51 protein-coding genes and 2 tRNA genes (1 of these 53 cut by a window edge) are annotated in these 57,671 nt (G+C 34.8%); 25 read left to right on the forward strand and 28 right to left on the reverse strand.

What is annotated here, in order from left to right:
• Positions 1-388 precede the first annotated feature (388 nt).
• The 3 genes from PL77_RS02110 to PL77_RS02120 all read right to left on the reverse strand — a co-directional run bounded on the left by PL77_RS02110 (position 389) and on the right by PL77_RS02120 (position 3,309).
• Positions 389-1,516 (reverse strand): linear amide C-N hydrolase, encoded by a 1,128-nt coding sequence (locus PL77_RS02110; RefSeq protein WP_044201201.1) that lies wholly within the window; start codon positions 1,514-1,516, stop codon positions 389-391.
• A 239-nt stretch (positions 1,517-1,755) separates the two neighbouring features.
• Positions 1,756-2,811 carry an MBL fold metallo-hydrolase gene (locus tag PL77_RS02115; RefSeq protein WP_044201202.1) on the reverse strand — a complete coding sequence of 352 codons (1,056 nt, stop codon included), beginning with the start codon at positions 2,809-2,811 and terminating at the stop codon, positions 1,756-1,758.
• Positions 2,812-2,919: 108 nt separating this feature from the next.
• Positions 2,920-3,309 (reverse strand): DoxX family protein, encoded by a 390-nt coding sequence (locus PL77_RS02120; RefSeq protein ID WP_044201555.1) that lies wholly within the window; start codon positions 3,307-3,309, stop codon positions 2,920-2,922.
• A 206-nt stretch (positions 3,310-3,515) separates the two neighbouring features.
• On the opposite strand from PL77_RS02120, the gene PL77_RS31680 reads away from it, so the two are divergent.
• Positions 3,516-3,680 carry a hypothetical protein gene (locus PL77_RS31680; RefSeq protein WP_156152214.1) on the forward strand — a complete coding sequence of 55 codons (165 nt, stop codon included), beginning with the start codon at positions 3,516-3,518 and terminating at the stop codon, positions 3,678-3,680.
• 49 nt (positions 3,681-3,729) lie between these two features.
• On the opposite strand, the gene PL77_RS02125 is transcribed toward PL77_RS31680, so the two are convergent.
• Complete coding sequence (locus tag PL77_RS02125; protein WP_082026360.1) at positions 3,730-6,558, reverse strand: T9SS type A sorting domain-containing protein; 2,829 nt, start codon at positions 6,556-6,558, stop codon at positions 3,730-3,732.
• 22 nt (positions 6,559-6,580) lie between these two features.
• Positions 6,581-6,934, reverse strand: a complete 354-nt coding sequence (locus PL77_RS02130; protein WP_156152215.1) for a hypothetical protein — start codon at positions 6,932-6,934, stop codon at positions 6,581-6,583.
• A gap of 442 nt (positions 6,935-7,376) precedes the next feature.
• On the opposite strand from PL77_RS02130, the gene pgk reads away from it, so the two are divergent.
• Positions 7,377-8,564 carry a phosphoglycerate kinase gene (gene pgk / locus PL77_RS02135; protein WP_044201208.1) on the forward strand — a complete coding sequence of 396 codons (1,188 nt, stop codon included), beginning with the start codon at positions 7,377-7,379 and terminating at the stop codon, positions 8,562-8,564.
• A 92-nt stretch (positions 8,565-8,656) separates the two neighbouring features.
• Here pgk and PL77_RS02140 read toward each other — a convergent pair whose 3' ends face one another.
• Positions 8,657-9,142, reverse strand: a complete 486-nt coding sequence (locus tag PL77_RS02140; protein ID WP_044201210.1) for a GNAT family N-acetyltransferase — start codon at positions 9,140-9,142, stop codon at positions 8,657-8,659.
• Between the two features lie 267 nt (positions 9,143-9,409).
• Here PL77_RS02140 and PL77_RS02145 point away from each other — a divergent pair, with 267 nt between their 5' ends.
• Positions 9,410-9,979: a DUF308 domain-containing protein gene (locus PL77_RS02145; RefSeq protein WP_156152216.1), complete on the forward strand. Its 570-nt coding sequence runs from the start codon at positions 9,410-9,412 to the stop codon at positions 9,977-9,979.
• Between the two features lie 133 nt (positions 9,980-10,112).
• Here PL77_RS02145 and PL77_RS31685 read toward each other — a convergent pair whose 3' ends face one another.
• A complete protein-coding gene (locus PL77_RS31685) occupies positions 10,113-10,250 on the reverse strand; it encodes a hypothetical protein (RefSeq protein WP_156152217.1) in 138 nt (45 codons plus the stop codon).
• A gap of 311 nt (positions 10,251-10,561) precedes the next feature.
• Between PL77_RS31685 and PL77_RS02150 the strand changes: the two genes are divergently transcribed.
• Both PL77_RS02150 and PL77_RS02155 read left to right on the forward strand, forming a co-directional pair.
• Positions 10,562-11,173: a response regulator transcription factor gene (locus tag PL77_RS02150; protein WP_044201213.1), complete on the forward strand. Its 612-nt coding sequence runs from the start codon at positions 10,562-10,564 to the stop codon at positions 11,171-11,173.
• A 66-nt stretch (positions 11,174-11,239) separates the two neighbouring features.
• The gene (locus PL77_RS02155; RefSeq protein ID WP_044201215.1) at positions 11,240-13,084 is read left to right on the forward strand and encodes a 7TM-DISM domain-containing protein; all 1,845 of its coding nucleotides are present in this window, start codon (positions 11,240-11,242) and stop codon (positions 13,082-13,084) included.
• Between the two features lie 6 nt (positions 13,085-13,090).
• Here PL77_RS02155 and PL77_RS02160 read toward each other — a convergent pair whose 3' ends face one another.
• Complete coding sequence (locus PL77_RS02160) at positions 13,091-14,323, reverse strand: DEAD/DEAH box helicase (protein ID WP_044201556.1); 1,233 nt, start codon at positions 14,321-14,323, stop codon at positions 13,091-13,093.
• A gap of 650 nt (positions 14,324-14,973) precedes the next feature.
• Between PL77_RS02160 and htpG the strand changes: the two genes are divergently transcribed.
• The 4 genes from htpG to PL77_RS02180 all read left to right on the forward strand — a co-directional run bounded on the left by htpG (position 14,974) and on the right by PL77_RS02180 (position 19,065).
• Complete coding sequence (gene htpG / locus PL77_RS02165; protein WP_044201217.1) at positions 14,974-16,848, forward strand: molecular chaperone HtpG; 1,875 nt, start codon at positions 14,974-14,976, stop codon at positions 16,846-16,848.
• A 154-nt stretch (positions 16,849-17,002) separates the two neighbouring features.
• Positions 17,003-17,956: a hypothetical protein gene (locus PL77_RS02170; protein WP_044201219.1), complete on the forward strand. Its 954-nt coding sequence runs from the start codon at positions 17,003-17,005 to the stop codon at positions 17,954-17,956.
• Positions 17,957-18,095: 139 nt separating this feature from the next.
• Positions 18,096-18,578: a TlpA disulfide reductase family protein gene (locus tag PL77_RS02175; RefSeq protein ID WP_052444102.1), complete on the forward strand. Its 483-nt coding sequence runs from the start codon at positions 18,096-18,098 to the stop codon at positions 18,576-18,578.
• A 70-nt stretch (positions 18,579-18,648) separates the two neighbouring features.
• Positions 18,649-19,065 (forward strand): secondary thiamine-phosphate synthase enzyme YjbQ, encoded by a 417-nt coding sequence (locus PL77_RS02180; RefSeq protein WP_044201221.1) that lies wholly within the window; start codon positions 18,649-18,651, stop codon positions 19,063-19,065.
• 2 nt (positions 19,066-19,067) lie between these two features.
• Here the strand turns inward: PL77_RS02180 and PL77_RS02185 are convergent, their stop codons facing one another.
• From PL77_RS02185 to PL77_RS02195, 3 genes are all read right to left on the reverse strand, one after another.
• Positions 19,068-20,750 carry a DUF748 domain-containing protein gene (locus PL77_RS02185; RefSeq protein ID WP_044201223.1) on the reverse strand — a complete coding sequence of 561 codons (1,683 nt, stop codon included), beginning with the start codon at positions 20,748-20,750 and terminating at the stop codon, positions 19,068-19,070.
• Positions 20,751-21,304: 554 nt separating this feature from the next.
• Positions 21,305-22,237 (reverse strand): YeiH family protein, encoded by a 933-nt coding sequence (locus tag PL77_RS02190; protein WP_216595870.1) that lies wholly within the window; start codon positions 22,235-22,237, stop codon positions 21,305-21,307.
• A gap of 72 nt (positions 22,238-22,309) precedes the next feature.
• Positions 22,310-23,212, reverse strand: a complete 903-nt coding sequence (locus PL77_RS02195; RefSeq protein WP_044201227.1) for a LysR family transcriptional regulator — start codon at positions 23,210-23,212, stop codon at positions 22,310-22,312.
• Between the two features lie 225 nt (positions 23,213-23,437).
• On the opposite strand from PL77_RS02195, the gene PL77_RS02200 reads away from it, so the two are divergent.
• A complete protein-coding gene (locus PL77_RS02200) occupies positions 23,438-23,827 on the forward strand; it encodes an arsenate reductase family protein (RefSeq protein ID WP_044201229.1) in 390 nt (129 codons plus the stop codon).
• Positions 23,828-23,876: 49 nt separating this feature from the next.
• Here PL77_RS02200 and PL77_RS02205 read toward each other — a convergent pair whose 3' ends face one another.
• The 3 genes from PL77_RS02205 to PL77_RS02215 form a co-directional block, all read right to left on the reverse strand.
• A complete protein-coding gene (locus PL77_RS02205) occupies positions 23,877-24,578 on the reverse strand; it encodes a DUF2490 domain-containing protein (RefSeq protein ID WP_044201232.1) in 702 nt (233 codons plus the stop codon).
• A gap of 62 nt (positions 24,579-24,640) precedes the next feature.
• Entirely contained in the window at positions 24,641-25,252 is a 612-nt protein-coding gene (locus tag PL77_RS02210; protein ID WP_044201234.1) for a hypothetical protein, read from the reverse strand.
• 153 nt (positions 25,253-25,405) lie between these two features.
• Positions 25,406-27,403, reverse strand: coding sequence for an alpha-amylase family glycosyl hydrolase (locus tag PL77_RS02215; RefSeq protein ID WP_052444103.1), 1,998 nt, complete (start codon positions 27,401-27,403; stop codon positions 25,406-25,408).
• Positions 27,404-27,693: 290 nt separating this feature from the next.
• Between PL77_RS02215 and PL77_RS30125 the strand changes: the two genes are divergently transcribed.
• Positions 27,694-30,120: an ATP-binding protein gene (locus PL77_RS30125; RefSeq protein WP_052444104.1), complete on the forward strand. Its 2,427-nt coding sequence runs from the start codon at positions 27,694-27,696 to the stop codon at positions 30,118-30,120.
• Positions 30,121-30,496: 376 nt separating this feature from the next.
• Here PL77_RS30125 and PL77_RS02225 read toward each other — a convergent pair whose 3' ends face one another.
• Positions 30,497-31,477: a glycosyltransferase gene (locus PL77_RS02225; RefSeq protein WP_044201236.1), complete on the reverse strand. Its 981-nt coding sequence runs from the start codon at positions 31,475-31,477 to the stop codon at positions 30,497-30,499.
• Positions 31,467-32,567, reverse strand: a complete 1,101-nt coding sequence (locus PL77_RS02230; protein WP_044201238.1) for an AMP-binding protein — start codon at positions 32,565-32,567, stop codon at positions 31,467-31,469. The genes PL77_RS02225 and PL77_RS02230 overlap by 11 nt, the downstream gene beginning before the upstream one ends.
• Positions 32,568-32,662: 95 nt before the next feature.
• On the opposite strand from PL77_RS02230, the gene PL77_RS02235 reads away from it, so the two are divergent.
• The 3 genes from PL77_RS02235 to PL77_RS02245 all read left to right on the forward strand — a co-directional run bounded on the left by PL77_RS02235 (position 32,663) and on the right by PL77_RS02245 (position 34,998).
• Positions 32,663-34,243, forward strand: coding sequence for a toxin-antitoxin system YwqK family antitoxin (locus tag PL77_RS02235; RefSeq protein ID WP_044201239.1), 1,581 nt, complete (start codon positions 32,663-32,665; stop codon positions 34,241-34,243).
• A 1-nt stretch (position 34,244) separates the two neighbouring features.
• Positions 34,245-34,550, forward strand: coding sequence for an RNA-binding S4 domain-containing protein (locus PL77_RS02240; protein ID WP_052444105.1), 306 nt, complete (start codon positions 34,245-34,247; stop codon positions 34,548-34,550).
• A 190-nt stretch (positions 34,551-34,740) separates the two neighbouring features.
• On the forward strand, positions 34,741-34,998 hold the full coding sequence (locus tag PL77_RS02245) for a hypothetical protein (protein WP_156152218.1): 258 nt from the start codon (positions 34,741-34,743) through the stop codon (positions 34,996-34,998).
• Here the strand turns inward: PL77_RS02245 and PL77_RS02250 are convergent, their stop codons facing one another.
• Complete coding sequence (locus tag PL77_RS02250; protein WP_044201243.1) at positions 34,999-35,481, reverse strand: tetratricopeptide repeat protein; 483 nt, start codon at positions 35,479-35,481, stop codon at positions 34,999-35,001.
• A 161-nt stretch (positions 35,482-35,642) separates the two neighbouring features.
• Here PL77_RS02250 and PL77_RS02255 point away from each other — a divergent pair, with 161 nt between their 5' ends.
• The 3 genes from PL77_RS02255 to hemA all read left to right on the forward strand — a co-directional run bounded on the left by PL77_RS02255 (position 35,643) and on the right by hemA (position 39,693).
• The gene (locus tag PL77_RS02255; protein ID WP_044201244.1) at positions 35,643-36,956 is read left to right on the forward strand and encodes a M28 family metallopeptidase; all 1,314 of its coding nucleotides are present in this window, start codon (positions 35,643-35,645) and stop codon (positions 36,954-36,956) included.
• A gap of 114 nt (positions 36,957-37,070) precedes the next feature.
• Entirely contained in the window at positions 37,071-38,207 is a 1,137-nt protein-coding gene (locus PL77_RS02260; RefSeq protein ID WP_044201245.1) for a DUF3179 domain-containing (seleno)protein, read from the forward strand.
• A 232-nt stretch (positions 38,208-38,439) separates the two neighbouring features.
• Positions 38,440-39,693, forward strand: coding sequence for a glutamyl-tRNA reductase (gene hemA, locus PL77_RS02265; protein ID WP_044201247.1), 1,254 nt, complete (start codon positions 38,440-38,442; stop codon positions 39,691-39,693).
• A gap of 83 nt (positions 39,694-39,776) precedes the next feature.
• Here the strand turns inward: hemA and lgt are convergent, their stop codons facing one another.
• The 3 genes from lgt to tsaD form a co-directional block, all read right to left on the reverse strand.
• Positions 39,777-40,637 carry a prolipoprotein diacylglyceryl transferase gene (lgt, locus tag PL77_RS02270; RefSeq protein WP_044201249.1) on the reverse strand — a complete coding sequence of 287 codons (861 nt, stop codon included), beginning with the start codon at positions 40,635-40,637 and terminating at the stop codon, positions 39,777-39,779.
• A gap of 137 nt (positions 40,638-40,774) precedes the next feature.
• Positions 40,775-41,113: a hypothetical protein gene (locus PL77_RS02275; RefSeq protein WP_044201251.1), complete on the reverse strand. Its 339-nt coding sequence runs from the start codon at positions 41,111-41,113 to the stop codon at positions 40,775-40,777.
• A 6-nt stretch (positions 41,114-41,119) separates the two neighbouring features.
• A complete protein-coding gene (tsaD, locus tag PL77_RS02280; protein ID WP_044201252.1) occupies positions 41,120-42,136 on the reverse strand; it encodes a tRNA (adenosine(37)-N6)-threonylcarbamoyltransferase complex transferase subunit TsaD in 1,017 nt (338 codons plus the stop codon).
• 107 nt (positions 42,137-42,243) lie between these two features.
• On the opposite strand from tsaD, the gene PL77_RS02285 reads away from it, so the two are divergent.
• Entirely contained in the window at positions 42,244-42,693 is a 450-nt protein-coding gene (locus PL77_RS02285; protein WP_044201254.1) for a hypothetical protein, read from the forward strand.
• 58 nt (positions 42,694-42,751) lie between these two features.
• Here PL77_RS02285 and PL77_RS02290 read toward each other — a convergent pair whose 3' ends face one another.
• The 7 genes from PL77_RS02290 to PL77_RS02320 form a co-directional block, all read right to left on the reverse strand.
• Positions 42,752-44,932, reverse strand: coding sequence for a S46 family peptidase (locus tag PL77_RS02290; RefSeq protein WP_044201256.1), 2,181 nt, complete (start codon positions 44,930-44,932; stop codon positions 42,752-42,754).
• A 266-nt stretch (positions 44,933-45,198) separates the two neighbouring features.
• The gene (gene lepB, locus PL77_RS02295) at positions 45,199-46,302 is read right to left on the reverse strand and encodes a signal peptidase I (protein ID WP_044201258.1); all 1,104 of its coding nucleotides are present in this window, start codon (positions 46,300-46,302) and stop codon (positions 45,199-45,201) included.
• A 23-nt stretch (positions 46,303-46,325) separates the two neighbouring features.
• On the reverse strand, positions 46,326-47,051 hold the full coding sequence (dapB, locus tag PL77_RS02300; protein ID WP_044201260.1) for a 4-hydroxy-tetrahydrodipicolinate reductase: 726 nt from the start codon (positions 47,049-47,051) through the stop codon (positions 46,326-46,328).
• A gap of 8 nt (positions 47,052-47,059) precedes the next feature.
• Positions 47,060-47,773: a DUF5683 domain-containing protein gene (locus PL77_RS02305; RefSeq protein ID WP_044201262.1), complete on the reverse strand. Its 714-nt coding sequence runs from the start codon at positions 47,771-47,773 to the stop codon at positions 47,060-47,062.
• Complete coding sequence (locus PL77_RS02310) at positions 47,773-48,726, reverse strand: ParB/RepB/Spo0J family partition protein (protein ID WP_044201263.1); 954 nt, start codon at positions 48,724-48,726, stop codon at positions 47,773-47,775. Before PL77_RS02310 ends, PL77_RS02305 begins: the two co-directional genes overlap by 1 nt.
• 55 nt (positions 48,727-48,781) lie before the next feature.
• Positions 48,782-49,561, reverse strand: a complete 780-nt coding sequence (locus tag PL77_RS02315) for a ParA family protein (protein WP_044201265.1) — start codon at positions 49,559-49,561, stop codon at positions 48,782-48,784.
• A 78-nt stretch (positions 49,562-49,639) separates the two neighbouring features.
• Positions 49,640-50,281 (reverse strand): polysaccharide deacetylase family protein, encoded by a 642-nt coding sequence (locus PL77_RS02320; protein ID WP_044201267.1) that lies wholly within the window; start codon positions 50,279-50,281, stop codon positions 49,640-49,642.
• A 440-nt stretch (positions 50,282-50,721) separates the two neighbouring features.
• Here PL77_RS02320 and PL77_RS02325 point away from each other — a divergent pair, with 440 nt between their 5' ends.
• The 7 genes from PL77_RS02325 to PL77_RS02355 all read left to right on the forward strand — a co-directional run bounded on the left by PL77_RS02325 (position 50,722) and on the right by PL77_RS02355 (position 57,550).
• The gene (locus PL77_RS02325) at positions 50,722-51,618 is read left to right on the forward strand and encodes a branched-chain amino acid transaminase (protein WP_044201268.1); all 897 of its coding nucleotides are present in this window, start codon (positions 50,722-50,724) and stop codon (positions 51,616-51,618) included.
• Positions 51,619-51,655: 37 nt separating this feature from the next.
• Positions 51,656-53,338, forward strand: coding sequence for a dihydroxy-acid dehydratase (gene ilvD, locus PL77_RS02330; RefSeq protein WP_082026361.1), 1,683 nt, complete (start codon positions 51,656-51,658; stop codon positions 53,336-53,338).
• Between the two features lie 33 nt (positions 53,339-53,371).
• Positions 53,372-55,114 carry a biosynthetic-type acetolactate synthase large subunit gene (gene ilvB / locus PL77_RS02335; RefSeq protein ID WP_216595871.1) on the forward strand — a complete coding sequence of 581 codons (1,743 nt, stop codon included), beginning with the start codon at positions 53,372-53,374 and terminating at the stop codon, positions 55,112-55,114.
• A 12-nt stretch (positions 55,115-55,126) separates the two neighbouring features.
• On the forward strand, positions 55,127-55,669 hold the full coding sequence (ilvN, locus tag PL77_RS02340) for an acetolactate synthase small subunit (RefSeq protein WP_044201270.1): 543 nt from the start codon (positions 55,127-55,129) through the stop codon (positions 55,667-55,669).
• 271 nt (positions 55,670-55,940) lie between these two features.
• On the forward strand, positions 55,941-57,209 hold the full coding sequence (ilvA, locus tag PL77_RS02345; RefSeq protein ID WP_044201272.1) for a threonine ammonia-lyase: 1,269 nt from the start codon (positions 55,941-55,943) through the stop codon (positions 57,207-57,209).
• Positions 57,210-57,360: 151 nt separating this feature from the next.
• Positions 57,361-57,437: transfer RNA gene (locus PL77_RS02350), tRNA-Asp, on the forward strand.
• A 36-nt stretch (positions 57,438-57,473) separates the two neighbouring features.
• Positions 57,474-57,550 (forward strand) — tRNA-Asp (locus PL77_RS02355).
• Between the two features lie 52 nt (positions 57,551-57,602).
• On the opposite strand, the gene PL77_RS02360 is transcribed toward PL77_RS02355, so the two are convergent.
• On the reverse strand, positions 57,603-57,671 hold the final stretch of the coding sequence (locus tag PL77_RS02360) for an RluA family pseudouridine synthase (protein WP_156152219.1). It continues 873 nt past the right edge of the window; the window shows 69 of its 942 coding nt (coding positions 874-942); its start codon lies beyond the right edge, outside the window; its stop codon occupies positions 57,603-57,605.

Raw genomic sequence — 57,671 nt, forward strand, 5'->3', positions numbered from 1 at the left:
AGAATTAACCCTAATATCATCTGCTTTCATGAATTACATTTGTCAGTGTAATATTTTGCTACTTTGATGTTTGATAATATATAATACTGGAAATAAGTAATTGTTTACATTTAAATGTGCCTCCATAGTGGGGTGTAAATCAAAATCTTTTAGCAAAGCTATGTTCCTTATGACGGGCAGTTTGCAGATTCAGAAGTATCGATCCTAGTTTAAATAGGGAAGTCAATCAATTGCTTTTGTCTGGTTGAACGCTGCTTGAATGATCCCTTTTTGATGTTTTATTTCAATGAAGCATCCTTTACATTTTTAGATATAAAAACACAAAAACCTTGATCCATTCAAGAACGGATCAAGGTTTTTATCTTTAATTATTTAAGCTATTACTACCTTATTTTAAGTTAGGTGTTCTATCCAAGATATCTTGTGTTCTTTCGATATCAAGAGGAATTCTTACAAGTTCATCACCCATATCAGAGAAATCGATATTGTTAAGGTCGATTTGTTGTACTCTTCTGTTGTCTTGTGTATGGTAATCGAAAACAAGGTTTGTTACATCCCAAGATGTAGTCCAGATAGTAGCACTTCTCATTGTACTATGGTCTTTACCGAACATCTCTCCTGTACCTTCAGCACGGTCAGCGCCAAGCGTTAAGTTGAAGTTGTCTAAGATTCTGAACATTTCATAAAGTGATTCATCTGAATTTTCCATTGGTCTAGTAGTTTGTGTCCAAGCTACCGCTCTTACAAAACGTGATGGAGGTGTCATATCACCAGGAAGACCTACCATACCTGATCCCATACCAGTTTGAGTGAATTTCACTCCTTCGATTGTTTTTGAAGGTGCACCTTCGAAACTAAGATTTAAGTAGTTTCTAAGGTTGTTCATGTGCCAGTCATAAGTTGGAGCATTAGTAATTACTCCAAGAGGAGCGTCATTGATTACTAATTGACCGTTGATGTACTCGATTACGATTGATGCACCAGTTTTATCAGTCACCATCCAGTGAGAATCAACCTCAATTCCGATAGCTGCTTCTACTACACCTACCACATCAATTTTCGGAAGACCTTCTTTAATTTCCTCAATAGTTGAGTATTGAGTCAAAAGGTAATTGACTAAGTCTTGAGCAGAAATGGTATTTGCTGCATTTTCAGGCTTAAATTCGTTGTATTTTGGAGTAGAAGGGAAGTAGAAAAGTCCAACTGCTAATCCTGCTTCATTCATTCCATCAACAAGCAGATCTTTATTGATCATGTCAAGACCTACAATACCATATTTGGCTTTAAATTCTTTACCGTTGTTTCCTTCAGGAGTAAGCCCTTTAAAAACATAGTTTTGAGGGACAATGGTTACTTTTGAAAACAGATCGAAAGCTCCCCATTCCATCGTTCTACCATATCGGACACTGCCATCTTCAGCGATAAGTCTAATGCCTGTACAAGCGAAAACTGTAGAGTTTAATAGTAGTGCAAAACATAATGTTAAGATTGCTGAGATTTGAAATGATTTTTTCATGATATCTTTTAAATGATTAATAGATTAATTTTTTATTACACTACAAATATCATCGATAGCAGTACCCATCATTTGCACAAACAAATAAGGTATTTACACAAAATCGTCAATCAGTTATATATTTTAATTAAACCATAGTAAAAGGGATGTTTTGGGCTTATTTTAGACATAAAAAAAGAACAATGAAGGATTGGTAACTACCTATTATTCATTGTTCTTTATATTTTTTTATTCAAAAACTACTCATGGTTTTCCCACCAGCCGTTCAATTCATCATTTTGTCCCATCAATACAACTTTACCAATGGGAGCAGTGAAGATTTTTTGATTTTTCTTTTTGGCTTCGCTTACAAAACGCTCGATGGGGTCTTTCCATGAATGCAATGCTAATACGAAGCCTCCCCAATGCACGGGAAATGCATTTTTGACTTTCGCATCTATAGCAGCTTGTACACTCTCTTCAGGAAACATATGAATAAGGTGCCAATTTTCATTGTATTGACCATCTTCCATAAATCCCCAATCAAATGGCCCTAGTTTCTCTCCGATTTCTTTGAAGTGCTCACCATAACCACCATCACCACTCCAATAAATAGAATGTTCCTCTGTTTTAAATACCCAACCACCCCAAAGTGATTTCGCTCTATCTGTCAATCCTCTACCTGAAAAATGTCTTGATGGAGTATACGTAATATCAATGTTGTCTACCTTTATAGTATCCCACCAATCCATTTCTGTAATTTTATTCTCGTCTATACCCCAAGAAACGAGATGTCTTTTAATCCCAAGTCCAACAATAAACTGATTCGTTTTTGGAATTAGCTTTTCAATACTTGCCAAATCGAGGTGGTCATAATGATCGTGTGTCATCATCAATACATCAATTTTTGGGAACTGATCGATGATTGATAGACTATTTTCACTAAAACGTTTGGTAGTAATGGGGCCAATAGGGGAAGCATCAGGACCCAACATTGGATCAATTAGAATATTCTTTCCACCCAATTGTAGAAACAGTGCAGAGTGTCCATACCACGCGCATTTGGGAGTTTCAGGAGTGTTATTCCAAACTTCTTGATTAAAAGGGAGTATAGGTAGGTTATTTTTTGGTGCTCTTTCAGCTCTATTGGTTAATTGCTTTTTTAAGAGTCCAGGGATGTTTTTAATATTGATATTCATAGTGGTTAGGGCAAGGTTTTCAAACTTCCCATTTTTCCACTGTGGAGACTTTTCTAATTTAGATTGTTCTTGAGAAGTGACTTTACCTCCAAATTGTTTTTTGAAATTACTGAGCATATAAATTACATCTGGTTTATGATGAAGTTAGCGATGTTATTTTGTTCTCCAAAAAAATAGCCCCACTAAAATTAGTGAGGCTTATCTGTATACTATTATTACAATTCTTTACTTTAATGCTATCTGATATATATTGGGAATATTTTCTTTTTCAAACCATAATACAATTCCACTTAATAGTTCTGTAATTACAGCAAGGTAAAATAGACTTCCACCATCACCATTGACTTCAATTCCTAATAGGGTAAGGTGCATGAAAACAGCTCCCCCAATAATAGCAAAGGTCAATAGTGCTCCCAACCACGAGGTTCTAGGTATTAATATTAAAATGGCAGCTATTAATTCCATAATTCCCACTCCAATACGTCCAAAAGGTTCCAATCCGACGGTAGAAAAAATATAAACACTATCAGGGTGAGCAGTAAACTTAAACCTTAAGGTTTGAACTAATATAATGGCTATTGTAATCTTTAAAATAATAATAAGGTACTTTTTCATAATGATATTTTGTTTTTGGTTCATTACAAATATGAAGAGTTTTAGAGAATTAGAGTGTGATGTAGTTCACAGAGTAAAAAAAAACTACGGAAATTACTCATTATTCTCTTCTTCAGTGGGATACAGAGGTGTTTATATATCTTAATAAATAGATCTAGAGCGAAAAAAGTTTCGTAAAAAAAACTAAATCTAACTACATAATTGATATGATATTAAAAACTGTATGCCCCTATATCCGAAAATTCTTCTTTTGGTTTAAGTTGACAGTGACACTAACCTCTAGTTCTATCATTGCTACAGCTGAAGAAGCAGATCATGAGTTTTTTATCCTTTCTTTAGTTGAAGATGTAGCAGTTATGATTATTGATTAAAAAAAGACACCCTTTTCAGAGTGCCTTCTTGTAGCTACTGCTATTAATATTATTGGATTATAAATTTCAAACTTCTTACCTGATTGTTGTAAGAAAGCTTTAAAATATAAGTTCCATGACCAAGTGAAGGATGTTGAATAGGGTAGTTGTAATTACCCAATTCTAGTTTTTCAATTGATTTATTGTAAACTTTTTGTCCATTCACATTGATAATCTCTATATCAAGTGAAGTAGTGATTTCATTATTAATTTTTAATGTCAATGTCTCTCCTGAGGTAATAGGTGATTTTAATATAGAAACATCAGCCATAGGTGGAATTTCAATGATTGAAGTTACAGTGTCAGCATTTCCATCTCCACCGTTATTATCACCATCCCCGTCGCCGCTTCCATCACCATCACCGCTTCCATTACCGTCACCATCACCATCTCCATCACCATTATCGGTTGATAAATCATGTGTCCATGCACCTCTGCCATGTGTTCCCGCAATCACTTGATTGTCATAAATTTTGAGATCCCACACCGATACGGCAGGGAAATTACCAGCTAAGCGATTCCAACTTCCACCTCCGTCGGTAGTTTCAAATAGACCAATTTCAGTAGCAGCCCATAACTTATTGGCATCTCCAGGAAATTCTAATACATCAAAAACGGCAACATCTGGGAATCCTGTATCACTTGTTCTAGTGTTTGATGCTACCTCAAAACCTGTAATATCACTCCAAGTTTCACCAAAATCTGTCGTTTTAATAATTTTAGCGGACCCCAAGTAAGAGAATGTTACGTAAGCTATAGAAGAATCATTAGGGCTTGTTGCTAATCCTGAGATATTACCTGGATGGCTATTTATAAACTCAAAATTTTGAGTAGCATCAAAAGATCTGCCGCCATCTTTGGAAACAAAAATACGGTTTTCACTATTCATTGCACCACCTGCCCAAACAACGATAGGTGATTTTTCAGAGACTTCAACATCTAGAAAACTTGTTATATTCCAATTTTCAGTGATGTTTACTCCCGTCCATGATTGACCGAAATCAGGAGATTTCCAAATACCACTGAATCCTACTGTGTAAAGTGTATCAGGGGCGTCAGGGTGATTTCCAAGCATGGTAATAAAAGGTGCATTATCTTCACCGGTGTCTGAGAGTCCCGTGGCTTCATGATTAATTCCTCTGAATGTTGTTCCTCCATCTACTGAAACTTCAAAATTGTTATTATAATAAGAGCCCATTAAAATATCAGGATCACTTTTATAGACTAAACTGGCAAAACCATCCCCTCCAATAACTGCTTGATAGGCAGAAGTGGCTGTAGAGGCTTCGTTTTCAGGTGAAACCCATGAACCATTATCTTGTGTTCCGAAAAAATATCGATCTTCATTAGGGAATTTATCAATGGCATAAATTTGAGTAGTATTTACCCCGTTGCCAATTTTTGTCCATGCACCTTCTCCTTCTCCAGGGGTAGAAGAGTCTTGGGTGTGATATATACCACCGTCATTGGTAACGATAATAGAAAATGTCTCTGCACTTTCATCGATAGAACCTAAGGTTAGGAAATGCTGATCCGGGTGAAATACAACGGCATTGTTAGGTCCATCTCCGTTGTATTGTCCATAAGCATCAGTTAACTCTACAAAAGTGCCACTGTTTTGATCGTCTACAGTAACTTTACATAAATCTACCCCACCAATATACACTACATCTTTATCAAAAGGGTGTGCCAATACGGTATGATCATACCAACCTTGTCCACCAAGAAATGCATATTGTTGATTATCTAAAGTTACGAAGCTCCAAGTATCACCTTTATCTCTAGAAATATACAAGTTACCATCTTGACTACTGTTTCCTTCTCCCGCTATAGAAGCGAAAATTACATTAGTGTCTTTTGGAGAAACCGCTAGTTCTACCCTACCACTTTGAACTACATCAGTTGTGGATAATGTTGTCCAATTATCACCTCCATCGGTAGACTTGATAAACTCAGTTTGATTGACTGTAGCATACATAATATCAAAATTACCAGGTTCAAACACCAAAGACTCTACAAAATAAGTAGCGTTGTATACGTTCGTCCATGAGTCACCTCCATCAGTAGTTTTATAAATACCATAAGCACTTACATTGGCGTTGTCCCTTGTCGAAGCGGCAATCAATACTGTATTCGCATCATTCGGGTCAACGATAAGCTTATAGATCGTTTCATATTGTATTCTTCCTTCTAAGGCAGGTAAGTAGGCCCAAGTGGTACCTCCATCTGTTGATTTCAATACACCATTACCTACAATTGAGCCAAAACCCGAAAAGCCTTCACCTGTACCAGCGTACCAGATTTGAGAATCAGAAGGAGCAACAGCCATGCATGAAATGGCAATACTAGAAGAGGTGACACCTGAAATATCGGTCCATGTAGCACCTTTATCGGTAGTTTTCCAAATACCACCACCCACAGCACCAAGTAAAATGGTGTTGCCTGTAGCATCCTTTGGGTCGACTACGGCTGCACGCGTTCTTCCCGGTGAGTTAGAAGGCCCTCTCTCAATCCAAGTATAAGAATTGACATTATTTTTACGGCTATTACTTTTTTGAATAGCCTTTTTGAGTTCCTTTACTCGATAACCTGATACATAGTTTTCTCCAGAGGTCCTATACTTCATGCTGTTGAGGATTTCCATGTACTTTTTAGGTTTGTTGGATTTTTTATATCCGTTTTGTCTTTTCCATTTCTTCAATGCGTATTCATAAGCTATGACATCTTCAGAAGTATGTGATTGGGGTAAAACTGGTTTTGAAGATTTCTCAAGTGAATAATATCCAATTGAGCAGAGTAAAACCATAGAAAAAGCAATAGAGAGTAATTTTTTTATCATAGTATATTGAGACTTTTATGAATTATAATTTCGTAGAGTTACCTGTAGTTATATCAATAGAGTAGCGTATCACATTGGACTCGCCTTTTTTAGCAATTCCCATTTTTTGCGATGTTTTAATATGTTTTTCATCTAACCACGAAACATTTCCATCAATAAGAACTTTCAATGGATATATGATATTTTCCTTGGGGTCCATTACAATAAAACTCAACTTTTGTTTTACAGTATTTGGGGATTTTGTAAAGCATAAATAATAAGTGTTTTTCTCATTGGGTATGACGTGTACATTGTCACTTTTTAGTACAGTCTGAGCTTTTTCAAGCATATTTTTTTTGATTTCAGATTGATCTGTTTTCTGAGGTTGACAATTCATGAATAATAACATCCAAAGAAATAAAAAAATAGACGTGTTTAATTGCATAATAGTAATAAAAACCTTTGTGGTGACTAAACTTAGATTAAAGATAAGTGATATGTGATAATAGCATAACAATAATTAAGAAGTTAAAGAATTGTCAAATCTAACTATCAATACTTAGGGTACTTAGCTTTTATTCAGTTTTGTAGGAGATAAAAACATTTGTAATTTTTTTAGTGCATTTGATAAAAGTAGAGTGCACTTCACTGAGTATCTAAATAGTAGGTTAAATATGATGATAAATATTCATATTAAAAATGAAATAACGTGCATTTTACGCTTTACTGAAATAATTTTTTCCTCTGATTTTAGTCATTTTTTTAGAAGAAATATAGGTCTATGTTGCGGATGCAATTTTAAAAAATTCACAATATTCTAAAAAACGTAGTTTATTAATATGAAAACTATCGATTCTTATAATTTCGCAGGTAAGAAAGCGGTTGTACGTGTAGATTTGAACGTACCTTTAAACCCAGATTTTTCAGTTCGTGACTTTACTCGTATCAATGCAGTAATTGCTACAGTTAAGAAAATCGTTGCTGACGGTGGTTCTGCTATCTTGATGTCTCACATGGGTCGTCCAAAAGATGGTTTTGAGGATAAGTTCTCATTAAAGCACGTAGTTGCTCCATTATCTGAAAAATTAGGTCTTGAAGTTAAATTCGGTGGTGATCCAATCGGTGCTGAAGCAGACGAGATGGCTGCTAACTTACAGCCAGGTGAAGTAATGTTATTGGATAACTTACGTTTCTACAAAGAAGAAAAGAAAGGTGACGAAGAGTTTGCTAAGAAATTAGCTTCTCGTGGTGATGTTTGGGTAATGGACGCATTCGGTACTGCTCACAGAGCTCACGCTTCTACTGCAGTTATCGCTAAGTTCGTAGACGAAAAAGTTTCAGGTTATGTAATGGGTCGTGAAGTTGAAAACGCGAAGAAAATTACAGAAAATCCTGCACGTCCTTTCACTGCAATCATGGGTGGTGCTAAGGTTTCTGATAAAATCTTATTAATCGAGCGTATCATGGAAGTAGCTGATAACATCATCATCGGTGGTGGTATGGCTTATACTTTCTTCAAAGCACAAGGTGGTACTATCGGTAACTCTTTATGTGAAGAAGATAAATTAGATTTAGCTTTAGAATTAATCGAAAAAGCAAAAGCAAAAGGAGTAAACTTGGTATTACCAGTAGATTCAGTTTGTGGTGATAAATTCGGTGAAGATGCAGCTGTTGCTTCTTACGATTCTAACGCTATCGCTGACGGTTACATGGGTCTTGATATCGGACCTAAAGCAGCTGAAGAATTCTCTAAAATTATCAAAGAATCAAAATCTATCCTTTGGAACGGACCAATGGGTGTTTCTGAGTGGGAAAACTTTGCTAACGGTACTACTACTGTTGCAACTGCAGTGGCTGAAGCTACTGAAGCTGGTGCATTCTCATTGATCGGTGGTGGTGATTCTGCTGCTGCTGTAAACACATTAGGTTTTGGTGATAGAGTATCATACATCTCTACAGGTGGTGGTGCTATGTTGGAATTAATGGAAGGTAAAGTTCTTCCTGGTATTGCAGCATTAGAAGACTAGTATTTGTATTTCACAACCAAGTATATTTCCTTAGATATTTGATTATCTAAAGAATACAAGCGATACCTTTTCAATAAGGTATCGCTTTGTTTTTATAAAGTAATTTTTACAGCTGATAAAACGGGAACTTCCAAACGTTCTCCATGTTGTACCCTGCATGCATTTTTAATATAAAATTCTAATGGAGAAAGGTATTTCTGTCCGTTGTTTTTAAAATAACGATTGTGGTCAATTACCCATCCGTTTAGATTTCCAAACTGTTTTTTACCCAGCTTCAATAGAGTACTTCCAATTCCTTTTCCTTTGTGTTTTTCATCCACTATTGTTGCAAACCAACGCTCTTCCTCTCTTTCAAACTTTAGGAACCAACCCACTATTTGATTACCGTATGTCTTTACTAAAATAAAACGCTTATTAGATATGCCATTCAGATAAGTTTCAAAAGCATTTATTGATTTATAAGATAGTTGCATTGGATATTCATTATTCCAAATAGTCATTAACCTACTTTTCTCTAAAGGATTGAGTTCACTACAGATTTCATACTGATATTTATCAGATTGTAATAAAAGGTCCATTGTTTTGATTGTTTTATTATTAGCGTTATTTCATTTAAGGTAAGTACCTGTTCAAAATTAACTATGATTTATTTTTGACTTGTACTTAAAACTAATTAATCAATTCATACGGAGACAACTGAATTAATATGTTAGACATTAAACTTATGTTAAATAAATCTTTTTTTTGAAACTGGATCGAATTCAGTACGTCTAATAAATACTCAGGCAAATTAGAATAACGTTGATTTTGTTTGAGTTGCAATACCTAATTAAAAGTGAAAATAAATGAAGACGATTTGTAAACCGTATCAAAATCCCATTACACCAAAAAAATGGATGACTGCACTTACAGGAGTGTCTTATTTATTGATAAGTATAATTCTCTATACTCGTCCATTTACTAATGTATATGTCATGACAATGTTTTTTGGTATTCTACTTCTACCTTCAGCAACTTTTGATATTTATTTTTCATCAGATAATAAAGATCAAATTTTCAGTTGGGGTTTCTTATTATTGAATGCTATTGCAGACCTGTCAATGAGTATTGTTTTCATTTCACATGCCTATCTTGATGATTCTATTTTATTGTATATAGGAAGTTTTTGGATATTGGGAAAAGGGATAATTACATTAAATTTCTCTTCCCTGATCAAGAAAGAAAGGCTCATAAAATATTTTTATATTGTCACGAGTTTAATGACTATTGTTTTATCAATGTTATTAGTGATCAATGTACTGTTTTCGGAGATTCAAATTGATAAAATATTAACCTTAGCGATGCTGCTTTGTGCGGTGAATAAATTCATATCTGTCTTTTTTATAGATAAGGAGCATTACAAGGTATATTCATAAAGAACATAGTATGTGGTAAATAATGGTCTGTTAGTGACCAAAAAAAGAGCTTAGGTAGAAGAAATAATACCTAAGCTCTTTTTATTTATATCAAAGAAGTGAAACAAGGATTCATACCCTTTGTCATCGTTTCCTATTTATTCATTACCTTTTGAGTAATTGATGCCAATAATTTTTTGTTTACATCCTTATTGAAATGCTCTAAATTTCTGATAGCATCATCAAACTTAGTAGCATATGTTTTTTCAAAATTATACTTAATTTTTTTCATCTCTTTTAAAGTTATCAGCACATATATTAAATACGTTTTTAAATTTAACGTAGAATTAGGTATTGTAGACAACGATTTTCGTGAATATATATTAAAATTGTAAAACTTTACATATCGTTAAAGTGGAATCAATATTAAAATAATATTGTAACAAAAAAAGAAAAAACAGGATTGAATAAGGGTAAAAGTTGAAGAATATCCATATTAAATCCAATAATTTTATTTTTATTGAATAAAAGTTATTTACTTGAAATCAACATAATGATAAGTTTCCTTTTAAGGAAAACTCTTCCTGCTAATATTTAATCGTAATGAAACCAAAAATACTAATACTTGATGATCATATGCTTTTTTGTCAAGGGATAGAAAGGATACTCTTAGAGCAATTCAATTCTGAAATTAACATCATCAACAATCCTGAAGATGTTGCACTCGACGAGGTTTTGAATTTTGATATTGTATTGGTAGATATGGATATGCCTAGCCAAAAAGGGTATGAATTTGTAAGTAGTGTAAAAGCAACCGGAAATACTACCACAAAATTTTTAATCGTATCTATGCATAATAAGCCTTCCTTGGTCAAAAAATCAATAGAATCAGGCGTTAATGGATATATCCTAAAAGATGATCCTTTGGAGGTATTTACTTTGGCTATTACTGAAATATTAGAAGGTAAAGAGTATTATTCAGAAAGAGTTCGGGAATCGATGAAATACCTTACTCTTGAAACTATAGTATTATCACCAAGAGAAGAGCAAATCATTAAGTATATTGCCAAAGGTTTAAACGCAAATGATATTGCTGAAATGCTTTATATTAGTGTTGAAACTGTAAAGACTCATAACAGAAATATTAAATCCAAACTTAAAATTGAGAATAGAGCTCAGTTAATCAAGTATGCTTATAAAAACCTCTTGACTTAGGAAAGGAGATAGACAAGTTGATGATTACGCTCTAGATGCTTTTTTAAATTGCTCATTTTTGATTGAATGAATATTAAGCTCATACTGTTACTATCATTTTCACTGCTAAAAATTGCAACTCTCACTCATGCTCAGGTTAACGTAGAAAAGTTAGATAAAAAATTTAACTTAACTCCATATACCCAAAAGTATGGTGAAGATCAGCCTACATTTATTGATAACCGTCCTATTTTTCAAAATCATTGGCAACAACCCGATCGTTTAGGTCTTTCTAAAGGACCTACAGACAAAGGGAGTTGGTATAGATTGATTTTGTCGAGTGAAACGGAACTTCAAAAAGTGTTGTATTTTAATTATACCCTTATTCCTCAGTTAGAATTTTGGGTGTTGTCTTCTAACGGCGAAGCGGCGCACTATCATGGGGGAACAAGTAGCCTTGACCGTACACAGCATTTAGGAGTGTCGGACAAGGGGTATAGTTATGTAATGGACTTTGATGAAGGTGAGGAGAAGATCATTTATTTTAGAATGGAAGGTCAAGGTTGGCCGATTCATTCTGAGGTGTTCTTATTTGATGTTACCACCTTTTTGGAAAGTAATCAAAATGAATTTTACATCATTAGTTTTTTGAGGGCAGTTGTCATCACATTGCTTTCAATTGGCTTCTTTATTGGAATATTATCTCGTCAACGTGTATTCATATTTTATGCTTTAACTTTTTCTGCAGGTATTCTTTTTGCAGAGTGCGAAATTGGCTTATTTGTAGATGCATTTAAAGATAAATACCACGAGGCGAATTACATTTTACGTCATTTATTAAATGTAGCTTATATTTTTACGCTCGTTTATTTTTACAACTACTTCACACCGGAAAAACGTTTTTTCAAACAGTTTTTAATTTGGTTTAATCCATTAATTGCGATCTACACGGTAATTTCTTTTACCTCTTTAGTTGCGAGCGAAAACCCAGTGATTGTTTATGTCAATTTCATTTCTGTTGTTATTTTATCTTGGGTAAGTTTCTTTGGTAGCTCGGTGATTTTATATAAAAAGAGGAATCATTCCATATTGTCAAAATACCTTTTCCTGGTTCAGATGAGCCGTTTGGTCATCATTGCTATTTTTGTGACTTTGCCACATATGGGGGTGATACAGAGGGCTTCATATACTGATTATATCTATTATATATTTATAGTATATGAATCTATTGTTTACTTCTATCTCCTTCTGAAGCGTTCTATCACGATTTATAATGAGAAAATTGAGCTAAAAAAGACGATGCTAGAAAAGCATAAATTATATTCAAAAGCGGTACTGGAAGGGCAGGAAAAGGAAAGAAACCGAATAGGAAGGGAGTTACACGATTCAATTGGAGGTAATTTGGCATTATTCAATAAGTCTGATGCCAATATGAGTAAGGAAACGAAAAGCATACTGACAGATACTATGGATGCCATCCGAAACCTAAGTCATGAATTAATATCCCCTAGTTTTCATCATATCTCCTTTAAAGAGTCGGTGATTGATTTAGTATCAAAGTACAACTCCAGTAAGCAAAAGGTAATTGTACAATTTCATGAATGGCCGGAAATTACAAATAAGGAAATTCAACATCACTGCTTTAGAATAACACAAGAGTTGATTCATAATGCGGAGAAACATAGTAAGTCTAGTATGGTATTTATACAGTTTTTTGGAATTGAAAACAAAAGAGGTAATATCTATTATGAAGACAATGGAGTAGGGTTTGATGTAAATGCTGTAAAAAGCGGTATTGGGCTTAGAAATATTGATTTTAGGTCAGCTTCGATTGGAGCGAAACTGACCATTGAATCTTCTATGAAAGGAACAATTGTAAAAATTGAAGATATTGTTTTAGAAGAGGGTAAGATGAAGAAAACGACAACTTAATTGTCATTATGACTTCTTGTTCGTATTCTGTTTTCTTCGATTTCCCTGTTTACTTCTTTTGATTTGTTTCTTTCTTTTTGCATCTCTTTGAGCGATGTCTTTTTCTTTCTCCAACATAGGAAAAGGATTATCTTTGATCTCTGGAATTTTGTGTCCGATTAACTTCTCAATGTTTTTGACATCTTGTAGTTCAGTACCATCGGCCAACGAAATAGCAGTTCCTTCTTCACCAGCTCTTCCCGAACGACCAATTCTATGAACATACGTTTCTGCGACTTCAGGAATCTCAAAGTTAATCACGTATTTCAATTGGCTAATATCAATTCCTCTAGCCGCAATATCTGTAGCGACTAAGATTCTTGTCTTCTTTTTCTTGAAGTTTTCTAGTGCTCTCTGACGGGCAGTTTGCGATTTGTTACCATGAATAGCTTCTGCTTTCACACGGTTATCATTAAGAGTTTTTGCCAAATGATTGGCACCTCTTTTAGTTCTCATGAAAATCAGAATACTCTCCTTTTTATTATTATCCAAGATTTCAAAAAGAAGCTGTTTTTTATTTCTCTTATCCACATAGTAGATATACTGATCAATAGTGTCAGCAGTGGAAGAAACAGGTGTAACAGCTATTTTTAAAGGATTATTGAGCATGGATTTACTAATCTCCTGAATAGTGGCAGGCATTGTCGCAGAGAAAAGTAAAGTTTGTCTTTCTGACGGAATGAGAGTAATGATCTTTTTTATATCATTGATAAATCCCATATCCAACATTTTATCAGCTTCGTCTAGCACAAACATTTCGATATGCTTTAGATTTATAAACCCTTGCTGATGTAAATCCATTAATCGGCCAGGAGTGGCGATCAATACTTCTACCCCTTGCTTTAATCTTTTGATCTGCTTATCATGAGGAACACCACCAAAGATGACCAACTGTTTTAGTTTGGTCTTCTGATTGTATAAGCTGAAATTATTGGCTACTTGAAGGGCCAACTCACGAGTAGGTGTAAGAATTAAAGCTCTTATTTTTTGACCATTGTTCGAATTTTTCTTCAACAATTGAATAATTGGAATACAAAAAGCGGCAGTTTTACCTGTTCCGGTTTGAGCACTACCTTGTAGGTCTTTTCCTTCTAAAATAGATGGAATAGCTTTTTCTTGAATGGGTGTAGGATTGTCATATCCTCTATTTTCTAACGCTTCTTGTATTTCAGGGATAACTCCCAATTCTTCAAATGTCATGGACAAAACGATTTTGATTTTTTTGTAAAGGTAGTTGTTTGATACTTTAGTGCATAGTATCATTTCTAAAAGGTCATTAATAACGATTGGAAAGTTTACAATGTTAGAAATATTATAAAAGAAAAAAGCTGTCGAAATATTCAACAGCCTTTTCATTATGATGTGTGACTACTTATACAAATTTGAAAGGCAAAGTAAAATTTGCGTCATTACTTTGCGACGTTTTGAAAACTCTAATTCTGTACTAAAATGTGTTTCTAATAGGGAATATCTTTTACATGACGCTGAAAAAGACACTGAATTGCTGATTTAGTTTAAATCTTCTATACCCGCTTTTAGATATTTAGTAAGAGAGTGTTTCTATGGTTTATGCACTGACTTCGACAATTGTTATATTGAATTGTTAACGAATTCAAATATCATCCAAAATTGTCGACGTCATCTACAAATCTATCACATTTTTAATATTAACCCAAGAAAAGGTCATTTTTAATGGAAGTATTAAAATCAAAACTGACAAATAGGCAGTTCTAAGTGTCAATATTACCCAGTTTTAGTATTGGAATACAATTTGAAAAGAATGTCATGACTTTAAACAAGAAGTTTTAGTCTTTAATAAATAAGTATTTTAATAAACAAAAAATATAAACATGGCAGCAAAAGGTTCTATTTCAGTAAATACTGAAAATATCTTTCCCATCATTAAAAAGTTCTTATACTCAGATCACGACATTTTTTTACGTGAGTTGGTAGCCAACGCAGTAGATGCAACTCAAAAACTTCAAAAACTTGCTTCAATGGGCGAGTTTGACGGAGAACTAGGTGATCTAACGATTCAAGTAGACGTAGACAAGGAAGCAAAAACAATTTCAATCACTGACCGTGGTATCGGTATGAGTGAGGACGAAGTTGAAAAATATATCAACCAAGTAGCCTTCTCAGGTGCTACTGAATTTGTTGAAAAATTCAAAGACGTAGATACTTCTACAATCATCGGTAAATTCGGTCTTGGTTTCTATTCAGCATTTATGGTTTCTGACCATGTTGAGGTAATCACAAAGTCTTTCAAGGATGCTCCATCTGTAAAATGGACTTGTGATGGCTCCACTACTTATGAGATCGCTGATGCTGACAAAGCAGACAGAGGTACTACAATTGTACTTCACGTAAATGAAGATTCAGAAGAGTTTGTAGATGAGCACCGTTTACGTGCTATCTTAAATAGATACTCTAAGTTCATGCCTATTCCAATTCAAGTAGGAGTAGATAAAAGAACGGAGAAAGAAGGTGAAGGTGATGACGCTAAAGACGTTGAAATCGTTGAGCCGCACATCATCAACCAAAAAGAGCCACTTTGGACAAAAGATCCTAAGTCATTAACAGACGAGGATTACATCAACTTCTATAAGGAGTTGTACCCAATGTCTGAGGAGCCATTATTCTGGATTCACTTAAACGTGGATTATCCATTTGAATTGACAGGTATTCTTTACTTCCCTAAAGTAAAAGAAGACATCACTCCACATAAAGACAAGATCCAATTGTACTCTCGTCAGGTGTTTATCACTGACAATGTAGAGGAAATCATGCCTGAGTTCTTACGCTTGATGCACGGTGTAATTGATTCTCCAGACATTCCATTGAACGTGTCAAGATCATACTTACAGTCTGATTCAAATGTGAAGAAAATCTCTAGCTATGTTACTCGTAAAGTGGCAGATCGCTTGAGCAGCTTGTTTAAAAATGAGAGAGAAAGCTACGAGACAAAGTGGGAGAGCATCGGCCTATTTGTGAAGTATGGTATGATGACAGATGACAAATTCTTCGATAAAGCGAAAAAATTTGGTCTTTTTGAAAATTTAGAGGGCAAAAAATTTACTTTAGAAGAATATAAAGAGCATATTGCATCAAATCAGGTAGATAAGGACAACAAACACGTATTCTTATATGCTACTGATCAAGGTACTCAAGATACTTATATTCAAGCTGCTAAAAAGAAGGGGTATGATATCTTGAAAATGGATACAATGATCGATACTCACTTTGTGAGCAACACAGAGCACAAGTTCGAGAACATCACAATGAAACGTATTGACTCTGATACAGTCAATAACTTGATTGAGACAGATGAAAAAAACGAATCTGTTTTAACAGAAGATGAGTCTAAGAAATTAGTTGATATCTTCAAACGTGCATTGAACGATGATAAATTGGAGCCAAAAGTAGAAGCAATGACTGCTGATGAGTTACCTGTTATGATCACTAAGCCTGAGTTCATGCGTAGAATGGAAGAAATGTCTGCGATGCAAGGCGGAATGGGAGGCATGTTTGGTGGATTCCCAGGTGCTGATACAGTAACAATCAACGGTAACAGTGAGTTAGTATCAAGAATCTTAAAAGAAGAAGATGCTACAGCACAAGATAAATTGGTGAAACATGCTTATGATTTAGCAAAACTTTCACAAGGTAACTTGAAAGGAGCTGATCTTACAGCATTTATCAACCGCTCGTTAGAAATTATATAATCAAGAGCTCGCTCATCAAGAGTGAGTTTTTGAATCGTTAATGAAAGGTCGTTGAGTATTCTTACTCTTCGGCCTTTTTTACTGTGTTGATTTTTTAGCAACAGTTTAAAAAAACTGTATATTTGGCTCTCGCTTAAAGTAAAAGAAGATTAATATGCATTCAATCGCGAAAAAAATTCTTTCAAGAGAAGAGTTCAAAAATAAACCACCAGTATTAGTAGATGTAGGAGCTTCAGGAGAAATTCATGCAAAATGGAGAGAGATTGCTCCTTATTCAATATGCATAGCTTTTGATGCAGACGATCGAAAATTTGATATTTCAGAAGAAGATAATCAAGGGTTCAAAAAGCTCTACAAATTCAATTGTATAGTATCGGATCAAGAAGTTGAAAAGCTTGATTTTCATTTAACCAAAAGTCCTTACTGTTCTAGTACATTAATTCCTGATCAGAATAGTGTGAAAGATTATATTTTCTCACCTTATTTTGAATTGGATAAAACGATTCAACTCAATAATATTTCCATCAGTCATGCTTTAGACAAGTTATCATTAGATTACATTGACTGGTTGAAAACGGATTCTCAAGGTATTGATCTTCGAATTTTAAGAAGCTTAAAAGCGGATATACAAGATAATACTTTAGCGATTGATTTTGAGCCGGGACTTACTCAAACTTATAACGGGGAGGACAGTGCAAGTTCGGTTTTGAGTTATATGGCTGGAAAGAATTTTTGGCTTTCAGAATACGAAGTTCAAAAAGTAATTCGTGGTAATCATAAAACCTATGAAAACCTGTTTTCTGGTGCTTTAAACAAAAGATTGGCTAAAGTTACGTTGAAAAAGGCACCTTTATGGGTAGAAATTTCGTATTTAAATAACCTGGAGAAGGAAAATATAGCTATTCGAGATTTTCTTTTAGGGTTGTTATTTACCATGATCAATAAAGAATATGTAGTGGCATTGGAATTGGCGAGAAAAGGAAAACAGATCTATTCAGACCCGATCTTTGATGAAATAGAAACAGAAGTTTATGCTAAGATTAAAAAGAACTTTTGGTCTGAAGCATTCTTTAATGAAGTGGTAAAGAAATTTAAAAGTATATTTTAATCTTACATACCCTGTCTAACAGAAAGGAAAAATTGTCAGAATATAAGGAAGTATTCCCTATCCAATTCATTTATATTTTAATCAACTTTACATCTAATAATAAAACACTAATCAACTTTTTAAATTAAATCACAGTACAATGAACAAGAAAAATATTATTACTGCCCTATCCTTACTTTTATCAATCACTTTATTCAGCTTTTTAAATGTTGAAAAAGATAAAGTATATACATTTAAAAATTTGGAAGGTAATGAAGTTAACCTGGCTGACTTTAAAGGAAAATATGTATACATTGATGTTTGGGCTTCATGGTGTGGACCTTGTCTGGGTGAGATTCCTTCATTAAAAGCGTTAGAGGAAAATCATAAAGATGGAGATGTCGTTTTTGTAAGCTTATCAGTGGATCAAGATACAAAAGCGTGGAAAAAGATGGTGGCAAAGAAGGAATTACATGGAAATCAGTTTCACTATTCTGGAAACCAAGGTTTTATTGAGAAATTCAATATTTCAGCTATTCCGAGATTTATCTTATTAGACAAAGAAGGTAACGTAAAAGAAGCAAATGCTCCACGTCCTTCGTCTTCTGAAATTAAAACATTATTTGACGAATTAGGAATCTAATCTTTATTCGAAAACATAATTATAAGAACTGTATGGGAAGTAACTCATACAGTTTTTTTATTTTTGAACTATGGTTATTCAAAAGACAATTTCATTAAGACCTTATTCAAGAGGTTATCATATTATTACGGAGGAGGTACTGGCTCAAATACCTGAAATGAGAGGCAGAAGCGGAATATTACAAGTTTTTATCCAACATACTTCAGCTTCATTGACCATCAATGAAAATGCAGATCCTTCAGTTAGAACAGATTTTGAGTCACATTTTAATAAAGTGTATCCAGAAAATGCTCCTTATTATGAACATACTTATGAAGGGCCTGATGACATGCCTGCTCACTTAAAAGCATCAACCTTGGGAAGTAGTGTTTCATTACCTATCGGAAATGGTAGACCTTTGTTGGGTACCTGGCAAGGAATCTATCTTGGCGAACATAGAGATAGAGGAGGGAGTAGAAGGTTAGTCCTTACTTTTATAGGAGAGTAATGTTAGCTCTTTTTTTTCTTTTTAGCTTTTTGGTTTTGTTTATAGGCCTTTTTCTCATCGTCAGGTAATTGTCCGTAAATACCAAGGACTGATGTTTGAGCTCCCGACATAATGGTATGAACGAGGTAATGAACAAAAGATTTATAACCTACACGTTTGTAATATAAAGGAGCATGTCTTGGTTTTCTATTTTCTAAGTTTTGACGATGGACAATATTATTGGCGGCAAAACCAGCAATAGATTCGACAACACTTGATTTATTATCATTTTTGCCGGTTACTTTAATTTTCAGATCTTGATAGAAAAAATCCAAGTTTCCTCGGCCAATAGAATCATTGAGTTGTGCATTAAAATCAATCGAATTTACATAACCTTTTTGAAATAGTACTCCCATATTATGATGAGTAAATGAGTTTAATACCGTGAGAGGGAAAGGATCAAGATGACCTTTTGCTTTCATAAAATAAGGTTCTTTTTCTCCAAGTAAAATATCAATGTGAAGGTTTGTCTTTCCTTTGCCCGATAGTTTACAGGCCAAATCCACTTGAACTACATTTTCTTTTTCATTATTGACATCGCTGATCGTTCCATTGATGTGTGTGATCGGAAGTATACCAGGTTGTTCTGCACCTTTGCTTTTTTCTTGATATGTCAGCTGACTATTTGTCAATTCAATACTATCAATAGCCAATTGAAAATCTAATTGTTTTAATATATCGTGTGGAAGTGGTTTTATGGCAGAAGTATCTTCTTCATAATTCTTATCCCTATAGATGTTTGCTTCAAGTGAATCGATGATAATTTTTTCTAGATGGAAACGATCTTGATTAAAAAGTTCTTCTTCTACTAAACCATGACCTTCTAGTGTTTTTATTTCTGCAATAAACCGATCCGTTTGTTGCCCCACAATTTCAAAGAAAACATCATCACTATATTGTGGTATTAGTTTTACTCCTCCCAATTTGAAAAAATCTCTTCGGTTGCTGATTAGAAGGGTATCAAATTGATAATGATAAAGGTCCTTATATCCTTTCATAAAAGTGGGTCCAGAAGAAAAGAAAAAGCGGTCCAAATCAACCACTTTACTTTGGTTATCAAGTGAGTCTAGGTTAAATTTTAATCCTTCTATGACAAAACTTTGAGTGGTATGAAAAATATGCAGGTGATGGTATTCATTGGTCACTAAATATCCATTAATCTCTGTATTTAATATACTGATAGATTGAATGCCAATATTTGATAGTCGTGCTCTTAGTGCATCAAACTTTGGAATAGGATTTGGCTTTTTCTTGATTTGATTGATAGGGGATTCTTTCCAGAAATATTGAAAATTAGGATGTATAATTCTGAAATCTTCAATAGTTATATTCTTAGAAAGTACTCCTAGGTAGAGGTTAGAAAATTCAATGCTTAAAGTATCAACAGTTCCGTTTACCCAATTGTCTTTTTCTTGATTAATATGAGGTATAATACTGATTCCAGTTGCTTCAATTCTACTGTTGGCCCATTCAATGGAAAACTCTTGAAAGTTAACAAAGTATCCTTTTCCATTTTTTCCTAGTGCAACTTCTTTTAAGGTCTGAGCTGCAAATTCTTCTAATCTCTTTTGTCCTGTTGAAAAGAGGTAAAGTATTAGAAGCGTAAGAATAATAGCGAGTGAGAAGAGAATAGTTTTCTTTTGCATTGATAATAATTGGGCTTTTTAATTGGTTTGTACATTGTAAACTAAATTATCGTTAACTATCAGTCTATATTTCTACTAGATTTTATAGGGACTACTTCCAATCTTCTTTCTTCTTCATTTTTGTATTGAAACAAAAACGAAGCAAAAAATTCAAGGCTTTGAAGTCAAAAGCTAAATTCCATTCCTTTCGCCTATTAAAAGGTTAACTCGATCAAAACTTCATCGTTTTGAGATGCTCAAACAGCAAAACCATTTTTAACGGCTCACTACATGGTATTCTTAACGCTTTTCTCTTCAAGGCCGAAGGAAGAAGTAGCAAATTGGGTAGAAAGTCCACTGGCGCGAATGTTAAGCGATAGCGTCATTCGTGTCCTACAGATCAGCAGAAATCTCCTGATTTCTAAATATTATAAATATAGTTTACAGTGTAGTAAGTATAAAGCTAAAAGATAAGAGTTGTGTTATATCATTTTAACTAAGTACCTATATTATAAATATAAGAAAATCCCTGACAATAAGAATATTGCAGGGATTTGATATTGGGTTAATTCTCTTTAAAAGAGATGAATTACAGCGAATAATGATATTGAAGAAACAATTACCCAAAGTGCTATACCTTGATACATTGGTCTTGTTCCAACATGTTTAACACTTGACACATCCATTGTACAACCAACAGTAAACAATGCTAATGAAAGTCCTTTATGAGCAATGAATTTACAAACAGGAGCAAGAGCATCAGCACCCGGTACATAAGAGTTGATCAACATGGCAACGATAAAACCTAAGATGAAAATAGGCATCGTTTTCAAGCTCATTTTTCCTTTTTGTGAGAATGCAGCGATCAATGAGATCGGAACAATCCAAAGTGCTCTAGTTAATTTGACAGTTGTTGCAATTTGAAGTGCTTCTTCACCATATTTTGCGGCAGCTCCTACTACAGCACTTGTATCATGAATGGCTAGTGCTGCCCACCATCCAAACTGAGTTTGTGAAAGTTGGAAGTATTCGCCTACTACAGGAAATGCAACTAAAGCAACAGCATTAAGAATAAAGACTGTAGCCATAGCTACTGAAATTTGATGTTGGTCGGCTTTTAGAGCGGGAGCCATAGCAGCAATTGCACTACCTCCGCAAATGGCAGTACCAGAAGCGATCAAACGGTAAATGGTTTTATCTAAACCTAATTTTTTACCGATGTAAGCACCAAAAGTTAATGTCAGTGCTATACTACTAAATGTGATCAATGACCCTTCACTTCCTGTCTTCATGGCATCAACAGCATTCAAGCCGAACCCAAGGAAAACGACAGACCATTTCATTAATTTATTGCTTAAGTTTTTATTAAGGGTTGGATTAGGTATTTTAAATAATAAGGCAAAGATAATTCCGGCAAATAATGACATGGCTGGAGTCACCCATGGAGTCAAGGTTAATAAGGCTAAAACGATATATACAACTTTATTATATTGATTTGACTTTTTCATTTTCATATTCTTTTGATAACAATACAAATGTCATAAGTATTAGGATCAAAATGAATGAAGAAAATGAATGAGTTATAACTTTTTGTTATAATGAAGCATAGCGTAATCCATAAAAGTTGTACCTAGACCAATAGAACCTCCTTCCTTTATTACAAAATGTAGGTCTCGGTTAATTTCAAAGTCTTCAATATCGATAATTTGTAGCTGGTCTCTATTCAACTCTTCAAGAATAGAATAAATGGATAGCAACGCATAGTTAGGAGAAGCCTCAATGTATCTTTTTATACTCTCAGTGGAGTCTAATTGCATTGCAATTGTGAGATCATCTTCATGAAGTTTTTTTTCAGCAAGAGCATCTTTAATGATTTTTCGAGTGCCACTGCCTTGTTCTCTGATAACAAAAGGTTTTTTTAAGAACTCTTTAATGGTCAATGAACTTTTGTGTCCTTTATGAAATTTTGTTGAGCAAACCACGACAAGTTCATCTTTTAGAAAAGGAATATATTTCAAACCCCCTCGGTGTGGCGAACCTTCAATCATTCCTAAATCAATAATATCATCAATCAACCAATTTTCGATTGCTTCTGTATTCCCACTTTTAATTTCAATATTGACGTCTTTTACTTTTTGTTGAAAAGAGGCTATTACTTTTGGAATAATGTATTGAGCAATGGTTGTACTTGCCCCAATACGTATTGTACCACCTTGATTATCCCTTAAAGCATCAATCTCAAATTTTAATTGTCGTTCTAACCCAAAAATCTTTTCGCAATAACTTTTCAGCACTTCTCCGGCAGGAGTAATATGAATAATTACACCTTTCCTTTCTAATAATGGGACCTTATATTCCTCTTCCAATGCTCTAACATGTTTTGTGACCGCAGGTTGAGAAATTTGGAGTGCCTCAGCTGCTTTTGTAAAGCTTTGTCGTTGGACAACTTCATAAAAAACATGTAAGCGGAAGTGTGATTTCATAAGTTCGAAACGGTTGAATTTTATATTAAAAAATGAATATAATTGATCAGAGATTGACTTACTAATGAAAACGCTTCTATTCAGAAATGAATAACAACGGTCACTGTATATGCAATGGAGTGATAAATGTCAATATATTATGGTGATAAATGTACGTTAATAAATTCCGCTTTTTTCGCTAACTTATTGATTAATAAAAACAAAGTCCAATAACAACCCATAGCCATGTCACTTTTAAAGCTCAACCATCCGATTGTCATTTATGACAGTAATGCACCAAATCAACAGTTCTTCATCAATGATTTAAGAAGAAAGAACCACGCCATCCGTGAAATTGAAGTCAATGTCTGTCCTGTTTCAGAAAAACATTTGATCCATATTATGGAGAATATGAATCTAAAACCAACTAAAGCATTAATTAATACAAGTTCACCTTGGTATAGATGTTTTGCAGAAGATTTGCATGAAATGAGTCCATTTGTACTTCTTCGCACATTAAGAGACTTTCCTTCATTACTTAAAACTCCTATAGTGATTTTAGAAAATGAAATCTTTATTGATCCCAGTTTGGAAGACCTTTCACAATCTCATGAGGAGAGGGAAGTTCTTGTATAAAAAATAAGCCTTGAAATTCACTTCAAGGCTTATTTTTTGAATATCGTTTCTAGATTTTATGTCTTACGGCAATTCTCAGTAAATCAGCATGATGGTGCGAACCTTCTCCTTTTCTAAAGGAATCTTCTCTGATGTATTGAGCTTCAAGGCTTACATGACTGCTTATCGTTCTGTTGACCAAAGCAATCGAACGATTCTTATTGAATAATGGTTTTTCCTCTTTGTTTTCTAGGTTGATAAAAGCTTCAGTACCAATACCAAATATCCATTTGTCCAATTTTTTTCTGAGAATGAACGAGTATCTCATTCTGTAGTCTACTTCGCTAGTCTCCGTCTCATTGAGAGTCGCACTGAAGATTTGTTGTTCGAAACGAAGTCTTTGTTTGATAAATAATTTTTTATCAGTTGTTAAGTTGTGCGTACCGATAAAATCTTGCATTGGCCTGACTTCATGTAATTTGGAAGACTCGTCACCAAATACATAAAAGTATCCCAAACCAAACCTGATTGATAAATTCTTGTTGACCTTTCTTTTTAAACCAGAACGTATCTGAAATCTGTCAACGGGCTTGTCGAACATTGCCATATAAGCGGCATCGGTATCAATTGACCAATTGTCTGCTAAACCAACACTGTTAAAGTAATGAAGCCAAAGTCTGTTGTCACTTACATCTTGTGCATTTAGTTTAATAGAGGTAAAAGATAGGATAGAAAAGACAATTACAAGTAGTCCTTTATTTAGTTGTTTCATAAAAAAAAGTTGTTAGTATTATTTAACAAAACTAACAACTTTTTCTTTAAGATTCTTCTTTCTTAAAACCTTTTTCCTATCGAAACACCGAAAGTCCACGTATCATAGAGTTTTTCTTTCATGTCATACTGGAAATTAGGCGAAAGTTCCCAACCGTCATGTAGTTTAAATTCTTTTTCAAAGATGAATTTACCTACAAAAAGGTTTTTGTTTTTTTCAATTTCAAAACCTGGTCCTACACCGATTTTCCAGCTTTCCCACGGTGAGTAAAAAACGACCAATGAACCTACATAGGCATATTCCCTATCCAAGGTTTCTAAATGTCCATGTTCGCCGTGGCTTCCACTATTTTTTACTTCCACCATATATTGAGCAATCTCAATATCATTGATGAGACCAATTGACCATTTTTCAGAAAATTGGTAAACATAATCTAGTCCGAAAGTAGGAACTAACAACCCTTCTTGTGAAGGAATAGCTTGAGGAATATAAGTGTATCCCATGTAAACGGATACCTTATGCCTTTTGAAGTCTTCTTCTTCTTGGTGGTGAATAGTTGCTTTTGATGAGATGTGATTTGATTCATTTACTTCTGAATCGAAATGCGATTGTGCGAAAGATTGATTCGCAAAAAACAATACTAATAAGCCAACAACATAACTTGTTACTTTCATTTTCCTGTTTGTTTGATTATGGAGCAAATGTAATGTTTAAATCCAAACGAAAGTACAACATAGTGTGAACATAAGTAAACCGTAAAAACTACAAATAAAATGAAAAAGGCTACTGAAAATCAGTAGCCTATGTACGTCATCATAAAAAGATGATTATAATAACTTTTTCAGTTCAATGATCAAACATTGCCCTGGCTGAAGCGTTGCAGAAAGCCAGTTTTCAACAAACTGATAATCTTTTTTCTCCAAGAAATCCCAGTACTTACCGTTATTGGTACCTGGAACATTAATATAGAAATCTTGACTATTTTGATAATCTGTATTGGCAATCACAAGAATACTATGTTCAGGGTGCCAAGGATCAAAACGCTCAAAACCGATTACACTTTCATAGGATGTTTCAGGGTAATGAATCTTCATTGATTTTTCATTACCTCTTAGGTGTACATTATTAAGTAACCACCCAAAGTGATCATAAATACTGTTGATGTATTTGATATAGCCAATAAGGTTATGATCATTATTCCATCTTAAGGCAGACTTAAAGAATAATGGTAATCTTTGTTGACTGTAATAATCTGTCTCTGACTGCAAGAAGTTCAAACCAGTATTGACAGGCCATTCTTCTAATAACTCAAATCCTTGATGAATAAAAGGAATAGAATTAGGAAGAAACTTGTTCAACACATAAGTAACTCTACAGTGAGGCTCACCACCTCTCATCATTGCACGAGGAGTGTTGTGTGTCTCAGGAGTACCATAATAAGGTAAAGCAAGGCGTTCGCTAGAATCTTGAACGATTCTTTGGATACCTGCTCTTTTTTCTCTTGAAGTGACTCTCCACTCATGACCTAATACAGCATTAAAGCCAGCTTCTCTACTTTCTTGAGTTACATCGAAGTTTTCTTCACAGAAAGCAAAGTCAGGATCATTTTGACGGGCAACATGGATAATCTCTTCCATTAATGGTTTTGGAAGCGCATGCCCCATGTCGATCATTACTCCGTCAATACCGAAAGATTGGTAGTGAGGAATTACGCCGGCAATTTTATCCCAAAGCGGTCTGTTGACATGAGCAGGTTGTGCAAGCTCAGGATTATAATAACGAATTGTATCATAAGCGATGTAGTTATAATCATTTGGAGCATGATCATAAGGGAAGTTATACATACGCAAATACGTCACATCAGACCAAGCAGGTTGAATATCATCTGGTGGCCAATCCGCAAATGCACCAGGGATGATTAATTCACCTTCGTCAGTGTAGGCCACATACTTACCATCTTGTACCTGAATTTGTTCTGGTGTCGGTGGTTTTTTGAATAATGATCTATACTCATTGTTTGGTGCAAAGTGGAATCCACCACCTTTAGGGATTTTCAAGATATCCGCCAACTCATTGGCAGGGAACTCAGGGCTTTGGTATTCGTGTGCTCTATGACGGTCAATCCAATAGAACCATTCAGGGTTTGTTTTTACCCAATCTCCACCTAATGAAGAAGTTCTAAGCACGAACTCCATAATAACTCTCATTCCCATCATGTGAGCCGCTTCTACAAAAGCTTCAAATTGCTCTTCGACAGAGAACGGAATTAATGGGTCAGCAAGGTTTTCATCCAGCTTATATTGATCTTTGATGGCATAAGGAGATCCTAAATCACCTCTATTACCGTCTTCACCAATACTCGTGATGGGTAACATATACACAGTATCACAACCTAAATCTCTGATGTATTTTAAGATTGCAATACATTTTAATAAAGTACCTGTTTCTCTAAAGCCATTATCACTGCTAGTGATGTCCATACGATGACTAGAGCCTACGTGACCATCATTATCATGGTCATAAGCGGTCGTCAACCTAGGGAATAGGTTGTAGAAAGCAGACTGATAAGTCCAGTCTCCTCCATAACCATGTATTTGACTTCTTAAAGTAGAAAGAGAACGGTTATAATTTACAGCAGCATCAGTTGGAGCCGTGATCTCCTTGATGGCATTTTTGAAGAACGTAAATGGGTTAGTTTTAACAGGGTGGGAAGCTCCCTGCTCTTGCCCCATCCATAATGATGGAACATAATAGTCCCTCGTTTCTTGAGCTTCATTAGCCTCAAGGTATTCGAGAATTTTTAATAGCTTCGAATCTTTTTTCATACTTACTTATTAAATCACAGATAGGTGATATTTATAGAAATTATCCTTCGATTACTTTCTAATTTACAACCTTTTTATTCATTCAAACTACCTTCAATTGATTGTTTTTGTTAACAATTTATTTCAACCCGTTTCGATACATTTTTTTATTCACATTATTATGTGAATGAATTTATTCTCTAAAAAAACTTAACAATATATGTAATTGAATATTTGCTAACTAACTTTGTGTGTTTGTCATGAAGACCACTTATTATCAATTCATTTAATCAGGAAAACTTTTACCAAAGTTGAATTCACAATCAAGGTCCATATGGTGGGTAATTACCCTAACAACTTTCTGCTTTCTAATCATAGGCTATAAAGTATATGAGAATGGAGGAAGTCAATCAAAGAAATTGGCTTTCGAAGTGACCAAAGAAAGAGCAGTGCGTTATGGCGAGTCTATTGAATCAAGGTTACAAACGTTGCTTGGTGAGATGAGGATGATTGGTAGTGCTATGCGTGTGATTAAGGGAGATAAAGAGGAAAAAGATAAGGTCTTGTCAGGACTTTTGGATCATACGGTACGAAGCTATTCAAACATTGAATCATTATGGTTGGTATTATTTGATAGTGTAAATACAGATCGTTTATTGTACAACCCTGTTTTTCTCAACAAGGAATATGTTTCAAGACGAGGTCAGGTCAGACATGAGCTCCATCATACACAATTGAATTGGGACACCTTTATTCTCAAAGACCGTATTCTTAATTCAAAAGAATCTTTTGTTACTCTTCCTAAGCATACGAATGGAAATGATGATGAGAATAAGTTTGTGGTCCATGTGGTACAGCCTTTCTTTACAAATGAAGGCAAGTTTATAGGTGCGATTGGTAGTGCAATTCGTTTATCTTTCTTCCAACGTTTTATAGAAGAAAGTGAAGATTTTGATAACCGTTATGTTTGTATTGCAGCACCAAACGGACAAATAGTTGGTTCTGTCAATGAAGCAGATATTGGAATGAATGACGGCATTCCTGCGTATTTGTTTGCCTCTTTGAGAAATGATCAAAAGGTATCAAGAATCGTAGAAAACAGCGAAACGGAACAAAGTTACTATGAAATGTTGTTCCCTATTAAAATTCAAGGAATGACAGAGCCTTGGGTAATTACTACTCGTGTGCCTCTAAAAACAGTTTTAAGAAGTTCTATTCAATCAAGAAATTTCACGATGGCCTTAGTTTTCTTACTTTGGGTCATTATTACATCTTCTCTTACATTTATGGTAAGTAAGTGGAAGAATGAGTTAAATCAAAGAAGGGTTGTGGTGGAAGAATATAAGAAGACGAACGAACTCCTTCGAAATATTTTAGATAATTCAGATTATATCATGATGTATACACTCGACAGAGACAAACGTTTGTTGAGTTGTAATAACAAATTCATGAAGATCACAGAAATGCTAACGGGTATCAAACTGGAAAATGGGATGTACCTATTAGATATTTTTGATGAGATAAAAGAAAACAATAAGAACATTCTCCAAAGCGAATATTTTGATCGTTGTATCAAAGGAGAAGATATTGTTGTCGTAGATCGTTTTAAAGGGTATTATTTCGAACAGTTTTTTAATCCTTTTAGAAATACTCAGGGAGAGATAATCGGTGTTACTTCTTTCTTGGTCGATGTAACGGAATTGAAAGATGCTCAGAAGCAATTAGAGGTACATAAAAACCACTTGGAGTTATTGGTTGAAAAGAGAACGAAACACATTGAACGACAAAATGAAGCCTTGAGAACACAATCTGAAAAGCTTCGTTATGCTCATGATGAAATCAGGGAACAAAATGTAGCTTTAGAGCACAAGAGTGATGAGATCAAGACAAAAAATAGTGCTTTAAAAGACTCTTTAAATAAGACAGAAGATACATTATCTCAGTTAAAGGAGATGCAGGATCAATTGGTGAGCTCTGAAAAATTAGCTTCAATTGGTCAGTTGACGGCCGGTATTGCCCACGAGATCAATAACCCAATTAACTTTGTGGCCAATAATGTTCTTCCTCTAAAGGATGATATTGAAGATCTGATTCAAGCTTTCACCGAACTGAAAAAACATACAACAGAGGAAGTGGTCAATGAAATTGAAGAAGATTACGAAGTGTCATTTGTAATTCAAGAAATCAGTGACTTATTAAAAGGTATTGAAGAAGGTGCCAATAGAACCACTCAAATTGTGATGGACTTGAAGACCTTCGCAAGAATGGATTCTACAAAGTTCAAGGAAGCGAACTTGGAGGAAGGTATTGATACATCTCTGACACTATTAAATAGTAAATTAAAGGACCGAGTACAGGTGCATAAAGATTATGCGGATATTCCTCCAGTGGTTTGTAACGAAAGTAAAATTAATCAGGTATTTATGAATATTCTGAATAATGCCGAGCAAGCTATTAAAGGAGAAGGTAATCTGACTATTAAAACTTGGTATGATGCGAAAACAGTGTATATCAAAATCTCAGATGATGGATCTGGTATGGACAAAGAAACCGTGAGCAAAATCTTCGATCCTTTCTTTACAACAAAACCTGTTGGCTTAGGTACAGGCTTAGGCATGTCGATTTCTTTTGGTATTATTCAGGATCATACAGGCGACATAAAAGTAGATTCTGAAATTGGAAAAGGCACGTCATTTACAATTTCATTACCGATCGAAGGTCCTAGTAGTGATAGCTAGTGAAGACTAATTACACTGTAAACGACACTATCGTAAATCCCTACAGTACTGCACTTTAGATGATGATTATAAAACACTGGACTTTGACCTATAATCAGACAATCATTCATTTAATAGTTACTTCCTCGGCCTTGAAGGGAAAAGCGTCAAGAATTTCATGTATAGAGCCGTTAAAAATGATTTTGTTGTTTGAGCTTTAGCGAGTTTAAAATCATTTAGGAGAGGAATGAAATTTATCTTTTTACTTCTAAGCCTAGATTTTTTGCTTCGTTTTTCATCAATGGAAAAATGAAGAAGAAGGAAGCTTGAAAGTAGATTCTATCAATGCTTGTATAAAGTAAACTTGAAAGTTGACAATAATTTAGTTTACAATGCACTAATACTTTGCTATTGCTTTCATTATTAATTTCTGAAATACAAACGGAAGAATTAAGAAAAGGAGCATGAGTACTTCTTTTACATCAAGTTTATTGATGTTTTGAAACAATACTTTTTTGTTAATAAAGTGCTTGTAGGAATGAATCGATTTCTCAATAAAAGAAGACTCATTTTTGGATAGTCCCTTTTTTTTCAAAAAGAAATTTCTAATGAAACCGACAAAAATATGGAGGGACTGTCTTTCAAACTTTAAAGCATGTTTCTCATAAAGTCCTCTTTTTTGTAATAGTCCCTTTGTTTTGTATTGGAGTTTAAATTTACCTAAAGATTCAAGGCTCATTTCATTACTGACAGAATTATCCCTTTGTCTATAAAAATAGACGCCGTTGTTAATCTTAAAATTTCTCATTTTTAAGATCATTCTTCTGGTCTGAAATTCATCATCATATGAAATCGCCTGAGGAGATGAATAGTAGGAAAATTCCTTAAATTCTGATTTATAAACGCCAAAAGCAGAAATACTCCAATCTAAAGTATCCGAAAACATTTCATTGGAGCTGAATAGTTGATCATACTTTTTGGGTAAAATAAAGTTTTTTTCTGGTGATTCAGGGTAAACATAATTTAAGGTAAAGAGAGAGGCATCGATATCGTCTTTCTCGAACTGTTGTAAAGCAAGCTCTAAGGCATTTTCAGACAACCAATCATCACTATCCAAAAAGCAATAATAATCGCCACACATGACGTCCAATGCTTTATTACGGGCCTGACTTACCCCTTCATGTTTTTGTCGAATGACTTTAATGAGGTCGGGGTATTTTTTTCTGTATTCATAAAGTTTCGAAAAGCTATTGTCAGTGGAACCATCATCAACACAAATGATTTCAAGATCTTTATGGGATTGATTGAGAAGGCTTTTGAAGTAGTCATCTAAAAAAGCCTCACTATTAAAAACGGCAGTGATTATACTAACTTTCATTGTTTTCTAAAAAAAGCTGTACTGTTTCTTTTCTTTTTATTTTGAGGGTATCTGTTTTGACAAATTCCCCTAAAGAGTGAATATTTTTAGGTAGCTCGTATTTTGTAAACTGAGCTTTCAAATCATTAATTAATACTGTTTTTTCGTTTTCTGTCAAAGTAATTCCTTCAATCAGCAAATTCGCCTCTTCTCCCAAACGCTCATGAGGGATACCTCCAATAAACAAATTGACAGAAGCGTAACCCATCGTTTCTAAAATTTTGGAGATAGCATTTTCAATTTTTTCAACTTGAATTTTCACCCCACCCGAGTTAATGATATTATCTACTCTTCCTAACCATTCAAAAGTGTCTCTATTGATTAATTGAACAACATCATTGGTTTGGATTTTTTGAAAATCAGTCATTGGTGCAGTAATATGAAGGCAACCTCTATCGTCTTGACCAATACTGACACCTTCTAAAGTATGATACAATTGATCGCTATCTTCAGCAATACGTTTCAGTGCAATGTGTGATACACTTTCCGTCATGCCATAAGTCATAAAGACCCTAACATCTTCCAATTGATGTATAATTCTATTTTCCAAGTGAGAATTGATTGGTGCTCCTCCAATAATAATATTCTTAACGCTTTGAATTTGCTCTAATTCGGAAGGAACATCCAAGCTGCTCTGTACCTGTAAAGGAGCTAAAGCTACAAAATCAAAATGGGGTAAGAAAGGGTGTTTAAAAGGATGAGCAGAAGGAGGTACAATCCATAAGTTCAAGTCTGCAACTAATGATCGTACAATCATCATTTTTCCTGCGATGTAGTCTGTATTTAAACAGCACAACGCTTTATCTTCACTTTTTAAATTTAATATTTTGATGGTAGCGGAGGCACTCGAAATCATTTGATTTCTGGTGACCGTAATATTTTTTGGAGTGCCAGTACTACCTGAAGTCTGAAGCGTAAATTCTTCTTTTCCATTGAGCCATTCAAAACAAAAAACTAAGATGTTATCTACAAAGTCATCTCCTTCAAGGGTAAAATTACCTTGCTTGATTTCATTACTGTCAAACTGTTGATTTGCTATATTAAGATACATAAATGGCCTTATGTGAATTAAAAAGGTTAAATGTGGTTGTCATTATAGGAATGATAATTGATCTTTGTAGAATAAGAATAATCTCAAATACCTAAATGAATACTAAAAATAAAACAATCAAAATAAATTCTTTGTGTCTTCTACTTTTATTTACTTTTTTTTCATTTAAAGTAATAGGACAGTCAAAAGACAAGACCCTAATTAAAACCTATTATGACGATTGGGCTGGAATTGTTGCTGAAGAATTTTATGTGATAGATGGTGATTCGAATAGAATAGACGGGGAGTACAAGAGGTATTTTCCGGGTTCAGATAACCTTATTGTAAAATCATACTACAAAGACGGTGTTTTACATGGGACATTTCATGAATACTATGAAAATGGACAACCTCATTTTATCGCTCATTATAAGAATGGGGTACAAGAAGGTGCGTATACTTCCTATTATGTAGAGGGAATGAAGAAAACAGAGGCTCAGTTTAAAAACAATCAAATGGTTGGTGTTATGAAAAAATACTATCAATCTGGTGAGCTTCAAATAAAGAATGATATCAAGAAAGGAACTTGGAAAGAATTTTATCCAACAGGTGAGAAAAAAGCGGTTTCTCAAATGTTAGGAGAGAAGAAAAATGGACTTACTGAAGTTTTTGATCAAGAAGGAAATTTAGTTCAGAAAGGTACTTACAAAGAAGGAGTGATTGATGGCGTTTTTTATACCTACTTTCCTAAAACAAATTCGATTAAGAAAGAGAGTCAGTTTGTCAATGGTGCTTTGGAAGGAGAATCGAAAGAATTTTATGAATCAGGTAAAATAAAAGAGATTATCCCTTTCGAAAAAAATAGAGAACATGGTCTGAGAAAAGCTTATTTTCCTAGTGGAGTATTAATGGCAGAAGAAAAAATGCTTGAAGGCCGAACCACTGGAAATTACAAAAACTATTATGAAAGTGGACAATTAAAAGCTGAAATGATTACGGCTTTAGGAAAAGATCAAAAAGGGGTTTTCAGGGAGTATTCTGAACAAGGTGTTTTGCTGAAAGAAGGACATATGCAACAGGGACAAATGAATGGTACCACTGAACTTTTCTATCCAACAGGAAAACCGAAGGCAGTATATCGTTATGCCAAAGGAATCAAGAAAGGAGAACAGAAAGATTTTTATGAGGATGGAACAACCGTTAAATTATTGGAGGTTTATACTAAAAATGGTACGGTACATACCTCAAAAGAGCATTACCCTTCAGGGGTTATCAAAGCAGCAGGAAATTATCTTGGTAAGGTGAAAAATGGAGAATGGAAAACCTATTATGCAGATGGTTCCGTAAAAAGTGTAAAAGTATATCAGAAGGGGTTTGAAGAAGGAGATGCTTTTATTTACAGACAAAATGGAGTCTTGTTGACAAAGGAAAAATATAGAAAAGGAAGAATTGTAGGGATTAGAGTAGAATATCATGAAGATGGGAAAACAGTACTTCATGAGGTTCCTTATGATAAAGGCAATATTTATGGTATGATCAAAAAGTACTATAAAGACGGAACTTTGAGAGAAATTGGGAAAAAATATAAGGAACAGAAGCTTGGATCATGGAAATACTATGATGAAAGTGGTAACTTGGAAAAAGAAGAAATATATGAAAAAGGGAAATTACTGAAAGTAAATTACCCCAACGAATAAAATGCGAATAGATAAATACTTATGGTGTGTACGAGTTTTCAAAACCCGTACCGTTGCAACAGATGCTTGTAAAAAAGAAGAAGTACTACTAAATGGTCAAGTACCTAAGCCTTCACAAAAAGTGAGTATAGGTGATGTAGTAAAGGTAAAGAAAGCTCCAATTTGGAGAACCTACAAAGTTTTAAATGTTATAGATAAAAGGGTAGGTGCCAGTTTAGTAGAAGGTAATATTGAAGATATTACGCCTGAAGAGGAGTTAAGTAAACTTCAGGAATTTATTGATGAGAAAAAATTTTACCTGAGATAAGTACGCTTACTTTATAGTATAGTACTCAAATCATAAAAAAAAGAGGTGTTTGAATAAATACCTCTTTTTTTTAATTGTAAATATATTTAAATTAAGTCTTCAAGCACTCATATATAAATATATTAGTGTGATGTGCTTTATAAACCCTTACTTTGAAAAATATCAATTAAATAACTTAATTAACTAGTGTATGGAGTACATTCACCTTTTACTATTGATAATGTACCTTTCAATTGGTCTTGCTATATGGTCATTTTACAAAACCTACCTAATGAGAGAAGACTCTTCTAGAGGCTCTTCCTTTGGTAATGATGATGATGATAATAACGGCGGATGGCCTACAACTCCTAAAGAACCAGACTTAGACTTGCCTCCAGGAATATTCATTTTACCTCCCAATGCTCCTGATCCTAGCAAAAAAGAACCTCAAGAAGTAACCTTGGTGTAATTACTTTCTTAATTTTTGCCTTAATGTATATGCCTGAGCTGATAAACCTTCTTTATTCGGGATAATTCGAAGCAATGTCTCTAATGTTTTTAGAGTATGTACCTCCAACTTTATTTCTCTGTAAATATTGCATAAACCTGAAAGTGCCCCAAAATGCCTTGGTTCTAATTCTAATGCCCTTTTTAAGTCAGCAACTGCCTTATTGTACTCGCCACGCATATAATAAGCAACGGCTCTTTTATTGTAGACTTCTGCAAAGCTTTTATTGAACATTAAAGCATGTGAGAAAGTAGCAATTGCATCTTTATAATTTTCTCTGGTTAATTGTTCAACACCTAATATGATAACATCATCCAAGAAAGGATCTTCCGTTCTTTGCCAAATTTCAATAATTGAACTTTCTAAATCTGATATTTTTTCACTTTCGGTAGCTTTTTTTAATTCCTTAAAAAGACTATCTACCTCATCTGTATATTGTTTCATAACCGGATTACTTTAGATTTTAGTAAAATTTCATTTACTTTTATACCGCAAAACAGTATTTGTAATTGTATTGCGTCACACAACATTAATACACAAACTCCCTGAAAAAGTTTCTTACAGTTAAATTCATTAGGGAAAAACTTAACATATCTTCATAGTTCATGAGAATAATACAAACAATTCGTGGATTGGTATTTATACTACTGATTGGTTTCTATCAAGTAACTACGGCACAGACTATTAACAGAGCAACCCAAATCATTGATACATTATCTAGCGATGCTTTAAGAGGTAGACAAGCAGGAAGTGAAGGTGAAAAGTTAGCAACAGATTATATCAGTAATGAGTTTAAAAAATTAGGATTAAAACCAGCTGGAGATAATGGTACTTATTTTCAAGTAATGACTAAATTCCAGAAAGTTGTTCAGAAAAATAACCTTTCTATCAATAAAGAAGACTTAACGAAAGATCAGTTTTTTATTGATACAAACGCTGAACAATTGTACTCGAAAAAAGTAAAAGAACTTCAAATTAAAGATGTCCCTTCAGGAAAAACTTTAAAAGAGTTTCGTCAAGAATTATTAGATGAGTCTGCCATCACAATTGTATGGGTAAAGACAAAAGAGCAAAGGAAAGAATTGATCAGTATGCAGTTCAAAGGAAGAAATAAGAAGTATTGGGAAGATGTATCTTCAAAGCATGCTATTATTTGGGTAATTCCTCCTTTGTCGGTAAAAACGAAATTCAAAAAAATCCTTTTGGATTTCAAGCAAGATGTAAAGAAGGCTGAAATGAGAAATGTGATGGCCAAGCTAGAAGGTTCTTCAAAACCTAACGAGGTAGTAATGGTAGGTGCACATCATGATCATATTGGTATTTTGGATGCAGTACAGGGAGATTCTATTGCTAATGGCGCAGATGATAACGCTTCTGGAGTGTCTGCTGTACTTCAGATTGCTGAATACTTTGCAAAAAGAAGAAGAGCGTATGCTAGAACGATATTGTTTACTACATTCTCGGCTGAAGAAATAGGCCTTGTAGGTTCTAAATATATGGCTGATAAAATGTCAGAAGAAGAATTGAAAAACATTGTAGCCATGATTAATATTGAGATGATTGGTAAACCTTCTGCTAATGGTAAAAGAAAGGCGTACATTACAGGTTACAATAAATCAAACTTAGGAAGGTTAATGCAGAAAAACGTTCGAAATGCAAGATTGAAATTCGGATTTTTTGCAGACCCATACCCTGATTTAAAATTATTTATGCGTTCTGATAATGCACCTTTTGCAGCAAAAGGAGTTCCTGCACATACATTTTCTTCTACAGATATTGACTTCGATTCATATTATCATACCGTAAACGATGAAATGAATTCATTAGACTTCCAAAACATTGTGGAAGTAACAAAAGGAATTATTGTTGGAATTGAACCGATCGTTTCGGGAAGAGAAACACCATCTAGAATACGATAAAATGATTTTATAAGGTGTAGCTTTTTTTGTATTTTTGTTGTTTTACAGGTGTGTATTGGGTAGAGTGACTGACCTTATACTTATAAAATGACAGATTAAACCTAATAGGGATAGATGATTTCATTAAAAAATATAGTGCTATTGTTTTTTGCTTTTGGAGTTGTATTCAACGCATCAGCTCAAATCAATAGGGTAGGGGTGAAAAGTGAGTGGGCTACAAATGTAGACAATTCATCTATTTCATTGTACGAATATGAAAGCTTGGTGCCTAAAGATGCTTTTCAAAGTATTGACAATCCTAGATTTTATAACGAGGAAAGTGCAGCAGAGGAGTATTCCGAAGAAAGTAATGTAGTCGTAGTAGCAGCCGGTAGGGAATTTAAAGCCTATCCATTAGACTTTTTGATGTATCATCAAGTCATCAATGACAGAATAGGAGGAATGCCTATAGCAATTACCTATTGTCCTTTAACGGATGCAGTGCAGGTTTATGAAAGACGATTCCAATACAAAGGTGTACAAAGAGAGTTAACTTTTAATCCATCAGGAATGATCAGAAAGAGTAATATCATTTTATATGATACTCAATCTGAGTCATGGTGGCAACAATATAATGGTAAAAGCTATACGGGCGAATTCAAAGGGCATGAACTGACGAAGTACCCTGCATTAAGAATGACGATGAAACAATACTATGAAAATTATAAGTATGGTTTAGTCATGAAGTTTAATGAAAGGGATGAGTTGCTGCCTTATGGTAAAAACCCTTATTATAATTATGATAATGTATTGGTTGAAAAACCACTTTATCTCAATTATATGCCAAATGAAAGGCTCATGCCTATGGAAAGAGTGGTAGCGGTGGCATTGTTGGATGAGCACGTAATTTATCCTTTAGAGGATGTGAAAGATAGAGGAGTCATCAATGATAAACCGTTGGATATGTATATCGCAGTCTTTTATGATGGAGCTTCTACTTCAATGTTGGAAGGAAGAGCAATTCATTCCAATAAAAAGATAGGGTCAGTGGCTGTCTACTCCTCATTTCATGAAGGTCAATCCTTGACATTTTCTAAAGAAGGAGATGTTTTTAAAGATGAGCAAACTCAATCTATTTGGAATTTTAGTGGCAGATGTATTGAAGGAGAATTGAAAGGACAACAGCTGAAAATGTTGAATTTTTCTCAAAACTTTTCATTTCCTGCACTCGATTTTTATCCGAATAGTCTGATTTACAATATAAATTGGTAATCTTCGCTAATAGATTTATATTATTTTCAAAACATCTTTAAATTTGTATATCTATATTAAGGGAAGATGAATTAATTTATCCTACTGTTACAAAGGCTTCCTTAAAACAAATGAACTAAACGTTTACTTTTTTATAGTAGTTGGAGTGACAAAAAGTTATAGTTAATCTCTTTTTTTTTGAGGTATTTAGTGAAAAGTAAAATAGCTCTTTGCTAATAGATTAAGTTAATAAATGAAAGATTTCAAAGCCGTAAAATTATCATACAAAAATACTCCTTTAGATGTTAGAGGACAGTTTTCGCTTTCTCAGCAAGATTGTGAAGACCTGCTAAAGGTATATCAAAATGATGAGCGTGTGAATGAGCTGTTGTTGGTTTCTACTTGTAACCGAACAGAAGCTTATTACATGGCCGATGAAGATCTTTCAAAAGATATCATAAATAAAATCTGTACGCTCAAAGCGGTAGAAGAAGATAAAGCTTACAAATACTTTGAGTCAATGTCTTCAGCTTCAGATGCTCAAATGCATTTGTTTAGGGTTGCTATGGGACTTGAAGCTCAAGTAGTCGGAGATATTCAAATCTCAAGCCAAGTGAAAAGAGCCTATCAGTGGACTGCTGATCATGAAATGGCAGGGCAGTATTTGCATCGACTTATGCACACCATTTTCAATGCCAACAAGAGGGTACAAATTGAAACTGAATTTAGAGACGGAGCTGCTTCTGTATCTTATGCAGCAGTAGAGATGATTGATGAAATCACTTCTGATGTTTCTAACCCTAAAATACTCGTTGTAGGACTTGGAGAGATTGGTACTGATGCAGTCAGAAACCTTCAAAATACGGACATCACTGATGTGACAATCATGAACCGTACGCTGACTGTTGCGGAGGAATTAGCAGCCGAAACAGGGTATCAGGTAAGAGATTTTTCAGAATTATGGAAAGCAGCAAAAGAAGCAGATGTGATTATATCCTCACTTCCAATTGCTGACTATTTTAATGCTGAAAATGTAAAAACACTTGATATTTTAGCTTTCAAGTGTTTTATGGATCTTTCTGTTCCAAGATCAGTTGCTGTTGATGTAGAGAAAATCCCCGGAGCATTGGTTTATACTGTTGATGATATCAATGCAAGAGCAGATAAAGCTTTAGAAAAACGTTTGAATTCAATTCCTAAAGTAGAAGCTATCATTGAAGCATCATTGACAGAGTTTAATAAAAGAACTCAAGAGATGGAGTATTCGCCAATTATTAAAGGATTGAAGAGTACATTGGAGGATATTAGATGTAGAGAGGTTCAGAAGTACGAAAAAGATCTGACTTCTAAAGAGAAGAAGAATATTGATAAAATCACGAAAAACTTATTAAATAAGATTGTGAAGATTCCTGTTCTTCAGTTAAAGACTACATCAAATATTGATAAAAAAGAAGGACAAAAAATGGGTAAAATCATAAGTGACCTTTTTGATTTGGATAAGAAATAGCTATAAAAATATAAGCATAAAAAAACGAGAGCAACCTTTTTAAAGATTGCTCTCGTTTTTTTATGCTTGAATTGAAAATTAATTTATTTCTTTGCTTTCAATTTTGCTTCATTTGGATTTACCTCTGGGAGAGGAAGCGGTTCGCCAGCTGCTCCAAATGATCTTATGAAGAAAAATAAACCCGCTAAAACGGCAGGGATACTTAACCATTGCCCCATGTTTAAAGTCATTGTAGCTTCAAATGCCACTTGATCTTCTTTGAAAAATTCCCAAACGAAACGCATTCCGAATACTAATACTAAGAATAAACCGAAAGTTCTTCCTTGGCGTAATTCAAATTTTTCATTTTTATAAATAGCACCTAAGATAAAGAAGATAATCAAATAAGTGATTGATTCGTATAATTGTGCAGGGTGCCTTGGTGTCAATGGATCAGAAACGTGTGCACGCTCAAAAATAAATGCCCAAGGGAGGTCAGAAGGTCTACCAATGATCTCTGAGTTCATAAGGTTACCTAAACGGATAAAACAACCCGCTAAAGCAACAGGGATCACTACACGGTCTAGAATCCATAACCATGGTTGATCAGGTCTTTTCTTACTGTAAAGGTAAAGTGCAGTGATGATACCAATTGCACCACCATGACTTGCTAATCCACCTTTCCAGATTTGAATGATTTCAACGGGGTTGCGTAAATAATAATCAGGTTGATAGAAAAAGACATGTCCAAGTCTAGCCCCGACAATTGTAGCAATTACTACATAGATCAACAATGCATCAGCATCAGATTCAGGTCTATTCTCAATTACAAATATTTTTGCAATCAGCCATGTACCTATAAAGAAACCAAGCGAGAATAAAAGTCCGTACCAACGTACGGGTAAAATGCCTGGTAAAATTTCTGGGTTAATGTCCCAGTGAATGAATGTTAGTATTGCTTCCATAGCACAAATATGTAAAATGAAGTCGTAACAAAAAAAGCATCTCGTAAATTTAGAGTGATGTTTATGTAAACTTAAGAACCAAGTACACTATCTAAGAACATCACTTTTGAGATTTCAGAACGACTCTTTTATTTTTATTAATTTTTATCCGATATAAGTGAGGTGTCTGTAAGAATATATTTCTCAGCACCGTTCTTATCGATGTTAAGGTACAGAAGGCCTTGTTCTCTTAAGGCCTCCAGTTTATTCTTTACTTCTATTGCAGGAGCTTTTGACGCAAGACAAACTGCAGCAACGCTGATTCCATCTTTTTGTTTAGCAGCCAGAGCAATAACAGTAGCGTCATTTAAAGCAAGTTTATTTTTTGGTGTATGCTGTTCATTTTTGTCTCCTTTATTAGGAAACTTTTGATTGATAAAAACACCTAAAGTTATTGCCGAAATAAAGGCAAGTACAGCTATAATAATGACGCTCATAATTTATTACTTTGAACCTGTAAATTTCATTCTAGGATTTGGAGAAGTACTTAATGCTTCAAAATCTTCTCCTTCATACTGATAGTGAGCTGCTATTGCAATCATAGCGGCATTATCAGTACAGTGTTCAAATTCAGGAATAAATACATTCCATCCTAATTTTTTTCCTTCTTCTAAAAGTGTATTTCTTAAACCTGAATTGGCCGAAACACCTCCTGCAATTCCAATCTCTTTAATATTTAATTCTTTGGCAGCCTTCTTTAGCTTTTTCATTAAAATACTGATGAGTGTAAATTGAATACTTGCACAAAGGTCTGCTTTATTCTTCTCTACAAAATCAGGATCTTTCTGAGTTTCTTTTCTCATGAAATTAAGAAAGGCAGTTTTTATACCACTAAAAGAAAAATTATAATCAGGAATGTTCACATTCGGGAATTTAAATTTTGTAGGGTCACCCTCTTTTGCAAACTTATCAATAAATGGACCTCCGGGGTAATCCAATCCCATAATTTTGGCTGTTTTATCAAAAGCTTCACCAACAGCATCATCAATTGTCTCACCAATGACTTCCATTTCCAGAGGTGATTTGACAACAACTAGTTGAGTGTGGCCTCCACTAACCGTTAAGCATAAAAAAGGAAAATTAGGCTGGGGTGCATCAATGAAATGTGCAAGGATGTGAGCCTGCATATGATTTACTCCAATCAAAGGTTTTTTGAGTGCCATAGCCATTCCTTTTGCAAAGGATGCACCTACGAGTAGGGCTCCCAATAGACCGGGTCCTTTTGTGAAGGCTATTGCATCTAAGTCAGATTTATTTATATTGGCTTCTGTAAGCGCTTCATTAACTACAGGAAGAATATTCTTTTGATGAGCTCTTGAAGCAAGTTCAGGAACTACGCCACCGTATTTTTGGTGTATTTCTTGCGTAGACACTATATTGCTAAGTACAGCTCCATTTTTTACAACTGCTGCAGAGGTTTCATCGCATGAAGACTCTATGGCTAATATTATTCCGCTCATGGTGTATATTTTCTTTGTCAATTAGATCGCAAAATTACATTACTTGAAGGGAATTACCTTAAAAAAAGGGAACCATTAACGACAATATTATTTTATCAAATAAAAAGATGAGTTTACATACAAATACGGAAGAACTATATACTCGCTATAATTCATTGAATAATGTTGAGCTCTCAAGAGAACACTTTCAGACTTTATTCATCTATTTTCCATGTTTATTAATTGTGGCTTCTGACGGTGTAGTAGATGAAGAAGAATGGGTTTTTGTGAAATACCTGGCAAAGTTTATGGCCGAAGGATATAAAAACTCATTGACTAGGACAGAGCTGGAAAATTTACAAAAGGTCTACTACAATGAACTAGAATACCTTGTCAATAACTTAGAGCAATGGAAAGATCCTTTTCTAGATACCCTCAAAAGTTATTTAGATCAAAATGATGATGAGAAGGATGATATCTTAGATATTCTTCACCTATTTGCTGATGCTTCTGATGGGGTCAGTGATGACGAGGAAGAAGCGATTGAAGAAATTTCAAAACGTTTGAACTTAGAATAAAAAAATAAGGGATTGAAACAATGAAGTTCAATCCCTTATTTTTTATATCAAAATTCGATTAGTTTTTTACTAATGTCATTTCTTCAATCAATCGAGGGCATTCGCCATATTTATCTACAATAAATAATACATATCGAATATCCACAATAATATTTCTACATTTCACGGGGTCAAACATTAAGTCTGACATCGTAGATTCCCAAGTTCTGTCGAAGTTAATGCCAATCAACTGACCTTCCGCATTGATTACTGGAGAACCAGAGTTACCACCCGTAGTATGGTTTGAACCAGTGATACAAACCATCATTTTTCCATCTTCCCCGTATTGACCATAATCTTTATTTTTATAAAGGTCCATCAATTTTTGAGGAACATAGAATTCATGAGTTTTAGGAACATCTGTTCTTCTTTTTTCAATCACACCTTCAAGAGTAGTGTAATATTTAAATTCAACGCCATCTCTTGGTTCTGAACCTTCAATTTTACCATAAGTAACTCTTAGGGTACTGTTGGCGTCAGACCAATACTGCTTACTTGCACCTTTCACATTGGCAACGTATTCTCTGTTCGGGAATACCTCTTTTAGTGCTTTAACATAAGTACGCATTGACAAATCGATTTCTTTACTTAATCGATCATATTCATCCGCAATTTGGTCACGGTATATATCATTGATTTCTTTTCCAATAACAAAAGCTGGATCTTTAGCTATTTTCTTGTAAATACTTTCTTGAGATCCATTCAGTACTTTCATTAGTTTTTCTTCATTAGAGAAAAGACTCTTTTTGTATACTGTTTGTGCTAATTTTTCAAAATCTTCCTTTTCCTTAGCTTTGGCAAATGAAGAAGGTAAGAACGAGGCGTCAATAGCGTCAGAATACATAGATGATGCAGAAATAAAGACTTCTTTATCAGTTGCTAGATCATAATTCTTATAAAATGCTTTTGCACTACCTTTTAGTTTTTTTAATGCCATGCTAAACTCAGGCGTACCAGGCTTTTGTTTTTTTAAAGCGGTAAAACCTAATGAAAAACGAAGAATTTCAGGACCATAATACAACTCCTCAATGTAAAGGTCTCTTCCTAATTGATATTTTTCAATGGCCTTGAAGCTTTCTTGGAATTTGTTTAATAAGCTTTCGTACTCTTTGTTACCCTTTACGGCTTTTGCAAACATTTCCTCTTGCTCATTCTTCTTTTCGATGGCATCAAGTCTTTTCAGTCCTTTACTTTCACCAATCCATTTTTTATAAGCATTTGCCACACGTGCCTTTTTTGCAGAATATTTAATTCTTACAGCATCGTCAGCAGCCATATTCTTGTCATAGATTGCAATGGTCTTCTCACGCATCGCAATTTTGATAGGGTTAGATGTGTCTACAGTGTATGAAACCCCATCTGAAGGTAAATACTGTTTCGTTCTTCCTGGGAACCCATAAACCATTGTAAAATCATCAGGTTTTACACCGCTCAATGAGATTGGGAAGTGGTATTTTGGAGTGTAAGGAACGTTATCTTCAGAGTATTCAGCAGGTTTACCTTCTTTGTCGGCATAGATTCTGAAAATAGAGAAGTCACCAGTATGACGAGGCCATACCCAGTTGTCAGTATCACCACCGTATTTGCCAATAGAAGAAGGTGGAGCAAATACCAATCGAATATCTTTGAAAGTCTCCATGATAAACATGTAATATTCATTACCATAGAAGAAAGGCTTAATGATAAAGTCGTAATGCGTTCCTTTTATTGCCGCTTCACCCACTTTTTCAATATTAGCTTGAATAATTTCTTGACGTTTTTCTTCATCCATGCCGTCTTTTACACCGTCAAGAATACTTTTTGTTACATCATCAATTCGTACTACAAAACTAACAGTCAGTCCATTATTGGGAAGTTCTTCACCAAAAGATTGAGCAGCAAACCCGTCTGTTAGTAAATCGTTTTCAACAGTGGAGTGTGATTGGATTTGTCCATAACCACAATGATGATTCGTCAAGATAAGTCCTTTATTCGAAACTACTTCACCTGTACAACCTCTACCAAACCAAACCACAGCATCTTTCATACTGGATTTATTGACAGAGTAGATATCTTCTGCTGTTAATTTAAAGCCATTGGCTTGCATGTCATCTTCATTGAGTTGTTGTAGTAATGAAGGGAGCCACATTCCTTCATGTGCGATAGAAGATAATGGAGCCAATATACATGCAACCACTAAAAAGTGTATGTATTTTTTCATTTCAATTAAGAATAAGTGTTTATAAAATATGGTTAATCACTATAGCACTGTAGCTGTATAGAACAGTAGCATTGAGGTAGTATATTAAGTTAATTTTTTTGTCTTACATCAACAAAAAGTTTAACGAAAAAAATCAATACACTACTAAATGCTATTTTCTATTTCAGACGTATAAAAATAGTGCTATGAAAAAGCCGAAATTGATTATCCAACTTCGGCAAATTTGATATTTTTTGATGACTCTTGAAATGAGTGGAGTCATTTAATTAGTCAATGAAATTAAATATCCTTTTCCATCTGATCATTGAAGCATCAGGATTTCTATCCATAGACATCCAAACCATTACAGCTTTACCAATGATGTGATCAGCAGGTACATAACCCCAGTAGCGTGAATCTAGAGAGTTGTGTCTGTTGTCACCCATCATAAAGTAGTAATTTTGTTGTATGGTATAAGTGTCTTGAACTTGACCATCAATAGATAACTGACCATCTTTGAATACAACATTTTCGTTGTCTTCGTATTTGGTGATGATGTCTTTATACTGTGACCAGTTGTCGTTTGTAATTTTTACGACATCACCTTCTTTAGGAATATAAAGAGGACCGAAGTTATCAATACTCCAAACGTTGTTAGGATTTTGAGGGAAAACAGATGGATCTTCTCTTGCGTAAATTTTCTCTACGCTTTCGATAAAATCTAATTTTCTCAATTCCTTCGCTGTATGAAGAGGAAGCATTGCAGAGTAAGTAAATTTACCCTCTGGTCCAGGAATCATTTTCAGTCTATAATGCCCTACATTGTTATAATCGTAAGCATAAACATTATATCTTTCTAATGTTCTTTTCCCAATTTGAGCGTTAGAAACTATTCTATATTGTGTTTCACTGTCTTCTGGAACTTCCACACGGTTGCCGTTAATGAAAACTTCCTGGTTTTTGATCTGAAGAGTATCACCCGCTATACCAATACATCTTTTGATATAATTGAGTTTCATATCAGAAGGGAAGCCTTCCTCTGCAGGGTAGTTAAATACTACGACATCATTGTTTTTGACGTCCGTAAAACCAGGTAATCTAAATTGTGGTAGTTGAATCCAGTCTAAAAAAGAAGGAATCTGAGTACCCCAAATAGTTTGGTGGGTTAAAGGAAGTTGAAGCACTGTTTTAGGCGTTCTTGGACCATAATGTACCTTACTTACAAATAGATAATCACCTACAAGAAGTGATTTTTCCATAGAAGAGGTAGGAATAGTAAACGCCTCAAATGCAGCCCAACGGATTAGTGTTGCCGCAATAACAGCAAAAATCAAGGCGTCAGTCCATTCCTGAACGACACCTTTTTTCTTTTTATCTTTTTTATTGCTCATTGTTTTTTCTAAGTCAGATTAATTTACAATGCTAGCATGTCTTGCATACCGAAGATACCTTCTTTTTGATGCAACCATTCACCTGCTAATACAGCACCAAGAGCAAAACCCTTTCTTGTGAAAGCAGTGTGTTTGATATCAATTCTATCAATTTCTGAAGTATAAGAAACCTCGTGCGTACCTGGTACTTCTGGCTCTCTTACTGCTTCAATTTCAATACCATTATCAACCGCTTCATCTTCTCCCTGAAGCGTCCATTTGTCAACTCCTTCAAAGTTTTCAATAACACCTTCCGCTAAAGTAATAGCAGTACCAGAAGGAGCATCTAATTTTTGAGTGTGATGAATTTCAACCATTGAAGATTTGTATTCAGCGTTGAAAGCACTCATCATTTTGGCTAATTTCTTATTTAATTCAAAGAAAATATTTACGCCTAAGCTGTAATTGGAAGCATAGAAGAAAGCGGTTTTATTTTCTTTAGTCGTTGTTTCTACTACTTCTTTTTGCTCTAACCAGCCAGTAGTACCAGAAACAACTCTGATTCCTTTATCCAGGCATTTTTTGATATTAGCATACGCAGCACTTGGTTGTGTAAACTCAATGGCAACATCTACTGAAGCAGGATCAATAGTGTCCAAGTCAGAAGCATTGTCTTTATCAATAATACCGGCAATATTATGTCCTCTTTCTTTTAATATTTGTTCAATGGTTTGACCCATTTTGCCATATCCAATTAATAGAAAATTCATTTGTTATTTTATTTTGAACTTAATTTTAAAGATACCGTCATTCCTACTGCAGGAAGTCCAGTGTAAGGATCTGCTATCGCTGCAGGTTTCACTTTCATTGATAGATCCTCACTGATATCATAGTATTTTAAATGTTGGTCTACTGCTGCATCTAAAGCCCCTAATAGATACCACATGCATGATAATATAATCATGAAGTCACGGTCTCTTCTGAAATTATCTCTTCGCTGACGCAAGTTGTCAACTGACAAGTTTTGATAAATTTCAGGGATTAGATGATCGTTTGTTGGGTCTGCATCTGCTTTGTAAGCAAGCCAGTGTCCCGTTTCAACCATATTATTATGATTGAATTGTACGAAGTAAATAAAAACAGTCATACCACCATAAAGCAATGGTAACTTCCAAAGCTTGCGATTGTAAATCTGTCCTAAACCAGGTACTGCAATAGTATAAAAAGAAGCTTTTGTTGGCTCAGTAATGTATTTGTACTGTGTCTTTTTTTCCTTCTTTCTTGCTTTTTGGTCAATATGGTTAGGTATTGCAGAAATAGAACTCAAAGAATCCAACGATTTTTGATTTCGTTCTTCTGCTGATAATCCATCATCTCCATCAGTGGACTCTTCTTTCTGAGGTATTGTTTGAGCAACCCCTTTAGAAGCACTGAAGAAAACAAAAAATGATGTGATGAATATAAAAGCGATATGTACGCACTTGTTGAGCATTAGTGAGTTTTTAAAATATCTAAGATGCGATTGAGGTCTTCAATGGATTGATAAGGTATTTTAATTTCTCCCTTACCATCATCTGCATTCTTTATTTTAATTTGAGTACCAAAATGTGTAGACAGATCTCTTTGTAAACGGCTGAATTCAAAATCAAGAGGTTCTTTCTTTGATTTCGCTTTAGCACTTAGAGGATCTTTCCCTTGAATGATATCTCTAACTAGGTTTTCAGTTTTTCGAACAGAAAGTTCACTTTTGACAACAGTATCATACAATGCTAATTGTACTTCAATACTGTTTACATTAACCAAAGCCCTAGCATGACCCATTGAAATAACACCTTTTCTTAATCCGCTTTGGATCTCAGGTGGTAATTTTAATAATCTAAGGTAATTGGCAACTGTAGATCTCTTTTTTCCAACTCTATCTCCTAGTTCTTCTTGCTTCAATTCACATTCGGCAATTAAACGTTGATAAGAGATAGCAACTTCAATAGGGTTTAAGTCTTCCCTCTGAATGTTCTCAATCAATGCCATTTCTAGCATCTGAGTATCATTGGCTCCTTTGATATAAGCAGGGATTTTTTCTAATCCCGCCATTTTTGAAGCTCTCCAACGACGCTCTCCAGAAATGATTTGATATTGTTGGTCCGTAAGTTTTCTTACAGTAATTGGTTGAATAATGCCTTGTACTCGAATTGAATCAGCTAATTCTTTTAACGCTTCGTCTTGAAATTCTAAACGTGGCTGAAAAGGATTTCTTTCAACATAGTCAATAGAAATCTCATCAAGTTTCTCTACCACAGTAATACTTGTGGGTTGATTTTCTTCAACCTCTTTTTGTGCAGTAGATGTACTTGTTTCTGTTTTATTACTTTCACCAAGTATGGCACCAAGTCCTTTACCAAGTGCTTTTCTTTTTTTTAAGGTCTTTTTTTCAGAGTTGTCCGGCATATTCTATTTTCGCCAATATCAAAGGTTATAAAAATTTATTGTACCTAATTTTAGGTTAGGCTTTAACGGGTATATTATTTTTTGTGAGTATTTCTTGCGCCAAGTTCAAATAACAAACGGCCCCTTTGCTAACGGCATCATGAGCAATAACAGGAACACCAAAACTTGGAGCTTCACTTAATTTAATATTTCTTGGAATAATAACATCAAATACCAGGTCGTTTAAGTGTTTTTTCACTTCTTCAACCACTTGGTTCGATAAACGTAAACGCGTATCGTACATTGTCATCAAAATACCCTCAATTAAAAGATTCGGATTTAATCTTGATTGAATTAATTTGACAGTATTTAATAATTTATCCAAACCTTCAAGAGCATAAAACTCACATTGTACAGGTACAATTACAGAGTCAGCAGCAGTTAGTGCATTGACCGTAATTAAACCTAATGAAGGGGAACAATCAATAATGATGAAGTCATAAGAGTCTTTGATTTTCTCTAATGCTTTCAACATTCTTGTTTCTCTATCTTCAATATCGATCATTTCGATTTCAGCACCTACCAAATCAATATGGGAAGGGATGATGTCTAAATAATCATATTCTGAATTTATAATAATATCACTAACATTGATGTCTTCCACCATGCAGTTATAGATACTTTTTCTCTCTTCTTTGGGGTCAAGATTCAGTCCTGAAGTTGAGTTTGCTTGTGGATCGGCATCTACCAAAAGAGTATTATATTCCATTGCTGCAAAACTTGCGGCAAGGTTGACTGCAGTTGTTGTTTTACCAACACCACCTTTTTGATTGGCTACAGCGATTATTTTTCCCATGAATATCTCTTTCTAAATTTTGTTTGTCTACAAATATAGTTTTAATTCATACACATTTAAAAAAAGTCACTACTTTATTCAAAGTGTATGAAATTCATAACCTTTATTTGAAAAATATTGTAAATATCGGGGCAAAACGTACTTTAAATTCTTTTCTGCTTTAATACTATCATGGAAAACGATGATAGACCCATTCTCCGTATTTTTAATAGCTGCTTTTAAACAACTTTCTTTTTTATAATTCTTATTGTAGTCTCTCGTCAGCACATGCCACATGATAATTTCATAATCAACTAGAAGTTGTTGCATCATTTTTTTTCCTACTTGACCATGAGGAGGTCTAAAGAGAGGTTTTCCTGATTCAACATTGTATAGTGGATTACTTTTCATGATAGTATCGCATTCCTTTACATTTTGTAGGTAATTGGGTAGACTTTTTTTCCAATACTGTAAGTGATTGAAGGTGTGATTACCAACTTTGTGACCGTGTTCTAGTACTTGCTGATATACTTCTGGGTGTTTGCGGATATTATCCCCAACACAGAAGAATGTTGCTTTTGCATTATATTTTTTGAGCTCATCTAACACCCAAGGGGTGATTTCAGGTATAGGACCGTCATCAAATGTTAGATATAATATAGGAGAGGTAGTAGCCTCCTTTTTCCAGACTAGACTTGGGAAAATTTTATTTCTAAAAATACTACCTACTTTTTGAATCATATGACAACACTTTAGTGCATTTTTCACAAATATAATAGATATGAAAAATGATTAGGAATGATATTTATAACATAGCTTTAATTTATTAAAATCAATGTTTCAACTATGAAATTAAAGAAAAAAACAGTTTAGACTTCGTAATTATTTATAAAAACTAACCCTTCATTCGTATATATATTTGCAAAATAAAAGGTAAGGTCTTTATATTTGATGTAAACAATGATCGAAAATGTTGAAGAAAACGCAAAATATCGTCCTTATTATTATTAATACTATTGTCGTCCTTCTCAAAGGAAGATAATGGCAGGATCTTATATTGCATAAATCATAATAAAGAACGGCCATTGTCAAGACTAATAAATTCTGACAGTGGTTTTTTTATTGCTCAAACATTCAAGTCATTCATTTAAGTAGTTAGGTAACCAATAAAGTCTTCTGCCATGTTGAAATATTATGACAAAGATACAGTGATTTTCCATAATGGAGAATTCGTGAAAGCTGAAGAGGCAAAGGCTGATTTATTTTCTCAGTCATTGCACTATGGTAATGGTGTTTTTGATGCTGTAAGGGCTTATGATACAGCATTAGGACCGCATATTTTTAAAGCAAAAGAACACTACACACGTTTTTTAGAGGCCGCAAAAACAATGCACCTCGACTTACCTTACAGTGTAGATGAACTGGTGGGGATTACTTATCAACTACTTGAAGAAAACGGTTTCACTGATGCATATGTTAGACCATTAGTATATGCAAGTGCCAATATGGATTTAACACCTACTAAAACGCATAACTTATTTATTGCGGCTTGGAGATGGGATAAATTCTTAGGAAAAGACTTATTAGATATTACAATATCAAAATATACACGTCCTAGTCCTTATTCATTTAATGTGGAGGCAAAAATTTCTGGACACTATATTAATAGTATAGTATCTATTGCAGAAGCAAAAGACAGAGGTTTTGATGATGCTTTATTATTAGATGTAGAAGGATATGTAGCAGAGGGAACAGGAGCCAACTTCTTCTTTGAAAAAGGAGGTAAACTTTATACTTCTCAAAAAGGACACATCTATCCAGGAATTACAAGAAATGTGGTTTTCGGAATTGCTAAAAGCTTAGGCGTTGAAGTAGTAGAAGGACAATTTAAACCGGAAGATTTAAAAGATATCGATGGAGCGTTCTTCACTGGTACTGCAGCCCAAATTACAGGGATTAGCAGTATTGATCGTCAGCCAATGAAAAAGAACTGGGAAGATACAATTGGTTGTGAAGTGTTTGAGAAATACAGACAGTTCGTAACTCAAAGTGAGTACGATAACTACTCCATCATTTAATGTACTAATCAGACAAACTAATAGATATTAAAAGATTATGGCAGAGATGTTAAACAAGCATAGCCGCACAATTACTCAAGACGATACACAGCCTGCAGCTCAGGCCATGTTATACGGTATCGGCTTAACAGAGGAGGATATGAACAAGCCTCAAATCGGTATTGCTAGTACTGGATATGAGGGGAACACATGTAACATGCACTTGAACGGCTTGGCTGCTGAAGTCAAGGTCGGTGTTCAAAAGTCAGACATGGTGGGCTTGATTTTCAATACGATTGGAGTAAGTGATGGTATCACTAACGGTACTATTGGTATGCGTTACTCTCTTCCTTCAAGAGATATCATTGCTGATTCAGTAGAAACTGTAACAAACGGACAATTCTACGATGGTTTAATTACTGTAGTAGGTTGTGATAAAAATATGCCAGGTGCCATGATGGCAATGTGTCGTATCGATCGTCCAACAATCATGTTGTATGGTGGTACTATTGCTTCAGGATGCTGGAAAAAGAAAAAATTGAACATTGTATCTGCTTTTGAAGCATTAGGTGAAAAAATCGCCGGTACAATTTCAGAAGAAGACTACAAAGGTGTAATCAAAAATGCTATTCCTGGTGCTGGTGCTTGTGGTGGTATGTATACTGCTAACACAATGGCTTCAGCGATCGAGGCAATGGGTATGAGTTTACCTTACTCTTCATCAAACCCTGCAGTAAGTCAAAACAAAAAAGACGAGTGCCAGAACTTAGGTCCTGCTATTCGTAACCTTTTAGAGCTTGACTTAAAACCATCAGATATCTTAACAAAAGCATCTTTTGAAAATGCATTGGCTGTAATTATGGCTTTAGGTGGATCAACAAACGCTACATTGCACATGTTGGCTATCGCGAAAGCAGCAGACGTTGAGTTGACATTAGATGATATTCAAAGAGTTTCTGATAAAGTACCATTCTTCGCAGACTTGAAACCTTCAGGTAAATACTTGATGGAAGATGTATTTGCAGTAGGTGGTATCCCTGCAGTAATGAAAACATTATTGAACTGGGGCTTATTAGACGGTTCTTGTATGACTGTTACTGGTAAAACAATTGCTGAAAACTTGGCAGATGTTGATCCACTAGGTAGCGATCAAGACTTGATGAGACCTCAAGACAATCCAATCAAATCAACTGGTCACTTACAAATCCTTTACGGAAACTTAGCAACAGAAGGTTCTGTAGCGAAGATTACGGGTAAAGAAGGTGAGAAATTCGTAGGTCCTGCAAAAGTATTCAACGATGAGTTTGCTGTGATTGAAGGTATTTCTAACGGAGAAGTGAGTAAAGGTGAAGTAGTTGTGATCCGTTACGAAGGTCCAAAAGGTGGTCCTGGTATGCCGGAGATGTTAAAGCCAACTTCAGCAATTATGGGTGCAGGTCTTGGTAAAGACGTAGCCTTGATTACTGACGGACGTTTCTCAGGTGGTACTCACGGTTTCGTAGTAGGACATATCACACCTGAAGCAGCGGTTGGTGGTAACTTAGCATTAGTAGAAGATGGTGATATCATCACAATTGATGCCGTTAGTAACAAAATCGAAGTAGCAGTTTCTGACGAGGAATTGGCAGAAAGAAGAAAGGCATGGGTTGCACCAGAGCCTAAGTTTAAGAAAGGAATCTTATATAAATATATAAAAACAGTTTCTTCAGCATCTGAGGGATGTGTTACTGATGAATTTTAATCAGTAATTAGAGAAGTACAAAATTGTTTCAATATGAGTACAGCGACAAAAGAAATGGCCAAAGAAGCAAAGACAGTAGGTCAAAAACCACAAAGAGTTACAGGAGCAGAGGCAGTGTTAATGGCACTTGTAGAGGAAGGAGTTGATACACTCTTTGGGTACCCAGGTGGAGCGATTATGCCTGTGTATGATAAGCTCTATCATTATGAGGACAAGTTAAACCACATTCTTGTACGCCACGAGCAGGGTGCTGCTCATGCTGCACAAGGATATTCTCGAGTCAATCATAAAGTGGGTGTCTGTGTTGCAACTTCTGGTCCAGGAGCGACAAACTTGATTACAGGTCTTGCAGATGCAATGATCGATTCTACTCCAATGGTAGCAATCACTGGTCAAGTAGCTTCTCATTTGTTAGGAACTGATGCATTCCAAGAGACAGATGTTGTAGGTATCTCTACTCCAGTTACGAAGTGGAACTACCAAGTAACAAAAGCATCTGAAATTCCTGAAGCGATTGCAAAAGCTTTCTACATTGCAAAAAGCGGTCGTCCAGGTCCTGTATTGATTGATATTACAAAGGATGCTCAATTTGAAGAGGTTGACTTTGAATATAAACCTTGTACAAAAGTACGTAGTTACAAGCCAGTGCCAGTTGCTTCTGAGGAATCAATTGAAGCGGCAGCTGATTTAATCAACAAGGCGAAAAAACCATATATCTTGGTAGGTCATGGTGTAATGCTTTCTAAAGCCGAAAATGAGTTACTCGCTTTCGCTGAAAAAGCAGGAATTCCAATGGCATCAACGCTATTAGGTTTGTCAGCTGTTCCTCATGATCACCCACTATATGTTGGTTATTTAGGAATGCATGGTAACTATGGGCCGAATATCAAAACAAATGAGTGTGATCTTTTGATTGCTGTAGGTATGCGTTTTGATGACCGTGTTACAGGTGATTTAAAAAGATATGCAAAGCAGGCGAAAGTAATTCATATTGAAATTGATCCATCAGAGATCGATAAAAATGTCAAAACTGATGTAGCTGTCATTTCAGATGCAAAAGCGGCTTTAGAAAGAATTACTCCTAAGTTGAAAGAAGCAAAACATGAAGAATGGTTAGCTGAATTCCATGCTTGTGATGAAATCGAACAGAAAGAAGTTAAAGATTATGCATTAGGTTCTTCTACTGAAAAAGTGAAGATGTCTGAGGTAATCAAAATGCTTTCTGATAAAACAAAAGGTGAGGCGGTAGTCGTTACTGATGTTGGACAACATCAAATGGAAGCCTCTCGCTATTATGAATTCAAACGTACAGATAGTATTGTAAGTTCTGGTGGTTTGGGAACTATGGGATTCGCATTACCTGCTGCATTAGGAGCAGCAATGGGAGCACCTGATAGAACAGTCGTTTCTATTTCTGGAGATGGCGGTTACCAAATGACAGTACAAGAATTAGGGACAATATTCCAATATAAAATCCCTGTAAAGATTCTAGTACTTAACAATAGTTTCCTTGGAATGGTACGTCAATGGCAAGAATTATTCTTCGATAGTCGTTACTCATTCACTGAAATGGTAAATCCAGATTTTGTGAAGTTAGCTGAATCATACTATATCAAAGCTGACAAAGCAGAGACAAGAGAATCTTTAAGTGATAAAATGGACGAATGGTTAAACGCTGAAGGACCATGTTTCTTGGAAGTAGTTGTGGAAAAAGAATCAAACGTTTTCCCAATGATCCAAACAGGTGCTGCAGTTTCAGAAGTTCGTTTGAAGTAAAAAATTAAGATTATGGAAAAGCAAAGATTCACATTATCCATTTTTACAGAGAACGTAGTAGGCTTAACGAACCGTATCTCCATCATCTTCACAAGAAGAAAAATCAATATTGAAAGCTTAACTACTTCAGCTTCGGAGATTGAGCACGTTCACCGTTTTACGATTGTATTCTATTCAGATTGTAAAGAATCAGCGGAAAAGGTAGCAAAGCAAATTGAGAAGCAAATTGATGTGGTGCGTTGTTTCCTTTATGAAGACAGCGAAACAATCTATCAAGAAGTAGCTTTATATAAAGTAGCAGTTGATAACCTAAAAGATTCAGATATGGTCGAGGAGATCGTAAGAAAGAATCATGCAAGAATATTAGCCGCAAAAGCTGACTTCCTAGTGATTGAAAAAACAGGTCATGAAGAAGAAACACACGCTTTGTATGAAGAGCTAAAACCTTATGGTTTAATGCAGTTTGGTCGCTCTGGACGTATTTCTTTATCAAAAGAACGTCAGGAGATCAGTAGCTTACTTGCAGAATATGATCAAGAGGAAGTAACAGTGTAAGGTTAAATAACCTTCCAAAATAAGAGAACTACAAATAATTAATATTATGGCAGAGACGGATTTTGAAGGAGTAGTTGAGAGCGTAGTACTACGTGAAGAATTTCCTTTGAAAGAAGCTCAAGAAGTTCTAAAATTCCTCTATCTATAGATACATTTAAAGGGATGGTTTCGGCTGTCCCTTTTTACTTTTTAAATAGATAAGTACAAGGCGTTTTTAAATACTTAATTCTATTTTACAAAAAAACTTCCGCCCTTATCAAAGGGAAATATCATGGCAGAAACAGAAGAATTGGTAGGTTTACCAAGTGTAGAATCTATCGTAAAAGCACATAGAAAATTAAAGGATGTTGTTACGAGAACACCTTTAATGAGAAATATGAACTTGTCTGAAAGATATCAGGCTGATATTTGGTTGAAGAGAGAAGATCTTCAGATTGTACGCTCTTATAAATTGAGAGGTGCTTACAATAAGATCTCATCTTTATCCATTGATGAGCAGAAGAAAGGTATTGTGTGTGCTAGTGCAGGCAATCATGCTCAAGGTGTCGCTTATTCTTGTAAAGTGCTAGGTATTCATGGTGTGATTTATATGCCAGCTCCAACACCAAACCAAAAAGTAAGTCAGGTGAGAATGTGGGGGAAAGATATGGTGGAAGTAGTACTGACTGGAGATACTTTCGATGATGCGTATGCTGCAGCAATGCAACGTTGTGAGGAAGAAGGACGAGTATTTATCCATCCTTTTGATGATCCTAAAGTAATAGAAGGTCAAGGTACAGTAGGACTGGAGATCTTAGAAGACGCTAAGGACGATATAGATTACCTTGTAATGCCAATTGGTGGTGGTGGATTGTCATCTGGTGTTGGAAGCTATTTCAAGCAAATCAGCCCTAGTACAAAGCTGATAGGAGTAGAACCTGAAGGTGCTCCAGCCATGAAGGTGTCTATTGACAAAGATGAAGTGGTAACATTACCTAAAATTGAGAAATTTGTGGATGGTGCTGCTGTACAAAGAGTAGGTGATAATACTTTTAAAATCGCGAAGCAGTTTTTAGAAGATGTTATTTTAGTACCTGAAGGAAAAGTATGTTCGACTATTTTGCGTCTATACAACGAGGATGCTATTGTAGTAGAGCCTGCAGGTGCTTTATCGATTTCAGCTTTGGATGCTATCAAAGATGAAATAAAAGGAAAGAGAGTGGTGTGTGTAGTGAGTGGGTCTAATAATGATATCGGTCGTATGGAAGAGATCAAGGAACGTTCTCTTTTATATGAAGGATATAAACATTATTTCATGGTGAGATTCCCTCAGAGAGCAGGTGCTTTAAGAGAATTCTTGGCTGAAGTTTTAGGTCCAAATGACGATATTGTTCACTTTGAATACACGAAAAAAGTGAACAGAGAGAAGGCTCCAGCTATTGTTGGGATTGAAGTAAAGTACCCTTCAGACTTCGATAGTTTGACAGAACGAATGACTCAAGGAGGTTATAAATTTGAGCTTCTCAACGAAAATCAAGATATGTTCAACTTTTTGATATGATTTTGTGATTTATCTTATTGTTGTAAATCAGAGTATTATGATTTTGTTAAGATAAAATTACAATTTTAATACCCGCTATAGTTTGGATTATCCAAATCAAGGGTGCATATTTGCATCGCTTTTAAGAAAAACGCCTCTTAAAAAGCGACCAGGAGCAGTAGTTCAGTTGGTTAGAATACCTGCCTGTCACGCAGGGGGTCGCGGGTTCGAGTCCCGTCTGTTCCGCCAACAAGTCTTCATCAAGACTTTCAAAAATCGATGACTGGAGCAGTAGTTCAGTTGGTTAGAATACCTGCCTGTCACGCAGGGGGTCGCGGGTTCGAGTCCCGTCTGTTCCGCCAACCAATTCAAGGGAAAGACAAGTTCGTTATGGACTTGTCTTTTTTTATGTCTTTACATTAAAAGCTCTTTTATATCATTTGATAAATCAGAATCAAACGCAAGAACTGTGTTTTGATCGAT

The organism is Flammeovirga sp. OC4, from assembly GCF_000812565.1.
Taxonomy (GTDB): Bacteria; Bacteroidota; Bacteroidia; order Cytophagales; family Flammeovirgaceae; genus Flammeovirga.

Bases quoted from the DNA above. Each gene is read 5' to 3' on its own strand.
- PL77_RS02110 (WP_044201201.1), bottom strand. From the start codon at position 1,516: ATGAAAAAATCATTTCAAATCTCAGCAATCTTAACATTATGTTTTGCA.
- PL77_RS02115 (WP_044201202.1), bottom strand. From the start codon at position 2,811: ATGCTCAGTAATTTCAAAAAACAATTTGGAGGTAAAGTCACTTCTCAA.
- PL77_RS02120 (WP_044201555.1), bottom strand. From the start codon at position 3,309: ATGAAAAAGTACCTTATTATTATTTTAAAGATTACAATAGCCATTATA.
- PL77_RS31680 (WP_156152214.1), top strand. From the start codon at position 3,516: ATGATATTAAAAACTGTATGCCCCTATATCCGAAAATTCTTCTTTTGG.
- PL77_RS02125 (WP_082026360.1), bottom strand. From the start codon at position 6,558: ATGATAAAAAAATTACTCTCTATTGCTTTTTCTATGGTTTTACTCTGC.
- PL77_RS02130 (WP_156152215.1), bottom strand. From the start codon at position 6,934: ATGAATTGTCAACCTCAGAAAACAGATCAATCTGAAATCAAAAAAAAT.
- pgk (WP_044201208.1), top strand. From the start codon at position 7,377: ATGAAAACTATCGATTCTTATAATTTCGCAGGTAAGAAAGCGGTTGTA.
- PL77_RS02140 (WP_044201210.1), bottom strand. From the start codon at position 9,142: ATGGACCTTTTATTACAATCTGATAAATATCAGTATGAAATCTGTAGT.
- PL77_RS02145 (WP_156152216.1), top strand. From the start codon at position 9,410: ATGAAGACGATTTGTAAACCGTATCAAAATCCCATTACACCAAAAAAA.
- PL77_RS31685 (WP_156152217.1), bottom strand. From the start codon at position 10,250: ATGAAAAAAATTAAGTATAATTTTGAAAAAACATATGCTACTAAGTTT.
- PL77_RS02150 (WP_044201213.1), top strand. From the start codon at position 10,562: ATGAAACCAAAAATACTAATACTTGATGATCATATGCTTTTTTGTCAA.
- PL77_RS02155 (WP_044201215.1), top strand. From the start codon at position 11,240: ATGAATATTAAGCTCATACTGTTACTATCATTTTCACTGCTAAAAATT.
- PL77_RS02160 (WP_044201556.1), bottom strand. From the start codon at position 14,323: ATGACATTTGAAGAATTGGGAGTTATCCCTGAAATACAAGAAGCGTTA.
- htpG (WP_044201217.1), top strand. From the start codon at position 14,974: ATGGCAGCAAAAGGTTCTATTTCAGTAAATACTGAAAATATCTTTCCC.
- PL77_RS02170 (WP_044201219.1), top strand. From the start codon at position 17,003: ATGCATTCAATCGCGAAAAAAATTCTTTCAAGAGAAGAGTTCAAAAAT.
- PL77_RS02175 (WP_052444102.1), top strand. From the start codon at position 18,096: ATGAACAAGAAAAATATTATTACTGCCCTATCCTTACTTTTATCAATC.
- PL77_RS02180 (WP_044201221.1), top strand. From the start codon at position 18,649: ATGGTTATTCAAAAGACAATTTCATTAAGACCTTATTCAAGAGGTTAT.
- PL77_RS02185 (WP_044201223.1), bottom strand. From the start codon at position 20,750: ATGCAAAAGAAAACTATTCTCTTCTCACTCGCTATTATTCTTACGCTT.
- PL77_RS02190 (WP_216595870.1), bottom strand. From the start codon at position 22,237: ATGAAAAAGTCAAATCAATATAATAAAGTTGTATATATCGTTTTAGCC.
- PL77_RS02195 (WP_044201227.1), bottom strand. From the start codon at position 23,212: ATGAAATCACACTTCCGCTTACATGTTTTTTATGAAGTTGTCCAACGA.
- PL77_RS02200 (WP_044201229.1), top strand. From the start codon at position 23,438: ATGTCACTTTTAAAGCTCAACCATCCGATTGTCATTTATGACAGTAAT.
- PL77_RS02205 (WP_044201232.1), bottom strand. From the start codon at position 24,578: ATGAAACAACTAAATAAAGGACTACTTGTAATTGTCTTTTCTATCCTA.
- PL77_RS02210 (WP_044201234.1), bottom strand. From the start codon at position 25,252: ATGAAAGTAACAAGTTATGTTGTTGGCTTATTAGTATTGTTTTTTGCG.
- PL77_RS02215 (WP_052444103.1), bottom strand. From the start codon at position 27,403: ATGAAAAAAGATTCGAAGCTATTAAAAATTCTCGAATACCTTGAGGCT.
- PL77_RS02225 (WP_044201236.1), bottom strand. From the start codon at position 31,477: ATGAAAGTTAGTATAATCACTGCCGTTTTTAATAGTGAGGCTTTTTTA.
- PL77_RS02230 (WP_044201238.1), bottom strand. From the start codon at position 32,567: ATGTATCTTAATATAGCAAATCAACAGTTTGACAGTAATGAAATCAAG.
- PL77_RS02235 (WP_044201239.1), top strand. From the start codon at position 32,663: ATGAATACTAAAAATAAAACAATCAAAATAAATTCTTTGTGTCTTCTA.
- PL77_RS02240 (WP_052444105.1), top strand. From the start codon at position 34,245: ATGCGAATAGATAAATACTTATGGTGTGTACGAGTTTTCAAAACCCGT.
- PL77_RS02245 (WP_156152218.1), top strand. From the start codon at position 34,741: ATGGAGTACATTCACCTTTTACTATTGATAATGTACCTTTCAATTGGT.
- PL77_RS02250 (WP_044201243.1), bottom strand. From the start codon at position 35,481: ATGAAACAATATACAGATGAGGTAGATAGTCTTTTTAAGGAATTAAAA.
- PL77_RS02255 (WP_044201244.1), top strand. From the start codon at position 35,643: ATGAGAATAATACAAACAATTCGTGGATTGGTATTTATACTACTGATT.
- PL77_RS02260 (WP_044201245.1), top strand. From the start codon at position 37,071: ATGATTTCATTAAAAAATATAGTGCTATTGTTTTTTGCTTTTGGAGTT.
- hemA (WP_044201247.1), top strand. From the start codon at position 38,440: ATGAAAGATTTCAAAGCCGTAAAATTATCATACAAAAATACTCCTTTA.
- lgt (WP_044201249.1), bottom strand. From the start codon at position 40,637: ATGGAAGCAATACTAACATTCATTCACTGGGACATTAACCCAGAAATT.
- PL77_RS02275 (WP_044201251.1), bottom strand. From the start codon at position 41,113: ATGAGCGTCATTATTATAGCTGTACTTGCCTTTATTTCGGCAATAACT.
- tsaD (WP_044201252.1), bottom strand. From the start codon at position 42,136: ATGAGCGGAATAATATTAGCCATAGAGTCTTCATGCGATGAAACCTCT.
- PL77_RS02285 (WP_044201254.1), top strand. From the start codon at position 42,244: ATGAGTTTACATACAAATACGGAAGAACTATATACTCGCTATAATTCA.
- PL77_RS02290 (WP_044201256.1), bottom strand. From the start codon at position 44,932: ATGAAAAAATACATACACTTTTTAGTGGTTGCATGTATATTGGCTCCA.
- lepB (WP_044201258.1), bottom strand. From the start codon at position 46,302: ATGAGCAATAAAAAAGATAAAAAGAAAAAAGGTGTCGTTCAGGAATGG.
- dapB (WP_044201260.1), bottom strand. From the start codon at position 47,051: ATGAATTTTCTATTAATTGGATATGGCAAAATGGGTCAAACCATTGAA.
- PL77_RS02305 (WP_044201262.1), bottom strand. From the start codon at position 47,773: ATGCTCAACAAGTGCGTACATATCGCTTTTATATTCATCACATCATTT.
- PL77_RS02310 (WP_044201263.1), bottom strand. From the start codon at position 48,726: ATGCCGGACAACTCTGAAAAAAAGACCTTAAAAAAAAGAAAAGCACTT.
- PL77_RS02315 (WP_044201265.1), bottom strand. From the start codon at position 49,561: ATGGGAAAAATAATCGCTGTAGCCAATCAAAAAGGTGGTGTTGGTAAA.
- PL77_RS02320 (WP_044201267.1), bottom strand. From the start codon at position 50,281: ATGATTCAAAAAGTAGGTAGTATTTTTAGAAATAAAATTTTCCCAAGT.
- PL77_RS02325 (WP_044201268.1), top strand. From the start codon at position 50,722: ATGTTGAAATATTATGACAAAGATACAGTGATTTTCCATAATGGAGAA.
- ilvD (WP_082026361.1), top strand. From the start codon at position 51,656: ATGGCAGAGATGTTAAACAAGCATAGCCGCACAATTACTCAAGACGAT.
- ilvB (WP_216595871.1), top strand. From the start codon at position 53,372: ATGAGTACAGCGACAAAAGAAATGGCCAAAGAAGCAAAGACAGTAGGT.
- ilvN (WP_044201270.1), top strand. From the start codon at position 55,127: ATGGAAAAGCAAAGATTCACATTATCCATTTTTACAGAGAACGTAGTA.
- ilvA (WP_044201272.1), top strand. From the start codon at position 55,941: ATGGCAGAAACAGAAGAATTGGTAGGTTTACCAAGTGTAGAATCTATC.